The sequence below is a fragment of the Martinezella rhizogenes genome (assembly GCF_007002745.1).
Lineage (GTDB): Bacteria > Pseudomonadota > Alphaproteobacteria > Rhizobiales > Rhizobiaceae > Agrobacterium > Agrobacterium cucumeris.
Genome location: NZ_SGNY01000014.1, coordinates 57304 through 114974, shown reverse-complemented (window position 1 = coordinate 114974; position 57671 = coordinate 57304). Strand labels below are relative to the sequence as shown.

At 59.1% G+C, this 57671-nt stretch carries 52 protein-coding genes and 2 riboswitches (2 of these 54 only partly in view); of the genes, 32 read left to right on the top strand and 20 right to left on the bottom strand.

Annotation, left to right across the window (positions count from 1 at the left end):
- The 3 genes from EXN68_RS26795 to EXN68_RS26785 form a co-directional block, all read left to right on the top strand.
- Nucleotides 1-99, top strand: the final stretch of a protein-coding gene (locus tag EXN68_RS26795) for a hypothetical protein (RefSeq protein ID WP_142843631.1). 99 nt of this gene lie to the left of the window's left edge; only the last 99 of its 198 coding nucleotides appear in the window; its start codon lies beyond the left edge, outside the window; it ends in the stop codon at nt 97-99.
- A 266-nt stretch (nt 100-365) separates the two neighbouring features.
- Nucleotides 366-911 carry a flavin reductase family protein gene (locus tag EXN68_RS26790; RefSeq protein WP_142843630.1) on the top strand — a complete coding sequence of 182 codons (546 nt, stop codon included), beginning with the start codon at nt 366-368 and terminating at the stop codon, nt 909-911.
- A 40-nt stretch (nt 912-951) separates the two neighbouring features.
- Nucleotides 952-1896, top strand: coding sequence for an acyl-CoA dehydrogenase family protein (locus EXN68_RS26785; RefSeq protein ID WP_142843629.1), 945 nt, complete (start codon nt 952-954; stop codon nt 1894-1896).
- 7 nt (nt 1897-1903) lie between these two features.
- Here EXN68_RS26785 and EXN68_RS26780 read toward each other — a convergent pair whose 3' ends face one another.
- Nucleotides 1904-2353, bottom strand: a complete 450-nt coding sequence (locus EXN68_RS26780; protein WP_046801485.1) for an RrF2 family transcriptional regulator — start codon at nt 2351-2353, stop codon at nt 1904-1906.
- Between the two features lie 303 nt (nt 2354-2656).
- Here EXN68_RS26780 and EXN68_RS26775 point away from each other — a divergent pair, with 303 nt between their 5' ends.
- From EXN68_RS26775 to EXN68_RS26745, 7 genes are all read left to right on the top strand, one after another.
- Nucleotides 2657-3661: an LLM class flavin-dependent oxidoreductase gene (locus tag EXN68_RS26775; RefSeq protein ID WP_193559558.1), complete on the top strand. Its 1005-nt coding sequence runs from the start codon at nt 2657-2659 to the stop codon at nt 3659-3661.
- Nucleotides 3662-3683: 22 nt separating this feature from the next.
- The gene (locus EXN68_RS26770; RefSeq protein WP_142843627.1) at nt 3684-5024 is read left to right on the top strand and encodes an LLM class flavin-dependent oxidoreductase; all 1341 of its coding nucleotides are present in this window, start codon (nt 3684-3686) and stop codon (nt 5022-5024) included.
- Nucleotides 5025-5104: 80 nt separating this feature from the next.
- Nucleotides 5105-6292 (top strand): M20 aminoacylase family protein, encoded by a 1188-nt coding sequence (locus EXN68_RS26765; RefSeq protein ID WP_142843626.1) that lies wholly within the window; start codon nt 5105-5107, stop codon nt 6290-6292.
- A 21-nt stretch (nt 6293-6313) separates the two neighbouring features.
- On the top strand, nt 6314-6871 hold the full coding sequence (locus EXN68_RS26760) for a GNAT family N-acetyltransferase (RefSeq protein ID WP_142843625.1): 558 nt from the start codon (nt 6314-6316) through the stop codon (nt 6869-6871).
- 12 nt (nt 6872-6883) lie between these two features.
- Nucleotides 6884-8686, top strand: coding sequence for an amino acid ABC transporter permease/ATP-binding protein (locus EXN68_RS28100; protein ID WP_142843624.1), 1803 nt, complete (start codon nt 6884-6886; stop codon nt 8684-8686).
- A 21-nt stretch (nt 8687-8707) separates the two neighbouring features.
- Complete coding sequence (locus EXN68_RS26750) at nt 8708-9646, top strand: ABC transporter substrate-binding protein (protein WP_142843623.1); 939 nt, start codon at nt 8708-8710, stop codon at nt 9644-9646.
- 118 nt (nt 9647-9764) lie between these two features.
- Complete coding sequence (locus EXN68_RS26745; protein ID WP_142843622.1) at nt 9765-10700, top strand: ABC transporter substrate-binding protein; 936 nt, start codon at nt 9765-9767, stop codon at nt 10698-10700.
- Between the two features lie 68 nt (nt 10701-10768).
- Here the strand turns inward: EXN68_RS26745 and EXN68_RS26740 are convergent, their stop codons facing one another.
- Complete coding sequence (locus tag EXN68_RS26740) at nt 10769-12094, bottom strand: NAD(P)/FAD-dependent oxidoreductase (protein ID WP_142843621.1); 1326 nt, start codon at nt 12092-12094, stop codon at nt 10769-10771.
- A 233-nt stretch (nt 12095-12327) separates the two neighbouring features.
- On the opposite strand from EXN68_RS26740, the gene EXN68_RS26735 reads away from it, so the two are divergent.
- Nucleotides 12328-12804, top strand: a complete 477-nt coding sequence (locus EXN68_RS26735; protein WP_046801438.1) for an Lrp/AsnC family transcriptional regulator — start codon at nt 12328-12330, stop codon at nt 12802-12804.
- A 247-nt stretch (nt 12805-13051) separates the two neighbouring features.
- On the opposite strand, the gene EXN68_RS26730 is transcribed toward EXN68_RS26735, so the two are convergent.
- The 7 genes from EXN68_RS26730 to EXN68_RS26700 form a co-directional block, all read right to left on the bottom strand.
- The gene (locus tag EXN68_RS26730) at nt 13052-14707 is read right to left on the bottom strand and encodes an ABC transporter ATP-binding protein (RefSeq protein WP_142843620.1); all 1656 of its coding nucleotides are present in this window, start codon (nt 14705-14707) and stop codon (nt 13052-13054) included.
- Nucleotides 14707-15558: an ABC transporter permease gene (locus EXN68_RS26725; protein ID WP_142843619.1), complete on the bottom strand. Its 852-nt coding sequence runs from the start codon at nt 15556-15558 to the stop codon at nt 14707-14709. The genes EXN68_RS26730 and EXN68_RS26725 overlap by 1 nt, the downstream gene beginning before the upstream one ends.
- Nucleotides 15558-16508 carry an ABC transporter permease gene (locus EXN68_RS26720; RefSeq protein WP_065117497.1) on the bottom strand — a complete coding sequence of 317 codons (951 nt, stop codon included), beginning with the start codon at nt 16506-16508 and terminating at the stop codon, nt 15558-15560. The genes EXN68_RS26725 and EXN68_RS26720 overlap by 1 nt, the downstream gene beginning before the upstream one ends.
- Before the next feature lie 94 nt (nt 16509-16602).
- Nucleotides 16603-18213 carry an ABC transporter substrate-binding protein gene (locus tag EXN68_RS26715; protein ID WP_142843618.1) on the bottom strand — a complete coding sequence of 537 codons (1611 nt, stop codon included), beginning with the start codon at nt 18211-18213 and terminating at the stop codon, nt 16603-16605.
- Nucleotides 18214-18308: 95 nt separating this feature from the next.
- Nucleotides 18309-19022, bottom strand: coding sequence for an HAD-IA family hydrolase (locus EXN68_RS26710; RefSeq protein ID WP_161991489.1), 714 nt, complete (start codon nt 19020-19022; stop codon nt 18309-18311).
- Nucleotides 19023-19278: 256 nt separating this feature from the next.
- The gene (locus EXN68_RS26705; protein WP_142843616.1) at nt 19279-20652 is read right to left on the bottom strand and encodes an aspartate aminotransferase family protein; all 1374 of its coding nucleotides are present in this window, start codon (nt 20650-20652) and stop codon (nt 19279-19281) included.
- 28 nt (nt 20653-20680) lie between these two features.
- Nucleotides 20681-21517, bottom strand: coding sequence for a GNAT family N-acetyltransferase (locus tag EXN68_RS26700; protein WP_142843615.1), 837 nt, complete (start codon nt 21515-21517; stop codon nt 20681-20683).
- A 323-nt stretch (nt 21518-21840) separates the two neighbouring features.
- Between EXN68_RS26700 and EXN68_RS26695 the strand changes: the two genes are divergently transcribed.
- Nucleotides 21841-22509, top strand: coding sequence for a haloacid dehalogenase type II (locus tag EXN68_RS26695; RefSeq protein WP_142843614.1), 669 nt, complete (start codon nt 21841-21843; stop codon nt 22507-22509).
- Between the two features lie 15 nt (nt 22510-22524).
- Nucleotides 22525-23799: an NAD(P)/FAD-dependent oxidoreductase gene (locus EXN68_RS26690; protein WP_142843613.1), complete on the top strand. Its 1275-nt coding sequence runs from the start codon at nt 22525-22527 to the stop codon at nt 23797-23799.
- Between the two features lie 214 nt (nt 23800-24013).
- On the opposite strand, the gene EXN68_RS26685 is transcribed toward EXN68_RS26690, so the two are convergent.
- The 6 genes from EXN68_RS26685 to argE all read right to left on the bottom strand — a co-directional run bounded on the left by EXN68_RS26685 (nt 24014) and on the right by argE (nt 30652).
- Entirely contained in the window at nt 24014-25471 is a 1458-nt protein-coding gene (locus tag EXN68_RS26685; protein WP_142843612.1) for an NAD-dependent succinate-semialdehyde dehydrogenase, read from the bottom strand.
- A gap of 15 nt (nt 25472-25486) precedes the next feature.
- Complete coding sequence (locus EXN68_RS26680; protein WP_142843611.1) at nt 25487-26530, bottom strand: tartrate dehydrogenase; 1044 nt, start codon at nt 26528-26530, stop codon at nt 25487-25489.
- A 13-nt stretch (nt 26531-26543) separates the two neighbouring features.
- Nucleotides 26544-28007: an aldehyde dehydrogenase family protein gene (locus tag EXN68_RS26675; RefSeq protein ID WP_142843610.1), complete on the bottom strand. Its 1464-nt coding sequence runs from the start codon at nt 28005-28007 to the stop codon at nt 26544-26546.
- A gap of 190 nt (nt 28008-28197) precedes the next feature.
- Nucleotides 28198-28554: a cupin domain-containing protein gene (locus EXN68_RS26670; protein WP_142843609.1), complete on the bottom strand. Its 357-nt coding sequence runs from the start codon at nt 28552-28554 to the stop codon at nt 28198-28200.
- A gap of 28 nt (nt 28555-28582) precedes the next feature.
- Nucleotides 28583-29509, bottom strand: a complete 927-nt coding sequence (locus EXN68_RS26665) for a 2-hydroxyacid dehydrogenase (RefSeq protein ID WP_142843608.1) — start codon at nt 29507-29509, stop codon at nt 28583-28585.
- Between the two features lie 18 nt (nt 29510-29527).
- Nucleotides 29528-30652: an acetylornithine deacetylase gene (gene argE, locus EXN68_RS26660; protein WP_142843607.1), complete on the bottom strand. Its 1125-nt coding sequence runs from the start codon at nt 30650-30652 to the stop codon at nt 29528-29530.
- Nucleotides 30653-30893: 241 nt separating this feature from the next.
- Between argE and EXN68_RS26655 the strand changes: the two genes are divergently transcribed.
- The 5 genes from EXN68_RS26655 to EXN68_RS26635 all read left to right on the top strand — a co-directional run bounded on the left by EXN68_RS26655 (nt 30894) and on the right by EXN68_RS26635 (nt 35618).
- On the top strand, nt 30894-31772 hold the full coding sequence (locus tag EXN68_RS26655) for a GNAT family N-acetyltransferase (protein ID WP_142843606.1): 879 nt from the start codon (nt 30894-30896) through the stop codon (nt 31770-31772).
- A 127-nt stretch (nt 31773-31899) separates the two neighbouring features.
- Nucleotides 31900-32134: riboswitch (cobalamin riboswitch) on the top strand.
- Nucleotides 32135-32294: 160 nt separating this feature from the next.
- Nucleotides 32295-33326, top strand: coding sequence for an ABC transporter substrate-binding protein (locus EXN68_RS26650; protein ID WP_142843605.1), 1032 nt, complete (start codon nt 32295-32297; stop codon nt 33324-33326).
- Nucleotides 33323-34351, top strand: coding sequence for a FecCD family ABC transporter permease (locus EXN68_RS26645; RefSeq protein ID WP_110757893.1), 1029 nt, complete (start codon nt 33323-33325; stop codon nt 34349-34351). Before EXN68_RS26650 ends, EXN68_RS26645 begins: the two co-directional genes overlap by 4 nt.
- The gene (locus EXN68_RS26640; RefSeq protein WP_142843604.1) at nt 34348-35148 is read left to right on the top strand and encodes an ABC transporter ATP-binding protein; all 801 of its coding nucleotides are present in this window, start codon (nt 34348-34350) and stop codon (nt 35146-35148) included. The genes EXN68_RS26645 and EXN68_RS26640 overlap by 4 nt, the downstream gene beginning before the upstream one ends.
- A complete protein-coding gene (locus EXN68_RS26635; RefSeq protein ID WP_142843603.1) occupies nt 35145-35618 on the top strand; it encodes a pseudoazurin in 474 nt (157 codons plus the stop codon). Before EXN68_RS26640 ends, EXN68_RS26635 begins: the two co-directional genes overlap by 4 nt.
- Before the next feature lie 122 nt (nt 35619-35740).
- On the opposite strand, the gene EXN68_RS26630 is transcribed toward EXN68_RS26635, so the two are convergent.
- Nucleotides 35741-36589: a class I SAM-dependent methyltransferase gene (locus tag EXN68_RS26630; RefSeq protein ID WP_142843602.1), complete on the bottom strand. Its 849-nt coding sequence runs from the start codon at nt 36587-36589 to the stop codon at nt 35741-35743.
- A 113-nt stretch (nt 36590-36702) separates the two neighbouring features.
- On the opposite strand from EXN68_RS26630, the gene EXN68_RS26625 reads away from it, so the two are divergent.
- The 9 genes from EXN68_RS26625 to EXN68_RS26585 all read left to right on the top strand — a co-directional run bounded on the left by EXN68_RS26625 (nt 36703) and on the right by EXN68_RS26585 (nt 47148).
- Nucleotides 36703-37836, top strand: coding sequence for an ABC transporter substrate-binding protein (locus EXN68_RS26625; protein WP_142843601.1), 1134 nt, complete (start codon nt 36703-36705; stop codon nt 37834-37836).
- A gap of 96 nt (nt 37837-37932) precedes the next feature.
- A complete protein-coding gene (locus EXN68_RS26620) occupies nt 37933-39072 on the top strand; it encodes an ABC transporter substrate-binding protein (protein WP_142843600.1) in 1140 nt (379 codons plus the stop codon).
- Nucleotides 39069-40136: a FecCD family ABC transporter permease gene (locus tag EXN68_RS26615; RefSeq protein WP_142843599.1), complete on the top strand. Its 1068-nt coding sequence runs from the start codon at nt 39069-39071 to the stop codon at nt 40134-40136. The genes EXN68_RS26620 and EXN68_RS26615 overlap by 4 nt, the downstream gene beginning before the upstream one ends.
- Entirely contained in the window at nt 40130-40846 is a 717-nt protein-coding gene (locus tag EXN68_RS26610) for an ABC transporter ATP-binding protein (RefSeq protein ID WP_142843598.1), read from the top strand. Before EXN68_RS26615 ends, EXN68_RS26610 begins: the two co-directional genes overlap by 7 nt.
- Before the next feature lie 395 nt (nt 40847-41241).
- Nucleotides 41242-41526 carry a YMGG-like glycine zipper-containing protein gene (locus EXN68_RS26605; protein WP_110760633.1) on the top strand — a complete coding sequence of 95 codons (285 nt, stop codon included), beginning with the start codon at nt 41242-41244 and terminating at the stop codon, nt 41524-41526.
- Nucleotides 41527-41724: 198 nt separating this feature from the next.
- On the top strand, nt 41725-42399 hold the full coding sequence (locus EXN68_RS26600; protein WP_080820132.1) for a response regulator transcription factor: 675 nt from the start codon (nt 41725-41727) through the stop codon (nt 42397-42399).
- Nucleotide 42400: 1 nt separating this feature from the next.
- Complete coding sequence (locus EXN68_RS26595; RefSeq protein WP_142843597.1) at nt 42401-43750, top strand: sensor histidine kinase; 1350 nt, start codon at nt 42401-42403, stop codon at nt 43748-43750.
- Nucleotides 43751-43996: 246 nt separating this feature from the next.
- Nucleotides 43997-45190, top strand: coding sequence for an efflux RND transporter periplasmic adaptor subunit (locus tag EXN68_RS26590; RefSeq protein ID WP_142843596.1), 1194 nt, complete (start codon nt 43997-43999; stop codon nt 45188-45190).
- Between the two features lie 8 nt (nt 45191-45198).
- Entirely contained in the window at nt 45199-47148 is a 1950-nt protein-coding gene (locus EXN68_RS26585) for a MacB family efflux pump subunit (protein WP_142843595.1), read from the top strand.
- A gap of 205 nt (nt 47149-47353) precedes the next feature.
- On the opposite strand, the gene EXN68_RS26580 is transcribed toward EXN68_RS26585, so the two are convergent.
- Nucleotides 47354-48235: a LysR family transcriptional regulator gene (locus EXN68_RS26580; protein WP_142843594.1), complete on the bottom strand. Its 882-nt coding sequence runs from the start codon at nt 48233-48235 to the stop codon at nt 47354-47356.
- Between the two features lies 1 nt (nt 48236).
- Nucleotides 48237-49070 (bottom strand): acyl-CoA thioesterase, encoded by an 834-nt coding sequence (locus tag EXN68_RS26575; protein ID WP_142843593.1) that lies wholly within the window; start codon nt 49068-49070, stop codon nt 48237-48239.
- Between the two features lie 98 nt (nt 49071-49168).
- Nucleotides 49169-49374: riboswitch (cobalamin riboswitch) on the bottom strand.
- A gap of 349 nt (nt 49375-49723) precedes the next feature.
- Between EXN68_RS26575 and EXN68_RS26570 the strand changes: the two genes are divergently transcribed.
- Genes EXN68_RS26570 through EXN68_RS26560 form a run of 3 tightly spaced genes read left to right on the top strand, consistent with a single transcriptional unit; the run spans nt 49724 to nt 52291 of the window.
- A complete protein-coding gene (locus tag EXN68_RS26570; protein WP_142843592.1) occupies nt 49724-50707 on the top strand; it encodes a DUF1852 domain-containing protein in 984 nt (327 codons plus the stop codon).
- Between the two features lie 27 nt (nt 50708-50734).
- Complete coding sequence (locus EXN68_RS26565; protein WP_142843591.1) at nt 50735-51763, top strand: methionine synthase; 1029 nt, start codon at nt 50735-50737, stop codon at nt 51761-51763.
- Nucleotides 51764-51790: 27 nt separating this feature from the next.
- Nucleotides 51791-52291 carry a flavin reductase gene (locus tag EXN68_RS26560; protein ID WP_142843590.1) on the top strand — a complete coding sequence of 167 codons (501 nt, stop codon included), beginning with the start codon at nt 51791-51793 and terminating at the stop codon, nt 52289-52291.
- 81 nt (nt 52292-52372) lie between these two features.
- Here the strand turns inward: EXN68_RS26560 and EXN68_RS26555 are convergent, their stop codons facing one another.
- Nucleotides 52373-53179: a hypothetical protein gene (locus tag EXN68_RS26555; RefSeq protein ID WP_142843654.1), complete on the bottom strand. Its 807-nt coding sequence runs from the start codon at nt 53177-53179 to the stop codon at nt 52373-52375.
- Between the two features lie 38 nt (nt 53180-53217).
- Nucleotides 53218-54687: a metal-dependent hydrolase family protein gene (locus tag EXN68_RS26550; RefSeq protein WP_237681505.1), complete on the bottom strand. Its 1470-nt coding sequence runs from the start codon at nt 54685-54687 to the stop codon at nt 53218-53220.
- A 781-nt stretch (nt 54688-55468) separates the two neighbouring features.
- Between EXN68_RS26550 and EXN68_RS26545 the strand changes: the two genes are divergently transcribed.
- The gene (locus tag EXN68_RS26545) at nt 55469-57148 is read left to right on the top strand and encodes a hypothetical protein (RefSeq protein WP_142843589.1); all 1680 of its coding nucleotides are present in this window, start codon (nt 55469-55471) and stop codon (nt 57146-57148) included.
- Between the two features lie 182 nt (nt 57149-57330).
- Nucleotides 57331-57671, top strand: partial view of a tetratricopeptide repeat protein gene (locus EXN68_RS26540; protein ID WP_142843588.1) — the start only. The gene runs 1411 nt beyond the window's last position; 341 of the gene's 1752 nt are visible here — the first part of the coding sequence; the start codon lies at nt 57331-57333; the stop codon falls past the right edge of the window.

Below are 57671 nucleotides of genomic sequence, written 5' to 3'. Positions count from 1 at the left end.
ACCGGGCGTATCAGGCAGGGAAAAAGCGATCTCGAGCTTGAGCGGGAAGAAATCTGCGAAATGAACTTCGCCATGCTTAGCCTGTACCCGGTTTTCTAGGGTTACAGACCGCCGGTGTGGCAAGGCTCGCGGGAGAGACAAACACTCCCCTCTTCGGAAAAATTGGAACGAAATTTCTTATATAGCCGGGGGAATTGGCTACCCTCTTTTTGTCCGGTTTCTTGCCCGCCGGGTTGAGTAAGAAAGGGTCTGACAGATAGAACATTATTTCCATAGAATATAAATATTATGGAAAACGATGTCTATTTAATCCCCTGCCGCCGCTGCTAGCTATTGGACAATTCAGCTGTTTTCAGGAGCGATCGATGACACTGCAATATGCGGCCAAGGATCAACAATTCATCAATCTTCGCGATCCGGTCTCGGGTAAGGCTGCGGATGCCGACAGCCTCAAGGCGGCGCTGAGAACACTCGGCGGCGGCGTCAGCGTCATCACCGCCGGAGAAGGCGAGGCGCGCACCGGTGCAACCGTCACTTCGGCTACCGCTTTGTCTGTCGATCCGCCGAGAATTCTGGTGGCGCTCAACCGCTCGTCGTCCACATGGCCGGTGGTGCAGCGTTTTGGTCACCTCGCCGTCAACATCATCGGCGCGAACCATCAGTTCATCGCCAACCAGTTTGCCGGCATTGGCGGCCTGAAGGGTGCGGACCGTTATCGCGGCGCGGAGTGGACCAGGCTTGCAAGTGGCGCGCCCATTCTTGAGGACGCCGTTGCCGCTATCGACTGCACCATCGAAGAAGCAATCGAGCGGCACAGCCACGTGATCATCATCGGCAAGGTGGAGGCGATCCGCATCGGCTCCGGACATTCGCTGGTCTACCAGAACGGGCGTTATCATTCGCTGGACTGAGTGAGCGCTTTCAACGGGTTATTTTTTGAGGGAGTTGAGCATGGGATCTGTCACGCCTCTCGGCGAAAGAATTCGTTTCGTTCCTCCACGTCTCGGCGCGGATGGCGATGTGCTGACCGTCGCCCGGGCAATTGCCGGGAAATGTCCCTTCGAAAATAGCGGACAGATCCACGCGCGGATCGCCCGCTCCGGCCTTCTTGCCCTCTCCGTTCCGAACGAACTGGGTGGAGCGGATATAACCAACGATATTCTCGCCCAGGCGCTTTCGATTATTGCTGCCGCGGATGCGGAGGCAGCGCGTGATCTGGTCGAACATTTCACTGCGCTTGAATTCATCCGGAATGCCGGCGGCGAAGAGCAACGCAAGGCCCTCTTTGGCCGTCTCGATCTTGGCGAAACCTTCGCGCTTGCTTCCTCCGATCTCAGCGCGGAGCATGCGGTCTTAACGAATGACGACGATTTCGCCCTGCGGCTTCCCGACGACGTAGTGCGCCCTGTTGCGACCGATGCGGACTGGATTGTGGTTCCGGCTGTGAATGCGGCGGGAAAAAACCTGCTCGTGGTTTTGCGCAATCGGCCGGATACATCATGGGATGGCCTGCTGCGCGCCGATCAGGTTACATTTCTTGCGCAGGGCGCAGGAAATCTCGCCGCCTCCGTCGCCACCCTGCTGAAAGCCGCGGTGGCGCTGGGTGAAAAACAGCGTGAACTCTCGACGCTACTGATTGATCGATTGGCAGACGAGGGCGTGGCGCGTCCCGTCATCGGCGAGGTTTTTCTCGCCATTGAACTGCTGAAAGCGCAAATCTCCAGCCTGGCGGCAAATATCGATGCGGCGCAGGTGGGCGCGGAAAACGTGACCTTTCGCTCGGTCAGAAACAATGCCATCACGCTTGAAATCCTGATGGCGCGTCTCGGCCTTATCGATGGCCTGAGTGAATCCGGGCTGATTGCCTCTCTGGAGGATGATCTGCGCCGGCAATAAGCGAAGCCTATTTTCCGGCAGGAATGGAAAGCGCGTCCTGCCCATCCTTCGCGACGAATTGTGCGAGCGTCATATTGTCCAGAATGGTCGCGATGGCGTCACGCACGTCCGTCATCGAAACCCTGACCTGACAGGTCTCGGGATCGTCACAGTCGTCGCAGGCTTCAAAGGCGGTACGGCTGGCACAGCGGATGGGAGCCAAAGGCCCGTCCAGCGTGCGGATGACCTGGCCGATCATGATTTCGGATGGCATTTTCGATAGGGAATAACCGCCATTCGGTCCCTTCTTGGAGCGCAGAATACCGCTGTTGCGCAGCTCCAGAAGAATGGTGTCCAGAAATTTCTTCGGAATATTGTTGCGCGTGGCAATCTCGGTCACGAAGGCGGTTTCTCCCTGGGGCAACCGCGCCAGATCGACCAGAGCCTTTAATCCGTATTTGCCTTTTTTGGTCAACATCGCCTGATCCGCAAAGAGGGCCGGTACATTCCGCAACGCCGGCCATATTATTCCTAACTTACTAAGTAGTTTTTAGCGAATTCCCGCGCAAGCCGTTTCCTCCGGATATGGCCTTGAAAACCGCCTGCTTTCCGCCTTTTAAACGTCACATCTCCAGCACTGCGGATATTTTTTGCCTAGACCGGTTTCAGAATCGTGGCGGAAAACAATATTTTCTCTGATCGCGCTGCAACGTGGAACGAACGTTCTTTATTAGAATATAAAATCAGTAGACAAAGTATGCATCAAAAGACGTGCGAGGTGATGATGTATACTCTCAGTTTGCTGGATAAGAGCCCCGTTTCGGCGGGCGAGGATGCGGCGGGCGCATTCCGCGACACGATCAACCTTGCCAGACGCGCCGAAGATCTGGGGTACCGGCGGTTCTGGGTGGCCGAGCATCACAATTCGCCGGAACTCGCCGGTTCAGCACCCGAGGCGCTGGTGGCGTGGATTCTGGCGAAGACATCCCGCATCCGCGTCGGTTCAGGTGGCGTGATGCTGCAGCATTACAGCCCCTATAAGGTTGCCGAAGTCTTCAACGTGCTATCGGCGCTTGCACCCGGCCGGGTCGATCTTGGTGTTGGCAAGACACCGGGCGGGTTGCCGCTGGCAACCTCAGCCCTGCAACAGGCTTATGACCCGGCGAGAAAGCCGGATTTCGAAACGGCTTTCGGGGAACTCACCACATTCTTGTCTGGTGCAGCGCCACAGGACCACGCGCAGGCCGGATTGCAGGCAACGCCGGCGCCTCCCGTTGCAGCGGAGAGGTTTCTGCTCGGCGCCAGCCCGGAAAGCGCAAGGCTTGCGGCCTCAAAGGGATGGAACTTCGTTTTTGCCGGTCACCTCAATGGTGATCCGGAGGTTCTTCGCAGCAGTGTTTTGGCTTTCCGAGAACAAAGCGGCGGCAAAGCTCCGGTCCTTGCCCTGTCGGCTTTTGCCGCGAGTGACCCCGATCACGCCGCAAGGCAGGTGGAGGGACAGCGCATCTACCGGGTATTTCTGAGCGATGGCAGGGCATTCAACCTCGGCCGGCGCGAGCAGGCGGAAGAGTTCGCCCGCCAGTCCGGTGACAGCGATTATCGCATCGAGGAGCGCAAGCCCAACGTGCTCCATGGCGCGCCGGAAGATATTCACCGGGCGTTGCGTGCGCTTTCCGAAGAACACGGCATCGAGGAATTCATCATCGAACCGCCGCATGTGGGAGCCGATCAGCGACTTGCCTCGATTGAACTCTTGGCCACGCATCGCCTTTCCCGCGCGGCGTGATCTTGTCCTCAGGAGAAATGACATGACGAGAAAGAAAATCCGTTTCGGCATCATGCTTCAGGGTCCCGGTGGGCATATGAATGCCTGGCGGCACCCAAAAAGCCCGGTCGATGCCAGCGTCAATTTCGACTTCTTCAGGAAGACGGCGCTGAAGGCGGAAGCCGCCGGCATTGCCTTCGCCTTTGTGGCGGACGGGCTTTATATAAACGACAAGTCGATCCCGCATTTCCTCAACCGTTTCGAGCCGCTGACCATCCTTTCGGCGCTTGCCTCCGTCACCTCAAAAATCGGTCTCGCGGGTACTGTTTCGACGTCTTATAGCGACCCTTTCACGATCGCCCGCCAGTTCGCCTCGCTTGACCTGTTGAGCGGCGGCCGTGCCGGATGGAATGCCGTGACGACGCCGCTTGAAGGCACGGCCAAAAACTACAGCCGCAATCATCCCGAACATGCGCTGCGCTACGAGATCGCCGATGAATATCTCGAAGTCATCAAGGGGTTGTGGGATAGCTGGGACGACGATGCCTTCGTGCGCAACCGGGAGAGCGGACAGTTCTTCGAGCGCGACAAACTCCATACGCTCGGTCACAAGGGACGGTTCTTCCAGGTGGAAGGCCCGCTGAACATCCAGCGTTCGCCACAGGGGCAGCCGGTGGTGTTTCAGGCAGGCTCCTCCGATGCGGGTATCGGCCTTGCGGGCAAACATGCCGATGCCGTCTTCACCAATTCTGCTTCGCTGGAAGAAAACCAGACCTTCCTCAAACGTGTAAAGCAGAGCGCCGTTGCGCAGGGCAGATCCGCCAGCGACGTGAAGATTTTCCCCGGTATCGGACCGATCGTCGGCGAAACGCAGGAAGAGGCGGAGGCGAAGTATGACGTCATCCGCAACCTCATCACCATCGAAGATGCGCTTGCCTATCTCGGCCGCTTTTTCGACCACCATGATTTCAGCGCCTATCCGCTGGATGAAGCTTTCCCTGAACTCGGTGATATCGGCAAGAACAGCTTCCGTTCAACGACCGACCGTATCAAGCGCCGGGCAAAGGAAAAGAACCAGACGCTGCGGGAAGCGGCGCTGGAGGCTGCAACCCCGCGCGAAGGTTTCATCGGCACACCGGACAAGGTGGCGGACGAAATCATCCGCTGGGTGGAAAATGATGCGGCCGATGGCTTCATTCTGGGCTTCCCGGTGATCGCCGAAGGGCTGGATGATTTCATCCGCCTCGTCATTCCAGTGCTGCAGCGGCGCGGTTATTTCGATCCGCATCTGGAAGGGGCAACCTTGCGGGATCATCTCGGCCTGCCTTTCCGGGAAAGCGTCTATTCCAGCGGCGAAAGCGGCTCGGACAAGGCCATAGCATAAAGCTGCGGCAGGGCGGCAGGACCGCCGCCCGCGCAGATTACAAGACGCGGCGGGCAAAAAGCCGTGCAGGAGACAGAACCATGAATATCCGCATTGACGGCGCGCGTCCGCAGGACGACGCCGAACGGGGAATCCTTGCCTTCATCGAGGAGAGTATCGCCATCCGGCATGATCTCCACCGGCATCCGGAGCTGTCGCTCAAGGAAAACCGCACGGCGGCGCTCATCGCCCGTTATCTGCTGTCGTTCGGATATGAGGTGACGGAAGGTGTCGGCGGTCACGGTGTCGTTGCCACCCTGAAACGGGGTCATGGTGAAAAACGTCTCGGCATCCGCGCCGATATCGATGCGCTGCCAATTCATGAAGAGACCGGCCTTGCCTATGCCAGCGAAACGCCGGGCGTCATGCATGCCTGCGGTCATGATGGTCACACGACGATCCTGCTCACTGCCGCCCGTTACCTTGCTGAAACTTCGAATTTTTCCGGCACCTTGACGCTGATCTTCCAGCCCGCCGAGGAGATCGGTGCGGGTGCGAGGGCGATGATAAAGGACCGGCTGTTCGAGCGGTTTCCCGTTGATGCGGTCTTCGGCCTACACAATTGGCCGGGTGTGGAAACCGGACAGTTTGGTTTCGTGGAAGGCCCTGCCATGGCTTCCGTCGACAAGGCGCAGGTGCGGATCGTCGGCAAGGGCGGCCACGGTGCGGCGCCGCATGAGACTGTTGATCCGGTTCTGGCCTCGGCAAGCTTCATCACCGCCCTGCAGAGCATTGTTTCCCGCAACGTCGATCCGCGCGAAATGGCGGTGCTGACCGTCGGTTCCATCCATGGCGGAACCGCCTCCAACGTCATTCCCGAGAGCGTGGAATTGCAGATCACCGCCCGGGCTTTTTCACCCGCCGTGCGCGACAGGCTGGAGGAACGGCTTCCGGCACTCGCCAAGGCGCAGGCGGAAAGTTTTGGCGCGAGGGCTGACGTCGCCTATTCCCGTGGTTTTCCGCCTGTCATCAATCACGCGGCGCAGACGGTTTTCGCCCGCGATGTCGCCAGACGGCATTTTCCAGCCGGACAGATCGCCGAAGGGTTTCAGCCGCGCACGGCGAGCGAAGATTTCGCTTTCATGCTGCAGGAGCGACCCGGCTCCTACCTCTTCGTCGGCAATGGCGACAGTGCCCCCCTGCACAGCCCTCACTATGATTTCAACGATGCGATCATCGCGCCTGCGGCACGCTTCTGGGTGCGCCTGGCTGAAGCATACCTCTCCTGACACGAAATTTAGGACAAGGACATGAGCGACAGTTTTTTCTACACATCGGTCAAGGATCCGCTCGCAACTCCGCTTCTGGAAGAGTTGCTGTTCGAATATGACAGCCGTTACGGCACATTCTTCAATGCGGAAGGGGCAAGGGCGGAGCTGAACAAATATCCCCCGGAAGCCTTTAGTCCGCCATCCGGCAATTTCCTGCTGCTTCTGCGGGACGGAAAGCCGATCGCCGGCGGCGCTTTCATGCGTTACGACGAGGAGACTGCCGAATTCAAGCGGGTCTGGACCCATTCGGCCCATCGTCGCCAGGGGCTGGCGAAGCTCGTGCTTCGGGAGCTGGAGCAGCAGGCGATCCGGCAGGGTTATGCCCGTGTCTATCTGACCACGGGGTTCCGCCAGCCGGAAGCCGTCGGCCTCTATCTCACCAATGGTTATCGCGCCTTGTTCGACACGGCGGCCGACCCCGAGACGATCAGGTCGCTGCCCTTCGAAAAATTTCTTGCCGATGCGGCCTCCGGTCCCCTCCCGGACGGCGCGCCGATACCGGCCGTCCATCCGCAACCCTCTTCCGCCCATCCGTGAAAGGCTCTTTAGATGACGATAGCCTCAGATTTTCCGCATGTGGCGGTCAGCGAGCAGAAGGGCGAGCCGGTTAAGGGCGGTTACGGCCATTTCCGCATCGTTCCTGCCCGTTATCCCCTGCGCACCGTGGGCACGGTTTTTTCCGTCCTGATCATTGCGGCCGTGCTGCATTCCGTTTTCGGCAATCCGCGCTGGGGTTGGGACGTCTTTGCCGAATGGTTCTTCGCCGAACCGGTGCTCGTTGGTCTTGGCCGGACATTGCTGTTGACGGCGCTGGGTGCGCTGTTCGGGTTTGTTCTCGGAACGCTGCTGGCACTTGCCCGTGTGTCCCGCTCGCCGTTGCTGGTTGCCGTTTCCTGGACCTATATCTGGATTTTCCGGTCGATCCCGCTGATCGTGCTTCTGCTGATCCTCAACAATCTCGGTTATCTCTATGAAACGGTGACGATCGGCGTGCCTTATACCGGCATCAACTTCTTCAGCTGGAATACGACGCAGCTGATGACGCCGTTTGCGGCCGCCGTGCTGGGCCTCACTCTCAATCAGGCGGCCTTTGCATCGGAAATCGTACGTGGCGGCATTCTCTCGGTCGACCAGGGGCAGCTGGAAGCTGCAGCCGCACTTGGCCTTCCACGCCGGCGGCAGGCCTCCCGCATCGTTCTGCCGCAGGCCATGCGGTCCATCCTGCCGACGGCCTTCAACGACATCATCGGCCTCGCAAAGGGAACGTCGCAGGTCTATATCCTCGCGCTACCGGAATTGTTCTACACCATCCAGATCATCTATCGCCGCAATCTGGAAGTGATTCCGCTGCTGATGGTCGCAACCGTCTGGTATCTGGTGATCCTGACGGCGCTATCGATCGTTCAGCATCATATCGAACGGCATTTTTCCCGGGGTGCGCTTCGCAATCCGCCCCCTTCGCTTTTCGCCACCGTCTACCGCACCTTCCTGCCACGCCGGGCAGCGGCGGAGCCGGCGGCCCTGGCGACGGTGCCTGTAAAGCGGGAAGCTTCGGTATCTGCGCGTGCGGGAGGCTTCCGCATAGGCAATCGTGGCGGTTCGGTGAATATCCACGGTGTTTCCAAGTCTTTTGGCACACTCAAGGTGCTGGATGATGTCTCCCTTTCCATTCCGGCAGGCAGCGTCACCACCATTCTTGGCCAATCCGGCTCGGGTAAGTCCACCCTGCTGCGCTCCATCAACCATCTGGAGCGCGTCGATGACGGCTTTATCGCCATAGACGGCGAGCTGGTTGGTTATCGCCAGCAGGGCGATACGCTTTATGAGCTGAAGGAGCGGGAAATCCTCAAACGCCGCGTCGAAGTGGGCATGGTGTTCCAGAGCTTCAACCTGTTTCCGCATCTTACTGCGCTTGAAAACATCATCGAAGCGCCGGTCGCGGTTCGCGGCATCTCGAAAGAACAGGCTGAAGCGGAGGCGCGCGATCTTCTGGCTCGTGTCGGCCTTGCCGAGAAGGCCAATGCCTACCCGCGCCAGCTTTCCGGCGGCCAGCAGCAACGCGTGGCGATTGCCCGGGCACTCGCCCTGCGGCCCAAGGTGCTGCTGTTCGATGAGCCGACATCCGCGCTCGACCCTGAACTGGTCAATGAAGTGCTCGACGTCATCAAGGAGCTCTCCCGCTCCGGCGTCACCCTTATCATCGTCACCCATGAGATCGGTTTTGCCCGCGAAGTCTCCGACAGGGTCGTCTTCATGGAACAGGGCCGCATCGTTGAAACGGGCACACCGGAGAAGGTGTTCAACAACCCTGAACATCCGCGCACGGCCGAATTCCTCGCAAAAGTTCTCTAATCATAACAAGGAAACACTCACATGGCTTTTTCATCGAAATTATTGTCCCTGCTCGCCGGCGGTCTTTTCACCGCCACCACCGCGCTCATTCCGGCCGCGCATGCGCAGGAGGTTGACCTGTCGCCCGAACAGAAGGGCCGGGTGCGCGCCGAAAAGGTTGAGGAGGCAATCAAGCTTCTGCCCGCCGGCCATAAATTCGTTGCCGATGGCAAGCTGACGGTCGCGACCGTGCCCTTCCGCCTGCCGCTGGTCGACTATGCGAGCGACACGAAAACGCCGATCGGCGTGGAGCCGGATATCGCCCAGCTGATTGCCGACAGCCTTGGACTTGAACTTCAGCTCGTTCCGATTGCCTGGGCCGACTGGCCGCTCGGCCTTGCTTCGGGCAAATATGATGCCGTCGCCTCCAACATCACGGTGACGGAAGCGCGCAAGGAGAAGTTCGATTTCTCCAGCTATCGCAACGATCTGCTCGGCTTTTATGTGGGCAACAACAGCAAGGTCACATCAATCGGCAAGCCTGAGGATGTCGCCGGGCTGAAGGTGATCGTCGGCGCGGCCACCAATCAGGAGCAGATTCTGCTGAAGTGGATCAAGGACAACAAGGCGAAGGGACTGGCCGACACCGAAGTGCAATATTACGACGATCAGGCCGTGCTTGACGTTGCCCTGCAATCCGGTCGTGCGGACGCCTATCTCGGCCCCAATGCCACTTCGGCCTTCCAGGCGGCAAGCCAGAAAAAGACCAAGCTCGTCGGCACCTTCTCCGGCGGCTGGCCGGAAGCGGCGGAAATCGCCTTCGCTTCGAAAAAGGATGCCGGCATCGCCGAGGCCGTCACCGCTGCGCTGAATGCCCAGATCAAGAACGGCAATTACGGCAAGGTTCTCGCTCGCTGGAATCTCGGCTCGGAAGCCATCACCGAATCCCGCACCAATCCGCCCGGTCTGCCCAAGAGCTGAGCGTGAAAAACGGAGTTCCTAAAAGCTGAGTCGAAGGTGGGACATCACTCAGCCGGTGGCGCGGGCATCCTCCCGCCCGCGCTACCTCCGTCCCGCAATCATTCATCGGAAAATCATGATGACCTTCACCTCTCGTTTCGCCAAGGCCACGTTCGGCGTCTTTCTCTTCATCTCCGGTTTCGTCCCGGCCTTCGCAACCGATGTCTTCGATCTGTCACCGGATCAGCCCGGCCGTATCAGGGTTGAAAAAGACCCCGGCGCCATTGCCGCCGTACCGAAGGATTTCAAGTTCGTCACGCCGGGCAAACTCACCGTCGCCGTTTCTCCCGGCGGGCCGCCATTGGCCACCTATGCGACGGATGCGAAGACCGTTGTGGGCGCAGACCCGGACTACGCGCTTGCCGTTGCCGATAGTCTCGGCCTTGAACTGGAACTGGTGGCCGTGGCCTGGGCCGACTGGCCGCTCGGCCTCGCCTCGGGCAAATATGATGCCGTCATCTCCAATGTCGGCGTGACCGAACAGCGCAAGGAAAAGTTCGATTTCTCCACCTACCGCCAGGGCCTGCACGGCTTTTTCGTCAAGTCCGACAGCGGCATAACCTCCATCACCGAGCCGAAGGATGCCGCCGGTCTGAGGATCATCGTTGGTGCGGGAACCAATCAGGAGCGTATTCTGCTGAAATGGAGCGACGAGAATGTCGCCGCCGGTTTGAAGCCGATCGAGCTGCAATATTACGACGACGAAGCCACGCGGCTCGTCGCGCTTTCAGCCGGCCGGGCGGATGTGATCGTACAGCCGCATGCGCAGCTGGTTTTCATCGCCGCGCGCGACAAGACCATCAAGCGGGTGGGAACCCTCTCGGCTGGCTGGCCGGAGCGCTCGGATGTCGCCATCACCACCCGCAAGGGTTCTGGACTGGCCGACGCGCTGACGCTTGCCACCAATGACCTGATCAAGAGCGGTGCTTACGCAAAAGTTCTCGATCGCTGGCAGCTAGCGGAAGAGGCGCTGCCGGAATCGCGCACCAATCCCCCCGGCCTGCCAAAAAGCTGACCGGTCAAAAATGCGGCGGACGGCAATATCCGCAGGTTCGCCTGCGGATATTGTTTTGCTCTATGGCTTCAGAAATCTGCAACCTTGCCCCATGACGAACCAAGGAAACGGCTGGGATGATAAGGAACGGGATCGACGATCGGGTTCGAACCCGTGACGATATCGGCGATCAGATGACCGGCCCCCGGTCCGATGCCGAAACCATGGCCGCTGAAGCCGGCGGCGAGGATGAAACCGGGTAATTCGCTGGTTTCGCCAATGGCCGGAACGCCATCCGGCGTACTGTCGATGAAACCGGCCCAGGCCGCGGAAATCTGGGTGTTGCGAAGCGCGGGCAGAAGGTCCAGCGCCCGTTTATGGGTCTCGCGAATGGCGGCGGCATTGGGTTTCGGATCGAGAATGCGAACCCGTTCCATCGGCGTCGGCGCATCCAGCCGCCAGCGCTTCAACGTCTCGTGGCCGCCGCGAATGCCTTCCAGCCCGCCTGGCCGCAGGCTGCGCCAGCGCTTGAGGAACATCGGCACGAATTCACGCGCGAACCGCATCTGCTGCGCCGTTGGGTCGATACGGCCGAGGCCGCTGATGGCGAGGGTATAACCGCCGTTGTTCCGGCGTGTCAGCGAAACGGCCTTTGTATGCAATGCATCCGGCAGGCCTTCAGCACCCGGTGTGACCGAAAGGATGGAGGAGCGGACGGAAGCCTGCGGGAAACGAATGCCGAGTTGACGGCAGAAGGAAGACGCCCATGCTCCGCCGGACATGATGGCGGTTTTGGTGCGGATCGTGCCTTTTTCGGTAACGACGGCGCTGACCCGGCCACCCTCGGTCTCAAGCCCGCGCGCAGCGCAATTCTGATGCACCGTGCCGCCGAGTTTGATGATGGCGCGCGCCACGGCGGGTGCCGCCATGGACGGATCGGCCGTGCCGTCGGTGGGTGAAAAGACGCCGCCCTTCCAGCGTTTGCCGGTGGCGCGGCCGCGCTCACTTGCCTCATCGGCGCTCAGCATATGCGTCGTCACACCGGCGGTGATGGCAAAGTCGCGCCAGCGCGCCCAGCCGGCAAGTTCCGCTTCTTTGTCGCTGAGGTAAAACAATCCGCAACGGCGAAAGCCGGTGTCTTCGCCGCTTTCACTGGCAAATTGCTCCCACAATACAAGGCTCTGGGTCGAAATCGGCAATTCGCGCGCATCGCGGTTCTGCTGCCGGCACCAGCCCCAGTTGCGGCTGGATTGCTCCGCACCAACAAGGCCTTTTTCCACCAGAGCCACTTTCAGGCCTCGCCGGGCGAGGTAATAGGCCGCGAATACCCCAACGATGCCACCGCCGATAATGACGGCGTCTGCGGCTTTCGGCAGCTCCGGCGATGTCGTGATCTGTTGCAGCGGGGCGGGCATGGGTCGGACTCCTTATATTCGTCCTAATTTACCTTTGGCTGGCGTGTACACGCTGCCAGACTGAGTGGTTTGCCGGAATCTCCTGCTGTTCATGGCCATGTCTGCAACTCTTTATGCTGCATCAAAAAAACATGCTTACATCGACAGGGCACGTGCATGTGATAAGATTTCCACTGCAGCGTCAGAATTTTATGCCGCGCACTCGAAAAAACAAAAAAGGGGTTCCGCACGTGATGAAACTTGACCGGATCGATATCAAGATCCTCTACGAACTGCAGAAAAACGGTCGCATCACCAATGTGGAACTGGCGGAGCTTGTCAATCTTTCGCCCAGCCCCTGCCTGATGCGGGTCAAGAAACTTCAGTCCGAAGGTTACATCGAAGGTTATTCGGCGCAGATCAACATCAACAAGCTCGGCCAGACACTGACTGTCTTTACCGAAATCACGCTCAAGAACCACCGGCAGATCGATTTCGCCCGCTTCCTCGGTGTCGTCGAGAAGATCGACCAGGTGGTGGAATGCCACCTCGTTTCCGGCGGTTACGACTACCTGCTGAAATTCGTCACATCAGGCATCGTAGAATATCAGTCGATCATGGAGCGGCTGACGGATATGGATGTCGGCATCGACAAATATTTCAGCTTCGTGGTGCTGAAATCGCCGATCACCAAATCGCACATGCCGCTGACCAGCCTGTTTCCGCTTTGAGGTGAGAGGGAGTGCATCAGACGTCCGCAGAACCGATGGGTTTGACAGGTGTTGCACTTACACTCCGTCACCCCGGACTTGATCCGGGGTCCAGCGCGATCAAGTCCTTGATCGCAAGAGACTCTTCTCACGGCGCAGACGCGCCGTGACTGGATGCCGGATCAAGTCCGGCATGACGGAGGACAGCTTCTCAATCCTCTTTGGCACTCAACCAGGTTTTTGCAACGCCTTACTATTTTCCAGCGGCTTACCGCTTGGAAAACGCCCGCACCAGCTCCGCATCCTGTTGAAGATTATCAAGCCATGTCGGATCGAGTTTCGGCACTGAGGAGAAGAGCAGCTTCGAATAGGGATGTGTGGGCGATTTGATTGCTTCGGTTTCCAGATGCTCCACTTTCTGGCCGCCATACATCACGACGATTTCGTCGCAGATTGTCTCAACCACCGAAAGATCATGGCTGATGAAGATGTAGGAGAGGTTCAGTTCCCGCTGCAATTCTCCGAGCAGATCAATGATCGCGGCTGCGACGACGGTATCGAGTGCCGAGGTGATTTCATCGCAGATGATGAGCGATGGTTCGGCCGCAAGCGCGCGGGCGAAATTGACACGTTGCTTCTGCCCGCCGGAAAGGCCGGAGGGATGGCGGTGGCGGACCGAGCGCGGCAACTTCACCATATCGAGCAGCTCATCGATCCGCGCATCGCGGGCCTTGCCTTTCATGCCGTGATAAAAGGTCAGTGGCCGGCCGAGAATATCTTCGATGGGTTTTGCCGGATTGAGTGCGGTATCGGCATATTGGAACACGATCTGCATGCGGCGAAGCTGGTCGCTGGTTCGACGCCGGGCATCGGCGTTGAGTTCATGGCCCTCGAAGACGACGTGACCGCTTGCGGCCGGCAGGATGCCGGCAATGGCACGCGCCAGTGTCGATTTTCCGCAGCCGGATTCGCCGATGATGCCGAGATTGCGGCCGGGATAGACCGCAAGGCTGACGGAATCCACCGCACGCACCAGCGGCATGCGGTCATCGCCTTTCGTGCCATAACCGGCGATCAGCTGGTCGATATCGAGGAGCGGTGTCGCCTCACTTTGTTTGGGCGGTGTCACGACGCGCACCTTGTCGTTAAAGGCGGTCAACAATTCGCGGGTATAGGGGTGTTGAGCGTTCTCCAGAATATCCTTGGTCGTGCCGGTTTCCTGAACCTCGCCGCCTTTCAGCACCACAATCCGGTCGGCAATCTGGGCGACGACGGCAAGGTCGTGCGAAACATAGACGCCGCCAATGCCGCCCTTGCGCATCGCCGATTTGAAGGCACGCAGAACCTCGATCTGGGTCGTCACATCAAGTGCGGTCGTCGGTTCGTCGAAAATCACCAGTTGAGGATTGCCGATCAGCGCCATGGCGGCCGAGAGGCGCTGCAGCTGGCCACCGGACACCTGATGCGGGTAACGCTCGCCGATGGTTTCCGGATTGGGCAGTGACAATGCCTTGAAAAGCTCGACCGCTTTTTTACGCGCCTCCTGAGGCGGCATAAGGTGGTGTATGCGGGTGACTTCGATGACCTGATCGATGATTTTCTGCGCCGGGTTGAATGCGGCGGCCGCACTCTGCGGCACATAGGATATTTTCGTGCCGCGCACCCTGGCGCACTCGGCTTCGGAAAGCTGCACCATGTCCTGGCCTGCCACCGTGACACTGCCGCCGGAAATGCGGCATCCCGGCCGTGCATACCCCATCAGGGTCAGCGCGATGGTCGTCTTGCCGGAACCGCTTTCGCCGATCAGCGCCACGATCTCGCCCTCGGCGATATCGATGTCGATACCCTTGATGATATCGATGCGACGGCCGGAATCGGTGGTGGCCTCGACCTTCAGTCCACGGATTTCAACGAGATTGCTCATTATTCGCTCCTGTCGCGGATTTTCTGCGGCAGATTGTCGATCAGCAGATTGACACTGATCGTCAGGCTGGCAATCGCCAGCGACGGGAAGATGACCGCCGGTGCGGCAAAGGGCAGGCCGCCGATGTTTTCACGCACCAGCGCGCCCCAGTCGGCGTTTGGTGGCTGCAGGCCGAGACCGAGGAAGGACAGGCCGGACAGAAGCAGCACGATGAAGACGAAACGCACGCCGAGATCGGCAAGTACGGGCCGGATGATGTTGGGCAGGATTTCGGAACTGATGAGATAGAGCAGGCTTTCGCCGCGCACCCGCGCGACGGTGACGAAATCCATGGTGTTGACATTGACGGCGAGTGCCCGCGCGAAGCGATAGGCGCCCGGCGTGTAAATGACCGACAGCGTGACGATGAGCACCGGAATGGAGGAGCCGACGGCGGCGACGACCACGAGGCCGAACAGCTTGCTCGGAATGGAGTTCACCGCATCGAGGAAACGGCTGAGTGCCGCATCAAACCAGCCGCCGATGACGGCGGCGCACATGCCGAGCACGACGCCGCAGGTGCAGGCGATGGTGACGGCCGCCAGCGAAATGCCGACCGTGAAACGCGCGCCCATGAGGATACGGGAGAACACGTCACGGCCGAGATAATCGGAACCGAGCCAGAGATCTGACGTCATAGGCCCGAAATAATCGAGATCGACGATTTCACCCACCGGATGGGGAATGAGATAGGGCGCGAAGATCGCAACCATGGCCCAGAGGAAAATGACAAGAAAGCCGAAAACGCCGACTGCGTTGATCTTGTAACCCAAGCGCGCGGTCCCCTGATATGTCTTGATATGATCGGCCATCAGCGCAGCCTCGGATTGGACATGATGGCGATGATGTCAGCCGTCGTGATGAGCAGGAGATAACCGACGCAGAAGATCATCGCGCAGGTCTGGATCAGAGGCAGATCGCGGGTGGCCACGCCATCGACCATCAGCTTGGCGATACCGGGATAGTTGAAGATCGTCTCGACGATGATGACGCCACCGACAAGGTACGAAAGCGACAGCGCCACTGCATTGACGATGGGGCCGAGTGCATTGGGAAGCGCGTGACGCAGCACGATGCGCATGCGCGGCGCGCCCTTCAGCAGCGCCATTTCGACATAGGGCGTATCCAGCGTCTCTATCACCGCGGCGCGGCTCATGCGGATCATCTGGGCCGAGACGACGAAGGTCAACGTGATGACCGGCATGGCGTAAACGCGCAGTACATCAAACAGCGTGTGAACCTCGCTGACCAGCGACAGCGCCGGCAGCCATTTCAGATAAACCGCGAAAAGCAGGACGGCGAGCGTGGCGATCATGAATTCCGGCACGGAAATGACGCCGATGGTCAGCACCGTGACGATGCGGTCATAAAGCGTTCCACGCAGCATGGCGGAGCTGATGCCGAGTGTGAGCGCCAGTGGCACGGCGATGAGCGTGGTGATGCCGGCCAGCTTCATGGAGTTGACGAAGCGCGGGCCGATGAGATCGGCAATCGCCATGTTGTTGGCATAGGAGGTGCCGAGTTCGCCATGCAGCAGGCCGAAAAGCCAGCGAACGAAGCGCAGCAGGGCGGGATCATCGAGATGCATGGCGGTGCGCAGGCCGGCCACGGCCTCCGGCGTTGCCGCCTGACCGAGAAGGATCGTCGCCGTATCGCCGGGCAGCAGGCTGGTGGCGGAAAAGACGATAAATGACACGATCAGCAGCGTCGTCAGCATGACGACCAGCCGCCGGGCGACAAGGGACAATATCCGGCTGTTCATTCACATGCTCCTGCGACCTGCCTGATTGTGGAGGCTTTCCGCATCGGCGGAAAACTTGGCCGGGCGCTGCGTTTGCGCCCGGCTCCATGGTCTATCAGGCTTCGAGCCAGACGTATTCCGCAAAGGCGTAACCCATCATGCCGCCGAGCGGATTGGCTTCCAGGCCCTTCAGCTTGGAACTGATGGCGTCCACGTTGGTAAGATAGGCGGGAATGATGGTGCCGGCTTCGTCGGCGATCATCGTCTGCATCTCGAAGTAGATCTGCTTGCGCTTCTCCATATCGAGCAGGCCGCGCGCCTCGAGCATCAGCTTGTCGAACTTCTCCGACTTGTACTGGCTCTCGTTCCAGGGAGCGTCGGACGCATAAAGCAGCGAGAACAGGATGTCCGGTGTCGGGCGCGGGTTGATATTGCCGAAATGGATCGGCGCTTTCAGCCAGTAATTGCTCCAGTAGCCGTCGGCGGGAACACGCTGCACATCCAGCTTGAGGCCGATTTCGGCAGCGGAGGCCTGGATGATCATTGCCATGTCGATGGCCGAATTTGCCGCATCCGAGGTGATGACCGGGATGGACTGGCCGAGGAGGCCGGCTTTCTCGAAGTGGAACTTGGCCTTCTCGGGATCGAAGGCCTTCGGCTTCAGGTCCGGATTATGATAGGGGCTCATGGGCGGAACCGGCTGGTCGTTGCCGACTTCGCCAAGACCGCGCAAGGCCGCCTTGACGATCTGCTCACGGTTGACGATCGACTTCATGCCGGCAATGAAATCGGCCTTGTTGCCCGGAGCCTGATCGAGGCGCATGTTGAGATTGGTGTAGTTGCCGGAAGTTCCCTTCGACAGGACGACACCTTCCTGCTTGTCGAGCAGGCGAAGCGCGCGCGGATTGATGGCGGCCGCGAGCTGGATGTCGCCGGAGAGAAGCGCATTGACGCGTGCATTGTCGTCCGAGATCGCGAAGAACTCGAAGCTGTCGACGTGCGGGCCGCCGGATTTCCAGTAATTACTGTTCTTGGACATGATCGAGCGCACACCCGGCTCGAATGTTTCAAGCTTGAAGGCGCCGGTGCCGGTGCCCTTGGAGAAGTCGGTCGCGCCGTCGGCGACGATCATGAAGTGGTGCATCGCAAGGATTGTCGGCAGGTCGGCATTGGCGCTGGCAAGCGTGATCTCGACCGTGCTCTTGTCGAGCGCCTTGAAGCCGGTCATCTGGGCGGCGATCTTGGCGACCTTGGAGCCGACAGCCGGATCGAGATGGCGCTTCAGCGAATAGACCACGTCATCGGCCGTCAGCGCCTTGCCGTCGTGGAAGGTGACGCCGGAACGCAGTTTGACCGTCCAGGTCTTGGCGTCCTTGGATTCGATGGATTCGGCCAGCTCCATCTGCGGCGTGCCGGAAGCATCGAGGAAGCTCAGCCGGTTATAAAGCGCGCAGCAACGGACGTAGTCCGTGGAAAGCGAGGCTTTTGCGGGGTCGAGCGTATCGGCTGTGGAAGAGGACCAGCCGGCCGCCTTCAGCGTGCCGCCGGAAACCGGGGTGGCCGCGAGCGCCTGCGAGGCGCGGCCAAGAATGGCCGAGCCGGCGGAAAGGGCGACGCCGCCGGCCAGCATCATGTGAAGCAGCTCACGCCGCGTCGCGCCGCGACGGATCGCCTGTTCAACGGCGGCATCGTCGGAGCGGGTCCAGTTTGTAATCCTGTCACTCATGGTCTTCCCCTTTTGTATGATTTGTTGAAATGCGTCTGCAGAAAATTCCGGCGGTCCGCGTCCCAGTTCGCGCCACGCCCTTGGTGGAGGGCGGTTCAGCCGCCCGCCTGTCTCGCGGCTTCGGCAAGGCCGGCCATCGAGGTGAAGTGATAATCCGGCTCGGTAAAGTTTTCCGGCTCGATCGTACCGCCATATCCCTTCTGGTCGTGGCGGCGCTCAATCCAGCAATTGGTCATGCCCAACTTCCGGGAAATGCCGATATCGTGGTACTGGCTTTGCGCGACATGCAGGATGTCGTCCTTCGAGGCGCCCTCGCTCTCAACAAACGCAAAGACCTTCTCGAAAAAGGCCGGGTCCGGCTTTTCGGTGCCGGTATCATCCGCCGTGAAAGCGGCATAGAAGGGATTGCCGAGTTCTTTCGAGAAATGTTCGAAGGCCCAGCGCTGCGCATTGGTCATGGCGATGAGGCGGTGTGTCTTTGCAAGCTGCGCCATGGCGGTACGGCTGTCTTCGAAACCCTTCCAGTTCTTGGCGGCGTCGCGCAGGCGTTCGCCAAGAGCACGTTCTGCCGGCAAGCCAAGTTGCGGAGCGATGATGAGATACACGCGGACGAGATCGTCCGGAAACAGGTCTGTCGCGTCTGAATAACGTGCCGCGCGGTAAAGGCCGAGCGCCTTTTCACCATCGACTTCGACGCCATTCTCAGCACCGATCTGCGTCAGGGTCGATTTCAGACCCCCTTCGAAATCGATGAGAGTTCCCACCACATCGAAGCTCATATATTTGAAGTCGCTCAATTTTTTTGGCAATGTCGGTCTCCGCTCTGCCGCCTCGTCCTCTTGGGGGAGGTTGCGGCATTTTATTTTGTTCCCGGACGAGATCCTTGTCCCGTTCCTATTTTTGAAAACGCCGGTTTTCATGGCGCTTTGTGCTTTTTCCAAGGATAGTTTGGCACTTCCAGCACGCCGGATTCGCCGAAATGGATCGGCTCTTCGGCAGAATATTGCGAATATGCGGTGTGTTGCGACATTTAGAGAAGGTGTCGCGATACAGCCGGGTTACGCCTCAGGCCATTGCCGCCCGCACGGCCGGGTCCTCGAGCGTCTGGTCGAGGGTTTTCAGTGTCCGCTCGATGATGGCGTCGATTTCGCCATCGGTGCAGCAGAGCGGCGGTGCGTAACCGAGGATGCCATTTGCAAAGGCCCTGACGATGAGGCCGTTTTCCCATGCGCGGTCGAAAACCTTGCGGGCCGGCGTGGCGGCTGCCGGAAGCGGCGTCTTCTTTTCCTTGTCGGTCACAAGCTCGATCGCCGCAAGCATGCCGCGGCCGCGGACATCGCCCACCAGCGGGTGGCTTCTCAAGCCCTCCAGTCCCGCCATCAGTCGGTGACCGGCGCGGCGGCCATTCTCCAGCAGTCCGCCTTCGTAAAGCTTCAGCACTTCCAGACCAACGGCGGCGCTGACGGGGTGGGCGGAATAGGTGTATCCATGCCCCACGGCCGCTTCGCCTGCGAAGTCGGCAATGGTATCATAAACATGATCGGCCATGAAGACGGCGCCCATCGGTACATAGCCTGACGTCAGGCCCTTTGCGGCGGTGATGAAGTCCGGCACGATGTCCTCGTCGGCGCAGGCAAATAGCGGGCCGGTGCGGCCAAAGCCGGTAATCACTTCATCGGCGACGAAAAGAATGCCATAGGAGCGGCAGAGGTCGCGCATCGCCTTGATCCAGCCCGGCGGCGGCACCAGAACGCCGCCCGAGCCCTGGATCGGTTCGGCATAAAACGCCGCGACCCGGTCCGGGCCTATGGCTTCGATCTTGTCCTTCAGGATTTGCAGCGAGGAGGCGATGATGGCGGCCGGGTCGTTTCCAACCGGGTTACGGTAGGCATAATGCGACGGGATTTTATGCTGCCAGTCGTAAGGCACGCCAAAACCGGCATGAAAGGCGGGCAAGGCGGTGAGGCCTGAACCGGCCGTGGTGGAACCGTGATAACCCTGTTCGATGGAAATGAACTGATCGCGCTGCGGCTCACCCTTTGCATGCCAGTAGTAACGGATGAAGCGAATTGTGCTGTCCACCGCATCGGAACCGCCAAGCGTGAAATAAACGTGGTTGAGATCGCCGGGCGCCCGGTCGGCAAGCTCGGAGGCCAGCCGGATGGCCGGTTCGCTGCCAATGTCGAAATAGGCGGTGGCGTAGGGCAGTTCCCGCATCTGCTTTGCTGCCGCCTCAACGATGCTGTCATGACCGTAACCGGCATTGACACACCAGAGACCGGCAAAACCGTCGATCAGCTGGTGGCCGGTCATATCGGTGACGGTGGCGCCTTTCGCCGATGTCAGCACCCGCACGCCAAGCTTTTCATGGCCGCGGAAGGAAGAGACGGGGTGCACCAGATGGGCGCGGTCCAGTTCGATCAGGGAATTGCTTAACATGGGTCTCTCCAGATTAAAGCCCAGCAGGTCAGCCCAGCGCCTGGCTGGTCAGTGCGAAGGTTTTCAGTTTTTTGTCAGCGGGGATTTCGGCCTTTGACCGGCGCATGGCGATGCCGCCGCCCACGTGGGCAAGGCCCTGTTCGGCAAGCCAGGGGCCAAGGCCCGTATCGACCGTGGTGTCTACGCGCAGGAATGCGCCGGCGCGTTCCGACAGCATGAAAGCCAGCAGATCTCGTGCGATATCAGCATTTTCCGCCACAACCGGGCCAATGACTTCACCGCGGCCGAAGGCGCGCAGGCCGGCAAAACCCTTGATGACGCCCTGTTCTTTCACGATCGCGAAACGCGCCCTGTCGGCAAGTTCCGTGAAGAGCGCGGTACGATCAGCACCGAAGGCCTGCGCATCAAGGGCGGCAAGCGCAGCCGGGGCAATCGTTGCCGCCCACTCCACACTGGCGGGCTTGGCCGAGGCTGCCGGAATTCCCTGATGCTGGCGAACTTCACCACAGGCAACGAACCCCAGCTTTTCATAAAGCGGCAGGCCATCGGCGGTAGCGGTCAGGCGGCATTCGCGATTTCCGGCTGCTTCAAGGGCGGCGTTCATCAACTGGCGTCCGAGACCGCGGCCACGCATGGTCTCGTCCACGATCACCATATTGACGGAGGCGCAGGTTTCGCCAAGAAGCGTCGCCATCGCAGTGCCGACAACGCGGCCATTTTCCAGCGCGACGAAACCCTTACTGAGTGAAAGGACCAGCGCCCAGTCTTCCCGGCGGTGCGGCCAGCCGGCCTGGCGGGAAAGTTCGACGGCGGCATCGAGGTGTTCAGGCTCGAAATTCTGGATATCGATCAGGCTGGCTTGCATGGCCCAACTCCGTTTATTCTGCTCATTCATTGATAGACCGGGGGTAAAAGAACATTGTCCCGACGAATGGCAAGGTTCGATATGTTTCACTGTTGCTTTTACCCACCGCCGCATCTTATGCCGCGTGTTAGTCGCTTTCGATGCCGGGGCAGGGGCGCACGGGAGGTCGGGAGATATGCCAACGCAACTCTCTGCCAAACTGGCGGCTGCATACGCAACAATCTGCTTCCGCTGATGGCAATTGCGGTGCGCCGACCGGGCAAAGGCTTTCTATGATCAATTCATTCCGGCACGGCCGATCTCCAAGCAAGGATGACGACGACATGACCATCTTCCGCCCGAAATACATTTCCTTCGATTGCTACGGCACGCTGATCAATTTCCAGATGGCCGAAGCCGCCCGCGATCTCTATGGTGATCGTCTGGATGAAGCGCAGATGCAGCAGTTCATCAAGAATTTTTCGGCTTATCGTCTGGATGAGATCATGGGCGACTGGAAGCCCTATGCCCAGGTGGTTCATAATTCGCTCTCGCGCAGCTGCAAGCGCAATGGTGTTGCTTTCAAGGATGAGGACGCGACCTTCGTTTACGAGCGTGTTCCGACCTGGGGTCCGCATGCCGACGTGCCGGCCGGTCTTGCAAAGGTGGCGAAAGAGATTCCGCTCGTCATTCTGTCCAACGCCATGAATTCGCAGATCATGTCGAATGTCGAAAAGCTTGGCGCGCCTTTCCATGCGGTCTATACGGCCGAGCAGGCGCAGGCCTACAAGCCGCGTTTCAGGCCCTTTGAATATATGTTCGACATGCTCGGTTGCGGCCCCGAAGACATGCTGCATGTCTCCTCATCGTTCCGTTACGACCTGATGTCGGCCCATGATCTCGGTATCAAGAACAAGGTCTGGGTCAACCGCGGCCACGAGCCGGCCAACCCCTATTACGGTTATGTCGAGATATCGGATATTTCCGGCCTGGCAGGCGTGGTTGGATTGTAAGGAAAGGTCGGGACCATGAAGTTCGTTTCCTATTGGCACGACACGGCGCCCCTGTTTGCGGGGGCGGCGCAAGGTCCCGTCGAAGGTCATTATGATGTCGCCGTCATCGGCGGCGGTTTCACCGGTCTCGGCGCTGCCCGCCAGCTTGCCAGGGCGGGCGCGCGTGTGGTGGTTCTGGAGGGCGAACGGGTCGGCTGGGGTGCCTCCGGCCGCAATGGCGGGCATCTCAACAATGGCCTTGCCCATTCCTATCTCTCCGCCAAGGCGGAGCTCGGCAAGGAACGCGCCATCGCCCTTTACAAGGCGCTGGATGATTCAGTCGATACGCTGGAGGCCCTGATTGCCGAAGAGGGGATCGACTGTAATTTTCGCCGTTCGGGCAAGCTGAAACTTGCCTCCAAGCCGCAGCATTTCGAAGGTCTGGCGAAGAATTTCGAGGCATTGCATGCCGAGGTCGATCCCGACACGGCGCTTCTGTCCGTCGCCGATCTCAAGGCGGAAATTGGCTCGCCCTTTCATGGCGGCATGCTGTCGAAGAAAAGCGCCATGATGCATATGGGACGCTATGTGGCGGGTCTTGCCGAGGCCGCCAGCCGTCATGGCGCGGTGATCTTCGAAAATGCGGCGGTGACGAAGCACGCGCAGAACGGCAAAAGCCACACGCTGGAAACCGCACGCGGCAAGGTGACGGCCGATAATGTGCTGGTGGCGACCGGCGCTTACACGCCCGCCAACTTCGGTTATTTCCGCCGCCGCATCATCGCCGTCGGCAGTTTCATCATCGCCACGCGGCCGCTGACCGATGCGGAAGTTCGGGCCTCGGTTCCGGGCAACCGCACCTATGTCAACTCGATGAATATCGGCAATTATTTCCGGCTTGCCCCGGATAATCGGCTGATCTTCGGTGGTCGTGCGCGTTTTTCCGCCACATCCGACCAGCGTTCGGATGCCAAGAGCGGTGCGATCCTGACGGAAGCCCTGCACCGCATCTTCCCGCAGCTTTCGCATGTGCCGATCGATTATTGCTGGGGCGGCCTGGTGGATATGACCAAGGACCGTTATCCGCGCGCCGGTTTCCATGACGGCGTCTGGTACGCCATGGGCTATTCCGGCCACGGCGCTCAGCTTTCCACCCATCTTGGCATGATCATGGCCGACGCCATTCTGGGGCGGCCGGACAACAACCCGCTGAAGGGGCTGGACTGGCCGGCGGTGCCGGGCCATTTCGGCAAACCGTGGTTCCTGCCGCTGGTGGGCTATTATTACAAGATGCTGGACAAGTTTCAGTAAGAGGGCGTCATCGAGCGCTGAGAGGGTATTCCCCTACACTCGACGTCATCCTCGGACTTGATCCGAGGATCCACTGCCACACGAAGAATGGATCCTCGGGTCAAGCCCGAGGATGACGGAGAAGACGGCGGCCTATGGGCCGCTTTTTTGTTGATATCGGCACAAAAAGAAGGGCCGCTTAGCGACCCTTGAGGCGGGGAGAAAGACTGGAGGCTCAGGCGAGCCCGCCGATGTGGAACGTCTTGATTTCCAGATATTCCTCGATACCGACCTGCGCGCCTTCACGGCCGAGGCCGGATTGTTTGACGCCGCCGAAGGGTGCCACTTCGGTGGAGATCGCGCCGGTGTTGAGGCCGACCATGCCGAATTCCAGCGCTTCGCCCACGCGCCAGGCGCGTTTGAGGCTTTCGGTGTAGAAATAGGCGGCAAGGCCAAAGGGCGTGCCATTGGCGATGGCGAGCGCTTCCTCTTCCGTCTCGAAACGGAAGAGCGGGGCGACCGGACCGAAGGTCTCTTCGCTTGCCAGCCGCATGGCGGTGGTCGCGCCGGTCAGCACCACAGGAGCGGTATATTGCGGACCATCCGGCAGATCATGCGGTTTGGTGATGATCGTTGCGCCCTTGGAGATGGCGTCATCGACATGGGCGCGGATCTTGGCGATGGCCGGTTCGTTGATCATCGGGCCGATGGCAACGCCCGGCTCCGTTCCGGGTCCGACGCGCATGGCATCGACACGGTCAGCCAGTTTTTTCGCAAAAGCATCGTAGACGCCCGACTGAACCAGAATGCGATTGGCGCAGACACAGGTCTGGCCGCCATTGCGGAATTTCGAGATGAGTGCGCCTTCGATGGCCAAATCCAGATCTGCATCGTCGAACACGATGAAGGGTGCGTTGCCGCCAAGTTCCAGCGACAGCCGCTTGATGCTATCGGCCGCGCCGCGCATCAAAAGGGAACCGACGCGGGTGGAGCCGGTGAAGGAAATTTTCCGCACCGTATCATTGGCCATGATTTCGTTGCCGATATCAGTCGGCATGCCGGTGACGATGTTGATGACGCCTGCGGGAATGCCGGCCCGTTCGGCAAGAACGCCAAGCGCCAGCGCCGAATAGGGCGTGAATTCCGATGGCTTGATGACCACGGTGCAGCCGGCGGCAAGGGCCGGCGCAACCTTGCGGGTGATCATCGCATTCGGAAAATTCCACGGCGTGATGATGCCGCAGACACCGACCGGTTCCTTCAGCACCACGATGCGCCGATCCGGCGTCGGCGAGGGGATGGTGCCGCCGCTGATGCGCCGGGCTTCTTCCGCAAACCATTTGACGAAGGATGCGCCGTAACGGATTTCTCCCTTCGCCTCTTCAAGAGGCTTGCCCTGTTCGGTGGTGAGGATCAGGCCGAGATCGTCGATATGTTCGATCATCAGTGCGAACCATTTTTCGAGAAGCGCTGCGCGCTCCGCATGGGTTTTCTTCTTCCATGGTCCAAAGGCGGTATTGGCGGCTTCGATCGCCGCGCGGGTTTCCGCGCCGCCCATGTCCGGCACGGTGCCGATCACCGCCTGTGTGGCGGGATCAATCACGTCGACCACCTTGCCCGGCGCCGCAGCCTTCCATGCGTCGCCGATCAAGCCTGTCTGGCGGAAGAGGTCCTTGTCCTTCAATCCCTGCATAATCTGTCTCCGAAATCAGTCGAGTGCCGCGAGAACCGCAGCCGTTATGGCGTCCGTCTTGTCCTTGCCCGGCACGGTGCCGACGCCCAGGCCGGTCGCCGTTTCCAGCGCCGTCATGATCTTCGCCGCCGCATCGCTTTCGCCGAGATGCTCTAGCATCATCGCACCGGACCAGATGGCGGCGATGGGATTGGCAATGCCGAGATGGGCGATATCAGGAGCCGAACCGTGCACCGGCTCGAACATGGACGGCGCGTTACGATCAGGGTTGATATTGGCGGAGGCGGCAAAACCGAGGCCGCCCTGAATGGCAGCACCCAGATCGGTCAGAATATCGCCGAAGAGATTGGAGGCGACCACGACATCGAGACTTTCCGGGGCCATCACCATGCGCGCCGCCATGGCGTCGATGTGATAGCTCGAAACCTCGACGTCAGGATATTCTGCAGCAAGCTTTTGCGTTACCTCGTCCCAGAACACCATCGAATATTTCTGGGCGTTCGACTTGGTGACGGAGGCAAGCTTGCCGCGCCGCTTTTGCGCCTGTTCGAAGCCGAAGCGCAAAATGCGCTCCACGCCCTTGCGGGTAAAGATCGAGGTTTCGACGGCCACCTCGTCATCGGTGCCCTGATGCACGCGGCCGCCGGCACCGGAGTACTCACCCTCGGTATTTTCACGGATGCAGAGAATATCGAAGCCGTCCGCCCTCAAAGGTCCCTGCACGCCGGGCAGAAGCCGGTGCGGGCGGATATTGGCATATTGCACGAAAGCCTTGCGGATCGGCAGCAGCAGGCCGTGCAGCGACACCGCGTCCGGCACCTGCGCCGGCCAGCCGACCGCGCCGAGCAGAATGGCATCGAAACCGCGCAGGGTCTCGATGCCGTCCTTGGGCATCATCGCGCCGGTTTCCTTGTAGAAGGCGCAGGACCAGGGGAACTCCGTGCCTTCAAGCGCAAAACCGGAGGTTTTGGCGGCGGCGTTGAGCACCTGCCATGCGGCGTCCGTCACGCTTTTGCCGATGCCGTCTCCGGGAATAAGTGCGATGCGATGCGTTTTCAAAAGATTTCCCCTGTTACAGTCCAATCAGGACGCTTTTGCTCTTGCGGTTGGCGAGATAGGCCTCCCGCCCGAGGTCCTTGCCGATGCCGGAGCGTTTGTAACCGCCGGTCGGCAATATGTGGTCGCGTGAGCGGCCATAACGGTTGACCCAGATCGTTCCCGCCTGAATGGCGCGCGACAGGCGCATGACACGCGAAATATCCCGGCTGAAAAGGCCTGCCGCCAGACCGTAGGTCGGATGATCGGAAAGCGCCAGAGCCTCATCTTCCGTGCGGAAGGTTTGCAAAGTCAGCACCGGCCCGAAGATTTCCTCGGTTACGGCGGGTGAGGTCTGGTCGACATTGGCGATCAGCGTTGGCTGGTAGAAATAACCGGGGCCGTCCATGATCGCGCCGCCCGTCAGGCACTCGCCACCATGGGCGACAGCTGCCTGCACGATGCCATCGATACGCTTGCGCTGTACCTCGGAAATGATCGGCGAATATTGTGTCGTCTCGTCCCATGTCGGGCCGGGCTTTACCACCTTCATGCGGGCGATGATGGCGGCGGAAAGGGCATCTGCCGCAGTTTCCTCGACGATGATGCGTGAGCCGGCAACACAGGCCTGCCCGGCATTGGAGAGAATATTGCCGGCAATCGCTGCCGCGGCTTTTTCGATGTCGGCATCGGCAAAGACGATTTGTGGGCTCTTGCCGCCGAGTTCCAGCGTCATGGGTTTGATGCCGGTGCGGGCGATATTGGCCATGATGGCGGCGCCCGCAGCGGTGGAGCCGGTGAAACTGACCTTTGAGATATCAGGGTGCCCGGTGATGGCATTACCGGTCACCGGCCCGTCACCCAGCACGATATTGATGAGGCCGGCGGGCAGCCCTGCCTTGATCGCCAGCTGCGCCATGAAAATGCTGGAGAAGGGCGTCATTTCCGAGGGTTTCAGCACCACGGCATTACCGGCCGCCAGCGCCGGGCCGAGCTTCCAGCCGGCCATGGAGACGGGGAAATTCCAGGGCGTGATCGCGCCGACGACGCCATAGGGCTCGGTCATGATCATGCCGAGGCTGGTGTCGTCGGTCGGCACCAGATTGCCGCCTTCCTTGTCGGCGAATTCGGCGAAGAAACGGATCTGCTCGGCGGTAACGGCGATGTCGCCGGCAATCAGCTGGCCCACCGGTCGTGTCGAGGACAGTGCCTCGATTTTCGCCAAGGTCTCGGCTTCCGCTTCGATGAGGTCGGCCCAGCGCTGCAAGACCCTGGTGCGCTCGCGCGGCCGCACGCCGCCCCAGTTGCTGCTCTTCAGCGCCGCCTTGGCGGTTTGCACCGCTTCGTCCACCAGCGTCGCATCCGCCTTCGGGCAGCCGGCATATCCCATGCCGTCCGATGGGCGATGCATGTCGATGCCGTCTTTAGCCGGGATCAGCCGGTCGCCGATGAAATGGCCAATTGGCAAAGACAGGCTGTCTGGATCGAAGCTGAGCGTCATGGGAAATCCTCTGTGGATATGCCCTTAAAGCTAACCCCTGCCGCCAAGCGAAATCGACCGACTGTGGCGCGGGCGATGAATGAAAATCCCGTTTTGTTGTCGACAGACAGCGCAATCTTTTGCGGCGCGCTGCCTGTCGTGTATTTCTGGCCGCTACCGTGAGCGACCGTTAAAAAACGCGGGTTTTACATCATCCATTCACGGTGACGTAGATCTTGCGCACTGTTTCGATGGTCTTCCAGACGCCGACGAAACCCGGCTTCATGACGAAGCTGTCGCCAGCCGTATAACGCTGCGGTTCGCCGCCATCAGGGGTGATTTCGATGACGCCGGCCAGAATATGGCAAAACTCGAAGGTCTCGCCCTTGATGGAACGGCTTTCGCCCGGGGTCGCTTCCCAGATGCCGGTCTTTACGGTTCCATCGCGGGCTTCGTCCAGCGCCCAGGTCTTGAATGAAGGGTCGCCGGCAATCAGGCGCTCCGGCAGGGCCTTGGAGGTTTTCGGCTCGAAATCGGGATTGGTGTCGATGGGCTTGAGAAGCGGCATGGATTTTCCTTTCTGAGATGGGGGATGATCAATATCCGCGGCTGCGGTCAACGAGGCCGAGCGGCTCGAGGCCGGATTCGTATCGTTTGATATTGTCGATGACCGTACGGGCGGCGGAGTGGGGCTGGGTGACGCTGGCAATATGCGGCGTCAGCAGAATTTTCGGATGGGTCCAGAAACGATGGCCCTCAGGCAGTGGCTCGGGATCGGTGACGTCGATCACCGCGCCGGAAAGCCTGCCGCTGTCGAGTGCATCTAGGAGTGCGTCATGATCGAGCTGCCTGCCGCGCCCGGCGTGGACGAGAGCCGCGCCATCCGGCAGCAGGCCGAGGCGCCCGGCATTCAAAAGCCCGGTGGTCTCGTCCGTCAGCGGCAACAGGCAGACGAGGATATCGCTGGTGGAAAGAATGGCGTTCAGCCCTTCATCGCCATGGTGGCAGGTGACGCCATCGATCCGGCGCGGAGAACGGCTCCAGCCGGCAAGCGGAAAACCGAAAGGTTTCAGCCGTTCGAGTGCCGCAACACCCAGCATGCCAAGGCCGAGAATACCGACGCGGCATTCTTCCGCCTGCCGCTGGCCAGGCAGGGCTTTCCATAGGTTTTGGCGTTGCTGTTCCAGATAGGCCGGCAGGTTGCGGTGAAGGGCAAGCACGCCGAGGCAGACATATTCCTGCATCATGCGGATGATGCCTTCATCCACCATGCGCACGACCTTCACCGTTTCCGGGATTGCACTGATGTGAAACTGGTCAACACCTGCGCCGATCGAAAACAGGATTTCGAGATTGCGGTAACGCGCGATATCCTCTGGCACCGTCCATGTAATGAGGTAACGCACCGCATCGGGATCGACAGTGGCGGCATCCATCGAAAATGGCAGGTCCGGCAGTTCGGTGGCCAGAGCCTGCCGGAAGATTTCGCCGCGCTTTGCGTCGGAATTGAAGAGAAACGTCATCTAATACCCGTCATTCGATTAAGCGGCGCAGCGGCGGCCGAGTGTTTCCAGCATCGACTGGCAGGCGGCAAGTTCGCCCGCGGTTATGAATTCGTCCGGCTTGTGGGCGCGGCCGATATCGCCCGGGCCGCAAATGATGGCATCTATGCCCGCTGCCTGGAAAAGCCCGGCCTCCGTTCCGTAGCTTACGGCTGCGAGGTTGGCGGTGCCGGTCAGTTCCTCCAGAAGCAAAGCAAGCGGCGCATCGGCTGGAAGCGACAGGGCCGGATAAGCGCTCATCGGTGTCCATTCGATATCGACGCCCGTTGCGGCAAGCGCTTCGACAGCGCTTTTTACCGGCTCCAGCAGGGCGAGCGGTAAGACGCCCGAAATTGCCCGCGCTTCCAGTTCGATTGCGCAATGATCGGGGATGATATTGATTGCCTGCCCGCCTTTTACCGTGCCGATCTGCAAGGAGGAGTAGGGCGGCTCGAAGGTTGCTTCGAACGGTCCCCGCGTCAGCGTATCGGCGGTTTCGACTGCTTTTGCCATGATACCGGTCATCAGGTGAATGGCGTTTATCCCCTGATCCGGCCGTGAGGAATGGCCGGACCGGCCGTGCAGGGTGATGCGCGCTGCGGCCTTGCCCTTGTGGGCGCGGACGGCGCGCATATTGCTGGGTTCGCCGATGATGGCGCCCGCCGGCGGGGCACACAGTTCCGGCAGCCTGGCGATGAGATGGGGAACGCCACGGCAGCCCGCCTCCTCGTCATAGGAAAAGGCGATGTGTATCGGCCGTTCAAGCGTCATGCGCGAAAATGCCGGCGCCGCGGCGAGCACAGTGGCAAGAAACCCTTTCATGTCGGTGGTTCCGCGCCCGTAGAGCCGGTCGTTTTCGGTTCTCAGCGTGAAGGGATTGGAGGTCCATTCCGGTTCTCCGGCCGGCACCACATCCATGTGGCCGGACAGGATATAACCGGCCCGATCGGCCGGGCCGAACGTGGCGAAGAGATTGGCGCGGTCGCCCTCCGGCCCGGGCAACAGCGAGACTTTCGCGCCATGGCCTTCCAGATAATCGGCAATCCATCCGGCAATATCGCCATTGGCGGTTCCAACAACGGACGGGAAGGCGACGAGACGCTCAAGGATTTCGATTGCGTTCATGGTCGTCCCCGCTGGTCGTTCCCACTGGCCGGCCGCTTATGCTGGCCGGATTATTCACCGCAGAAGCTTAGAATGGCCAGCGGCGTTTATCTGCTGAAATGCCGATGATTTCGGTAGATTGTTGTGTCCTTCCAGTGCTTTCAGAAAATTCCTGCGGGCAGGGCCGGTTATCTTCGGATGTCGTGGGCTGGGCTGCCGGGGCCCTAGGGTTCCGCGCCGGAGGGAATGAGAGCCGTTTGCTATGGAGCTGCTCAAGGTCGATAGTTTCGAGTTGCGAACCGTGGAAATCGCCGATGTGGAGGCGGATCATCTGCATGCCCTCTCCATGGCTGTCGGATGGCGGTATCATGCCAATGAATGGTGTTTCCTGCGCCAGTGCGGTGTGGGTCTTGCGGCGCTGGACGAGATTGACCGGGTTGTCGCAACCGCCATGCTTTTTCCCTATGATCAGGCTTTTGCAACGTTAGGCATGGTCATTGTTTCCCCACGCCTGCAGGGGCAGGGCGTGGCACCCTGGCTGGTCCGGCAGCTTGTCGCGAGATATCCTGCCGCCGCCTTGCGGCTGAATGCAACGGAGGTGTCCCGGCGGCTATTTGCCGGGCTCGGTTTTACCGGGGATACGGAACGGGTGCATCTTCTGCGCGGCAAGGCCCGTTGCACCACAGAGGCGCCGCAGCTTGGCAAGAAACAGAGGATCGAGCCAGTTTCGGAACATCATCTCTCCGCCGTGGAAGATCTGGACCGGGCGGCTTTCGGCGTTTCACGCCGGGGCGTGCTGCAGCGTCTCCTGCGGGAAAACACCGGCTACGGCCTGTTCGAGGCGGATCGTCTGGCCGCCTTCGCGCTGCGGCGGGCGGCAGGGCGGGGCCACATCATCGGCCCGGTGATTGCGGAGGGGGAAGCGGAGGCAGTCGCGCTGGTCAGGCGGCATTTTGCCGATCTCGACGGGCAGCTTGTCCGGCTCGATGCCGTGCGTGATGACGGTGTTCTCACCGATTTTCTGGCGCAATCCGGGCTGGTGGTGATTGAAACACTGACGACCATGTCAAAAAATGCGCCGCAGCCGGAAGGTTCCGGCTCGGCTGGGATTTTTGCTCTGGCAGGCCCATCCCTGTGTTGAAGCCCCTCGTTTCCCATCGACTTCATGTTACGCACTTTGGGTTCCTGCTGTGTGCGTGTCTTTGTCGCAGAACCCTTCCACACGGTTGTGAGACATGCTTTGGCGATTGACGCTCCGGCTCTTGCCCCTTATGTGAGAAAGCGACGGTTCCTGCAGCCGAAAGGCGAAGGGATTAATAGGGAACATGGTGCGGGTGATGGTGATCGCCCAATGCCGTGGCTGCCCCCGCAACTGTAAGCGGATTGCCGTTCATCCCCGTGGCGCTTCAAGGCGTCATGCCACTGCATTCTGCGGAATGCGGGAAGGCAGATGAACGGCGCAAATCCGTGAGCCAGGAGACCTGCCGTCAAAATATGAACCATCGTTACGGGCGGGGAAGCCCGGAGGAGGAAATTGTAATGTTATTTCATAACATTTGGTTTGCGTCCCGTCGTTGTTCTCCGTACAAGACGTCCCGCTGTTGCTGCGCGTTCTAACGCCTGCGGCTCTGGAACAAGCGATTTAATTTCGACTGGAGAACACATGTTTAATCCTGGACGCCTGCCGGCCTATGCCGGCCTTCTGGCCGCTGCGCTTACGGCTTTGCCCGCCGCTTCCGCCCATGCCGCCGAAACGGTCTATCCCCTGACGATCAACAGCTGCGGTCAGGACATCACCTTCAAACAGGCGCCGGCCCGCACGGTATCCGTCGGCCAGAGCACGACCGAGGTTCTTTATCTTCTCGGCGTTGCCGACAGGGTGGTGGGCACGGCGCTGTGGATCGGCCCGGTTCTGAAGGGTTACGAGGAAGCCAACGCCAAGGTGGAGCGTCTGGCCGACAATGATCCGAGTTTCGAGGCCGTTGTCGGCAAGAGGCCGGACCTGGTAACGACGCAGTTTCAGTGGCAGATCGGCCCTGAAGGTGTTGTCGGCACGCCAGCGCAATTCGCCGAACTCGGTATTCCCGTTTACACCTCGCCGGCCGATTGCGTCGGTAAGGATAATTCCGGCGGCGGCGACGGCGTGCGCAAGACCGGTTTCACCATGGAACTGATCTATCAGGAAATCCGCGATCTCGCCAAAATCTTCAACGTGCAGGACCGCGGCGAAGAGGTTGTCGCCGACCTGAAAAAGCGTGAAGAAGCCGCCCGCGCCAAGATCGCTTCGGCGAATGGCAAGATTTCCGCCGTCTTCTGGTTCTCCAGCGCCGAACTGGATATCGACCCTTACGTGGCGGGCCGCCATGGCGCGCCCGGTTACATCATGTCCGCACTCGGGCTGACGAATATCATCGAAAGCGATGAGGAATGGCCGACCGTTGGCTGGGAAACCATCGCCAAGGCCAATCCGACCGTCATCGTCGCCGGCAAGATGGACCGTCGCCGTTTCCCGGCCGATGACGTTGCCGTCAAGCACAAGTTCCTCGCAACCGACCCCGTCGCCAGCATCATGCCCGCCGTCAAGGAAGGTCATGTGTTCGATATGGATGCGCAGGCGATGAACCCGACCATCCGCACGATCGAAGGCATTGAAACGCTGGCCGAGGCGATTTCGGCTGCCGGCCTCGCCAAGTGAACGGTTTTTCCGTCCATCTCGGCAGGGCGGGTCTGGCTTTTGCCGCGCTCGCCCTGCTGCTCGTCGCGCTGATGGCCGGAGCGGCCATCGGCGAGACTGCCATTCCCTTCGATGTGGTGGCGAAAACCATCGCCAACCGTGTCTTCCACGCGGGTTACCCGCTGGAGCCGCTGGATGAGGGTATCGTCTGGAGCTACCGCCTCAGCCGCGCCGTTGTCGCCGCCTGCTGCGGTGCTTCTCTGGCGCTTGCCGGCGCGGTGCTGCAATCGCTTTTGCGCAACCCGCTGGCCGATCCCTATATTCTCGGCATTTCCGCAGGCGCCTCCACCGGGGCGGTCGCGGTCGCTCTTCTGGGTTTCGGGGCAGGGTTCCTGACCATGCCGGCGGGGGCGCTGATCGGCGCTTTCGTTGCATTCTCGCTGGTTAGCCTTCTGGCGGTGCGGGCTGGTCACGGCAATAGCGCCATCATTCTGGCCGGGGTGGCCGGCTCGCAGCTGTTCAATGCCATGACCTCGTTCATCGTCACCAAATCCGCCAATGCCGAACAGGCGCGCGGCATTATGTTCTGGCTTCTCGGCAATCTTTCCGGGGTGCGCTGGCCGGATGTCTGGCTGGCTTTGCCGGTCAGCATCGCCGGTCTTGCGGTGTGCCTCTGGTATTCCCGGGCGCTGGATGCCTTCGCTTTCGGCGGTCAGGCCGCCGCCTCGCTCGGTATTCCGGTGCGCCGGACCTATGCGGTACTGATCTCGGTTTCGGCGATCATGACGGCGGTGATGGTGTCGCTGGTTGGCTCCATCGGCTTTGTCGGTCTCGTCATTCCGCACGCGGCGCGCATCTTCGTCGGCGTTCGCCACGGGTTATTGCTGCCGGTAACGGCGCTGACCGGTGCTGTTTTCATGATCGTTGCCGATATTCTCTCGCGCATCGTCATTCCCGGTCAGGTACTGCCGATCGGCGTGATTACCGCGCTCGTCGGCGCGCCGGCCTTCGCCTTCATTCTCGGGCAGAAGAGGGGGCGCTCATGAAATTATCCGCCCACGACCTGCATTTTCATGCCGGCAATGTCGATATTGTCCGTGGCGTTTCGCTCGATGTCGGGTCCGGAGAGTTTCTGGGCATTATCGGCCCGAATGGTTCCGGCAAAAGCACACTGCTTTCGATGCTGGCCGGCATCCGCAAGCCGCGCCGGGGTCACGTCACGCTTGGTGACGATGCGCTCGCCTCCTTGGGGCGGCGCGATCTTGCCCGCCGGTTGGCATTTGTGGAACAGCAGGCAGAGACCACAGAGCGAATTACGGCGCGACAGGCGGTGGAGCTTGGTCGCACGCCCTATCTCGGTCCGCTCTCCGCCTGGTCGGCCAATGACGACGCCATCGTCGACGCCGCACTCGACAATGTCGATATGGCGGACAAGGCAGAACGAAGCTGGCACCATCTTTCCGGCGGCGAACGCCAGCGCCTGCATATTGCCCGCGCGCTGGCGCAGCAGCCGCATATCCTGCTGCTGGACGAGCCGACCAATCACCTCGATATCGGCCATCAGATCGGCCTGCTCGATCTGGTCCGCCGACAGGGGCTGACCGTCGTTGCGGCGCTGCATGATCTCAATCACGCCGCCGTGTTCTGCGACCGCGTCGCCATCATGCATCAGGGGCGGATGATTGCGGCCGGTCCGCCGCACGAGGTCCTCACATCGGCGACGATCGCCGATGTTTTCGGGGTGCAGTCCGTCGTCACCACGGATGAGGGCGGCTTTTCTCATATTCGTTTTCTGCCGGCCCATGGAATGGCCGCTCAGACAAAGAAAGCACTGGTACGATGATGAAATTGAAGATGCTTCGCCTTGGCGTGCAGCCGCGTAATGCTCTGGCTGGAATTGCATTGGCGCTGGCTACGGGCTTTCCCCTGCATGCCATGGCCGAAACCTTCGAGGTAAAAATGCTGAACCGGGGCGAAAAAGGTCCGATGGTGTTCGAGCCCGATTTTCTGGAAATCGCCCCCGGCGACCGTGTGCGCTTTGTGCCGACCCACAAGAGCCACAATGCCGCGACCATCGACGGCATGATTCCCGAAGGCGCCGAGGGTTTCAAAAGCCGGATCAATGATGAATTCGAGACTGCTTTCGACAGACCGGGCTTTTACGGAATCAAATGCTCGCCGCATTACGGCATGGGCATGGTCATGCTGATCAAGGTGGGCGAGGCGACCCTGCCGCAGAGCTACAGGGAAGTCGACGTGCCCGGCCGAGCGAAGCCCCGGCTGGACGATCTCTTCGAGCAAGCGGAAAAATGAGGATTCTGCGCCGAGTTTCCCTCATCCGTCATGCCGGACTAGATCCGGCATCCAGCCCCGGCGCGTCTAAGCCGGGAAAGAGTCTTTCGCGGTCAAGGACTTGATCGCACTAGATCCCCGGATCAGGTCCGGGGTGACGGCGTGCGGATGATATTCGCGGACATGTCCGGCTTCACGGCGCAGACCGCATAACGGTGCTGCAGGCCACGCAGGATGCCCTTTAGCAGGCTGAAGTTCTTCGACTGGGCGCGATGGATGGCCTGAAGTTCCTGATCAACCGCGACGGGTTCGAATCCCGTCGCACGCAACATCGCCGCGACATCGTCAGCCCGCGCACCGCCGGAAAAATAGACGCGTGAAAGAATGCTGTTGAAGGTATTGGCCGGATCAGCCGGCTTGTGCAGCTGGTCCGGTTTCACGAGGCCGATGCTTTCCAGACCCGCGGCCAGTTTCTTGACGAGTTTTTCGCGCCAGCCGACATTGACGAAATCGCCGTCGACGATCAGCAGCCGCCCGCCCGGTTTCAGCACGCGGAACCATTCGGCAAAGCTTGCCTGCGGGTCCACCAGTGTCCAGACGAGATGACGGGTGATGATGACATCGGCGCTTTCATCCGGCTCCATGGTGTTTTCGGCATCGCCGACAAAAAAGCGGATATTGCGCCCGCGGCTTTTCGCTTTTTCCCTCGCGAGCGCCAGCATGGTTTCCGACCAGTCCATGCCCGTGACCTGAAAACCAAGATCGTCCATCAGATGCGAAATGACGCCGGTTCCGCTGGCGAGATCGAGCGCCTTGCGGCCTTCTCCCTGTCCCAGATGCTTCAAAAGCAGGGCATGCCACGCTTCTCGCTCATCTTCGGAAAAAATCTCATGTCCGGGGGAAAGGTCGAAGGTCGCGGCGCGGCCGGACCAATAGGCTTTGATTTCGTCTCGCAGGCTGTCGTTCTTGCCATATTGGATAGTGTCGATCATTGGTCTTCAACCCATGCGCCGGTCAGTTGAGAATGGCTCTAAAACATAAATGTTGACTAGTACAGTCAGAAAATAATACAGCCCCGCCAGTCAACACTGGAGAGCAATATCCGATGCGCATCTCAGCCAAATCCACGGCACTTGCCCTTGGCCTTCTCGTATCCGCCGCCTGGCCGGCACTGGCCGAAAAGGTCACTGTCAAGGATGTGACCGGCCGGGATGTCGAAGTCAATGTTCCCGTTTCGCACGTCATTCTCGGTGAAGGCCGGCAGATCTATTTCCTCGCGGCGCTCGACAAGGAAAACCCTTTCCAGCACGTCGTCGGCTGGCGCGATGACCTCGCCAAGGCCGATCCGGAAACCTATGACGCCTATCTTGCCAAATATCCTGAGATCGCCAAGCTGCCGACCTTTGGCGGCATGAAGGACGGCACTTTCGACGTCGAGCAGGCCGTTGCGCTTAAGCCGGACGTGATCCTGATGAATATCGACGCCAAGACGGCGACCGAAGAGGCAGGCTACATCGAGAAGCTCGCCAAGGTTGGCATTCCGCTTGTTTATGTCGACTTCCGTGAAAAGCCGATGGAAAATACCGAGCCGAGCATGCGCCTGATGGGCAAGCTGACGGGCAAGGAAAAGATCGCCGAGGACTTCATCAAGTTCCGTGCTGACTCCATCGCCAAGGTCACCGATACACTCGCCAAGGCCAATCCGAAGAAGCCGGTGGTGTTTGTCGAGCGCGCCGGCGGTTACTCCGACGATTGCTGCATGTCCTTCGGCAACGAGAATTTCGGCAAGATGGTCGAGCTTGCCGGCGGCATCAACATGGCCAAGGATATCATTCCCGGCACCTTCGGCACCGTCAATCCGGAACAGATCATCGCCTCCAACCCGGAGCAGATCATCATCACCGGCGGTAACTGGAATGGCTACGTTCCCGGCGGCAACTGGGTCGGTGTCGGTTATGGTGCGGATGTGAAGGAAGCGCATCGGAAGCTCGAAAACCTTACCAAGCGCCCGGCCTTTACCGGTGTGCAGGCGGTGAAGGACGGCAATGTCCACGCCATCTGGCACCAGTTCTACAACAACCCGTACCAGTTCGTGGCCATTCAGGAAATCGCCAAGTGGCTGCATCCTGATCTCTTCAAGGATCTCGATCCCGAGGCGACCTTCAAGGAATTGCATGCCCGCTTCCTGCCGCTTGATTACAAGCCCGGCTACTTCGTGTCGCTGAAGGACGCGAAATAAGACAGGGACGGTGAAGAGGAGCGCCGTCCGTTCGATGGATGAGACCGCAGTGATGCGGTTTCATCATTTTCTTTTGGAACTCAATGAGGACTTCTCATGCGGCTCAATGCTCTGAGGCATCTTGCGGTGCTGGCCTTCTCTCTTCTCGCCGTAACAGCCCATGCAGGCGAGATCACCGATGTCACCGGCCGCAAGGTCGAACTGGACCTGCCGGCCAAGCGTGTCATCGTTGGCGAAGCCCGCCAGATCCACGTCATCGCGGCGCTGAAGGGCGACAAGACCTTCGAAAACATCGTCGGCTGGCGTGACGATCTGCTCAAGAAGGACCCCGACAGCTACACGGCCTATGTCGAGCGTTTTCCGCAGATCGAGAAACTGCCGCGCTTCGGTTATCTGCCGCAGGGTGACTTCAGCCTGGAAACGGCGATCACCCTTTCTCCTGACGTGATCACCCTCAATCTGGAAACGGAAAAAACCGCCAAGGAAAGTGGTTTCGAAGAGAAGGCTGCCGCTGCCGGCATCAAGATCGTTTATCTCGATTTCCGTATCGATCCCGATAAGAACAGCGAAGCCTCGATCGAAATTCTCGGAAAACTGTTCGGTGCGGAAGAGCGCGCCAAGGAATTCATCGCCTATCGCCGTGCTGAAATCGCCCGCGTGACCGACCGGGTCGCCAGCGTCAAGGACCTCAAGCGCCCGAATGTCTTTATCGAGCGTTCGCCCGGCATTTCCGGCGAGAATAATTGCTGCCGCACCTTTGGATCCGCCAATTTCGGCGCGATGGTCGATCTGGCCGGTGGTCACAATATTGCCGACGGCATCATCAAGACGACCTTCGGCGATCTCAATCCCGAGCAGCTGGTCGTCGCTGATCCTGACCATGTCATCGTCACCGGCTCGAACTGGGCGGCGGAATCCGACATCAACCAGTTCGTTCCCCTTGGACTTGGCGCAGACACGGCGCTTTCGCGCGAGCGGCTGGCCAATCTGATGACGCGTACGCCGTTTCCGGAACTGAAGGCGGTCAAGCAGGGCAATGTCCATGCCGTCTGGCACCAGTTTTATGGCGCTCCTTACGAGTTTTTGCCGATCCAGCAATTTGCCAAGTGGTTTCATCCGGACCTCTTCGCTGATCTCGATCCGGAAAAAAACGCTGAGGAATTTTACCGGAAGTTCCTCCCCGTTACCTACAAGCCGGGCTATTTCGCCTCGCTCGAAAAAGGTTTGAACCAATGAGTTCGCTGAATGAAAACGCCGTTGGCGTCAGTGGGCGCGATCAATATCGCGCCCTTGCCGCGCGCAGGATCGTTATTCTTGTCGGGCTTTTCATCGCCCTGTGTTTCAGCATGGCCGCGGATATGGCGCTCGGCCCGGCGCGCTATACAATTTCCGAAGTTCTGGCGACCATTGCCGATCCGGCCGCTGCTGCTAACCAGCTGCGAGTGGTGATCTGGGATATCCGTATGCCGATTGCGCTGATGGCGGTCACCGTTGGTGCATCGCTGTCTGTTGCGGGCGCGCAGATGCAGACCATCCTGTCCAACCCGCTCGCCAGCCCCTTCACGCTCGGCATTTCCGCAGCTGCAAGTTTTGGCGCGGCGCTGGCGCTCGTTGGCGGCGTGGCGATCTTTCCGGGTGCCGTGCATTATATGGTGCCGATCAATGCCTTCATCATGGCCATGGTTGCGGCGCTGTTCATCCATTTTGCCTCGACGCTGCGTGGTGTGACGGTCGAAACCATCGTGCTCCTCGGCATCGCGCTGGTCTTCACCTTCAACGCGGCGCTGTCACTGCTGGAATATCTGGCCTCCGAACAGGCGCTTGCCGCCGTCGTTTTCTGGACCATGGGCAGCCTGACGAAGGCAACCTGGGAAAAGGTCTATGTGACTGCGGCCATTCTCATCATCACCGTGCCGATGTTCATGCGCAACGCCTGGGCGCTGACGGCACTCAGGCTGGGCGATGACAAGGCGGCCAGCATGGGCATCAATGTGCGCCGGCTGCGGTTGCAAACCATGCTGACGGTCAGCCTTCTGGCGGCCATCCCGGTTTCTTTCGTCGGCACCATCGGTTTTGTCGGGCTTGTCGGTCCGCATATCGCCCGTATGCTGGTTGGTGAAGATCAGCGCTTTTTCCTGCCCGGCTCGGTGATCTGCGGCGCGCTGCTTCTGTCAACCACCTCGGTCATCAGCAAGATCCTCATCCCCGGCGCCATTCTGCCGATCGGGGTCATTACGGCGCTGGTCGGCGTACCGTTCTTTTTCGTGCTCATTTTCGGCAACAGGAGACGCGCATGGTAGCGCTCGCACTGAAGGATGTCGGTGCCGCCTATGGCCGCACCACGGTTCTGTCCAAAGTCGGCATCGATACGCTGGAAAGCGGCAGCGTGACGGCGGTGATCGGCCCCAACGCCGCCGGCAAATCCACGCTTTTCAAGCGCATTGCCAGCCTGATCTCCGGTCCGGGTCTGGTGGAACTCTCCGATACGGCGCGCGGCAACCGAGCCATTTGTTACATGCCGCAGGATACCGGCGCCAATGCCGTGCTGACGGTCTATGAATCCGTGCTTCTTTCCGCCAAACAGGGCGGTGGCTGGCGGGTTCAGGATGATGAGCTGTTTGAGATCGATGCCATTCTCAAGGCGCTGAAAATCCACGATCTTGCTTTCCGCGGCCTCGGCGAGCTATCCGGCGGCCAGCGGCAGCTGGTGTCGCTGGCGCAGGCGCTGGCGCGCAAGCCGGAAGTGCTGCTGATGGACGAGCCGACATCGGCGCTCGATCTCCACCGGCAGATCGAGGTTCTGGGCTTCGTCACCGAGCTTGCCCAGAAAACCGGCATGATCGTGTTGATCGCCCTGCACGACCTCAACCATGCGCTGCGCTATTGCGAGAATACGATGGTGATCGCCCGCGGTGAAATGGTGGTGAGCGGCAGTACCGAAGCGGTGATAACCTCGGACATGCTGCGCGATATCTATCGCATCGATGCCCGCATCGAGCCCTGTTCCTAGGGCCGGCCGATGGTTATCGTCGACGGAGCTATCTGACGGCTGCAGAAACAGGCCATCTGCCGGCGGCCGGACTATCCTTCCGGTCAGGGCCGCCGAACCGCCGTCAATCTCCATAGGCAAGCTCGGCAACGGTCTGCCCCAGTATTTCGACCCACCGTTCTCAAACGCAGTGATTGACACGGCGGCGTCGGAGCCTATCGATGAGGCGGGCGGAATTAGCTGAGAATGACTTATCGTGAAGACGCACATCCTACACGAATTTGCACTTTCGACCGGTGTCCACGCCGACGGTTCTGCGTAACTTCCACGTAATTTTCGGTGGCCATATGTCTGCACCTTGGTGCGTCTCCACGGTCGACGGGCGACCGTAGCGGCGATGGATCGAAAGGACAGACATGAAAAAGATCATTTCAGGCATATTCGTTTGTTTGACGCTGACGGCTTGCAGCCAGACGGAAAAGGGCGCCGGTATTGGTGCGGCCAGTGGCGCAATCATTGGCGGGCTGGCAAGCGGCACGTGGCAAGGTGCTGCAGTGGGAGCCGCCGCGGGAGGTGCTGGAGGGGCTGTCATCGGGAACATCAGTGAACGAAACGACAGGAACCGTCGCGATCACTGGGAAAATAGGGACCGGCGCGATTACGGTTGCAGATATCGGGATAACTACGGCCGCTGCCGATAAGGGGCTGGCCTTGGCGACGGGGACTAAAAGCCGGCTGGATACTCAGCAGGTTTCGGTTCCCCGGTGCCGGACATCTGGACCGCCGATTGACTTGGCGGCCAGTCGGTCATGGCAGTCGAGTTTATCTGAAACACACATATAAATTTGCTGTTAGAATTCTCGAGAACAGCTGTCCGGGACTTGCACGATCAGGCCACTATGAAACTTCTGCTTATCGAAGACGATCCGGAAATGACGGATGCCTTGAGGACGGCCCTCTCGCAGCATGGCATCGTGCTGGACGCTGTTGGAGATCTGGCGATGGCGCGGGAAGCAATCGCCATGGCGGATTACGATATTGTCCTTATCGACCGGCAACTGCCGGATGGCGATGGCAGTACCTTCCTCGCCGATTTGCACCGCACCGGTTCAAATACGCGATCGATTATCATCTCCGCTCTGAGGTCAACCGACGAGCGAATTTCCGGCCTCAATGACGGCGCCGATGACTATTTGCCGAAGCCGTTCGAAATTCCCGAGCTTATTGCCAGAATGAGCGCTGTGCTGAGGCGGGTGCCGACAGCCGGCCCATTCGTCCTGTCGGCAGGAAACGTTACCTATGATCGGGTTTCATGCGATGTGCATGTCAACGGCATCAGGCTTGCGCTCACCCGAAGGGAACTGCTCATCATCGAAACTCTTCTGAGAAACCGCGGTCGTACCGTGTTGCGCTCGTCCCTTGAGGGGCAGGTCTATTCCTTTGACGATGAAATCCAGTCGAACTCGCTGGAATCCAATATGTCTCGCCTGCGCCGAAAGCTTGGCGAAGCGGAGGCCGATATTGTTATCAAGAACATTCGTGGCATAGGCTACTACCTTCATGAGCAGAAATAGGATGACCAGCACATCCCTTCGCTGGCGATTCACTTTTGGTTTTATCGTTCTGCAGCTCTGCGCGGTCATCGCCTCGCTCAGCCTGGTTTTCTATCTCCTTTCTGGCCTCAAGCCCGATGTGGCGATCACGTCCATCTGGCTGTCTCAGGAAATCGCAGACTCGGTTCGTCTCGAGCCGAATGGCCGGCCCCATCTGGTTCCAACGGCCGAGCTTAAAGAGATTATGGAGGAAGCGCCTGACCTGTGGTTCGTGGCAGACCTTGGAAAAGATATTGTCCTTGCACACGGCGCGCCTCCCGGGAAAATTGCCGACAACATGCCATTCCTGCGGGCGTTCAGAAGTGTCGAGCTCCATGGCGACCTGAACGATCCGCTGAGTGTCGCCCGCATGGAGCGTTTCGACACAGAGGCCGGTGAGGCAACGATTTTTGCCGGCGGTGTTTCGATGTCCCAATATGGTGTGACCGTGCTGTTGGGGAACCTTGCCATCGGCGTGCCGGCGCTGATCCTCGTCGCCATTTCCCTGATTGGCGTCCCGTTTGTCACACGCTGGGCTTTGCGGTCCTTCAGCGACCTGACCAGGCGTCTGGACAGGATCGATCTCGACACACGTGGCGCCCTGGTGGAAGAGCGGGGCTTGCCCACTGAGGTGCTTCGTCTGGTGCGCGACATCAACAGGGCGCTGCGTCGTCTCGATAGCGGCTTCGAGGCGACGGAGCGCTTCTTCGTCAACGCGGCCCATGAACTTCGAACGCCGATTGCTGTCCTGCAGGTGAGAATCGATACGCTTTCACCAGGTGCGGATAAGACACACCTGCAGACGGCCATCAAGCGACTTACAGCAATCGCGAACCAGCTTCTCGACACCGAGAAGTACCGGCAGAAGCCCCAGCAGAATGCACCTGTCGATCTCAACAGCGTTGTGTCGAAGGTGGTCGCCGACCTCGCTCCCCTGGCGATCGCCGAAGGTTACGAGATTTCGTTCGATAGCGATGCGGAAAGCCTGTTCGTTCCCGGGGATGCCGAAGCTCTGGAGCGTGCATTCGTCAATCTGGTTCGTAATGCAGTCCAGTACGGAGGCGGACGAGGACAGATATCGGTCAGTATTGAGGCTGACGGCAGCGTGACTGTCGCCGATCAGGGCTGCGGAATTGCCGGCGACAAGCAGTCGCGCATATTCGAACCGTTCTACCGGGTCAGCCCTCACGGCTCAGGTGCGGGCCTGGGGCTCAGCATGGTCAACGAGATCGTCACCCGTCACGGCGGCTACGTTGAGCTTTCGTCCGCTCCAGGCAAGGGCAGCACATTTGCCGTACGCTGGCGCGAGAAGCGCGTTTTCCAGCAGCGGTAGGTCCGTCTCCTGCGCCAACAGGTCAAGGCGTTTTTATCCGTCGACGTTTGCTGAGCACGGCCGCGATCGCTTGACGTCTCGCGGGCAGTCTCTGGCACGCCATCCACATCGCAAACGCTCTTTGCCGATCGGTTGATTTTACAGCGCGTGCCAAACGGATAGGCACGACGACGGCTCCCCGTAATTTTCAGGTAACTCTCGTGACAGAGAAAGCCCGCAAATTTCAATAGCATGGGCCACGACTAAATGACACGACACATTACCCGCAAGCGTTTGATCCTGGGGGCGGCAACCCTTGTCGGTCTGCTGGGCGTCTGGCTGCTGTTTCTGCGTCCGCCGGCAAAGCTTGAACTGGTGACAGCGCAGGCGCGAACGGGTGACATTGAAGAGGTGGTGCTGGCGACCGGGGTTCTCGAACCGCTCGAGCTGGTGCGTGTCGGCGCTCAGGCCTCGGGTCGCATTGAGCATCTGGCTGTCAAGATCGGTGACATCGTCGAGGCTGGCCAATTGGTGGCCGAGATCGATTCCCAGACCCGGCGCAACACCTTGCGGGACCGCGAGGCCGCTTTGGCCAACATCCGCGCCGTTCACGCCGCGCGCAGCGCCGGTCTGGTGAAAGCCGAGAAGGACTTCGAGCGCGAGCGTGACCTGCTGGCAGGTGGCTCCACGCCGCGCGCCCAGTATGATGCCGCGGTTGCGATGCGAGACACCGCGCGGGCTGAGGTTCAGTCGCTGGACGCTCAGGTCGCCCAAGCGCAGGTCGCGCTGGAGTCTGCTGGTATAGAACTGGACTATACCCGCATCACTGCCCCAATCGCCGGCACAGTGGTCGCGATCGTCACTGACGAGGGCCAAACCGTGAATGCCCTGCAGACTGCGCCGACCATCGTCATGATCGCGCGATTGGACACAATGACGGTGCGCGCGGATATCTCCGAGGCTGACGTCGTGCGTGTGCGGCGGGGCCTGCCGGTCTGGTTCAGCATTCTTGGCGATCCGAAGCGCCGTTTCGATGGGGAGTTGCGACAGGTGGAACCGGCCCCAGCCTCCATCGCCAACGAGAGCAACGCCGCCGCAAGCCGGATTGGCTCAACCAACGGCGCGGTCTATTACACCGGGCTGATCGACGTGGCGAATGCGGACGGGGTCCTGCGGCCCTCCATGACGGCGCAGGTGTCCATTGTCTTGAGCCGCGTCAGCGGCGCCGTGCTGGTTCCGCTCAGTGCAGTGGAAGGAGCGCCCCGGGCCGGTGATACGGCGCATGTGCGCATACTGGACGCGAAGGGCGAGGTCCAGATCCGGCAGGTCCAGGTCGGTATCGATAACGGCGCGGACATCCAGATCCTTAGCGGTCTTCAGGCAGGCGACACCATCGTCCTTGGAGCATCCACGGACGAACGCACGGATGGCCAGGCTCAACTGGCCGCTGCGAAGCGGTAGGGCGCGTTATGACGGAACCATTGATCCGAGTACGTGGGGTATCCCGCGCTTTCCCCGCAGGCGACGAGATGGTGCGGGTGCTGAAAGACGTCGACCTCGACATCGAGGCCGGCGAGATGATGGCTATCATCGGTGCCTCGGGCTCCGGCAAGTCGACGCTGATGAACATCCTTGGCTGCCTTGATCGTCCGACGGACGGCAGCTACTGGATCGAAGGACGCGAGACCTCGAAGATGTCCGTGGACGAACTGGCGGCGCTACGCCGCGAGCGTTTTGGTTTCATATTTCAGCGTTATCATCTGCTTGGCGATCTCAGTGCGGCCAGCAACGTCGAGGTGCCGGCCATCTATGCCGGACGCAGCCGATCCGACCGGCACAAGCGAGCGATCTCCTTGTTGACCCGACTGGGCCTAGCCGAGCGGACGGGCAATATCCCGGGCAAGCTTTCGGGCGGCCAGCAGCAGCGGGTGTCGATCGCCCGCGCCCTGATGAATGGCGGCGAGATAATTCTGGCCGACGAACCAACCGGAGCGCTGGATACGCACAGTGGCGCCGAAGTCATGAAGATCCTGCGCGAGCTTCATGCCGAAGGGCACACCATCATCCTCGTCACTCACGACAAGAAGATCGCCGAACACGCGGATCGGGTTGTAGAGATCAGCGACGGCGTTATCATTTCCGACGAGCGCAATATATCCAAATCCGCCGCGACGGCGCGTCCCATCCGCGAGCACGCGCCGGGCGCTGGCTGGCGTGGCGCAATTGACCGGATGACCGAAGCCTTTCGCATGGCGGGCGCAGCAATCTGGGCGCACAAGATGCGCTCGCTTCTGACCATGCTCGGCATCATCATCGGTATCGCCTCGGTGGCGGCTATCTCGGCACTGGGAGCCGGCTCGCAGCAACAAATCCTGAGCAGTATCAGTTCGCTTGGCACCAACACGATCGAGGTGCGGGCCGGTAAAGGCTTCGGCGATCTGGAAGCGGGCAAGATACGGACGCTGGTTCCCGCCGATGCAGAAGCGCTGGTGAACCAGCCCTATGTCGACAGCGTGACACCAACCGTCACGACAAGTGTAACTGTCAAGCGCGCCGCCGTGGCCGTCAATGCGTCAGTCACCGGAGTTGGCGCGGACTTCTTTCGTGTACGGGGCCTTGAGGTGGCGCATGGACAACTGTTCGACGCCCAGGACGTTACCGCCTACAGCCAGAATGTGGTGATCGATGCAAACGCCGCGCGAGACCTGTTTCCAGACCGGGTAAACCCGGTGGGGCAGGTCATCCTTCTGGGCACAATGCCGGCGAGGGTCGTGGGTGTGACGAAACGGGAAAATTCCTTCGGCCCGGCGGTTGATACGTTGACCGTTTATGCGCCTTTCACAACCGTCATGGGCCGCATGCTGGGTCGTCCAAACGTCGACGGCATAACGGTCCGTATCAGAGACGATGTCGACCCGGGCAATGTCGAAGCCGCAGTTTCCCGCCTTATCGAGCGTCGGCATGGCGCGAAAGACTTCTTCCTCACCAACTCGGCGACCATTCGCGAGACTATCGAGACCACCACGCAAACCCTGACGCTGCTGATTTCGTCAGTCGCCGTGATCTCGCTGATTGTCGGCGGCATCGGCGTGATGAATATAATGCTGGTGTCCGTGACCGAACGCACCAAGGAGATCGGCGTTCGTGTGGCCGTCGGGGCGCGCCGCAGCGACATCCTTTCCCAGTTCCTGATCGAGGCCGTCATGGTCTGCCTTGTCGGCGGCTTCATGGGAGTGATGCTCGCCCTCGGGATCAGCGCTCTTTTCAATTTGCTGAGCCCCGACTTCAAAATGATCTTTTCTTCAGGCTCCATCATGGTGGCTTTCGCCTGCTCAACCCTGATCGGAATCGTCTTCGGCTTCCTTCCCGCCCGCAATGCGGCAAAGCTGGACCCGATCGAAGCCTTGGCGCGTGACTGATGAACTACAAGCGTCTGCTCGGTGGCCAGATGCAATCTGCGCGGTTGACACCTGCGCTCATCGTTTCATTGCTGCTCTTGTAATTGGCGCTTCTTTTCTACGGAGCACTGGTCGGCTGTTTTCTGGGATATGCTCGGCAGAAAGCCATGTCGGCCACACAGGTTTTGTCACATGGAGGGTCTAATCGCCGCTGCGATCGCGACGCTCATCTGTGCCGTGACGTCTCAACAAACCCGGCAATGAAATCCACAGCGTCGTCGCCCTCTCTTAGTCCGAGGTGGATGCTTTTCCGTATGCCGTCCGGACCAATGTGGATGGGGCGGACGCCGAGCGCTGCCGCTTCCCGACGTACCAGCCAGTCGGGAACAGCGCTGACCCCGCGCCCTGCCGCGACGAGTTGAAGCATCATCTCCGTCGTCTCGACATTGCGATGGTGGCGAGGGCGGCAGTTCGCGGGCACCAGGAACTGTGTGAAGACGTCCAGCCGCTCCGGCGGCACCGGATAGGTGAACAGTGTCTCATCCAGCAGGTCCATGGGTTCTGCGTGGTCTTTCAATGCCAGCGGATGATCGATTGGCACGGCAAGCACCAACTCGTAGTCAAACACCGGCAAATAATGGATGCCAGGTGTCTCGATCGGATCCGGGGTGATCAGGATGTCGATTTCGTATCCCGTGAGAGCTGTCACGCCGCCGAAGGCAAATGAGGTCGTCAGTTCCAAGCCCACATCTGGCCATTCCATAAGATAGGGCTTTGTGACACCCATCAACCATTGATGGCAAGGATGGCATTCCATGCCGATCTTGAGCGAGCCGCGCTGGCCGTGGCGATAATCTGACAGGACATCTTCGGCCCTTTCGATCTGTGGGAGAACGCGCTGGGCCAATGTCACGATGTAGCGGCCGGCCTCGGTGAGACGGAGGTTACGGCCGTCCTTCTCCCACATCGGCACGCCATAGCGTTCTTCCAGCTTGCGGATCGTGTGGCTAAGAGCAGACTGGGAGACGTTCAGCCGCTCCGCTGCTGCTGTCAGGCTGCCCAAGCGGTCGACTTCACGCAGGATCGATAGATGTTGTCTGTCCAGCATGTTATGCTCGCCCTTGGTAAGGAGCCGGGTGTGCAGGAGCGCTATCGCGGACAGGAACCGGCCGGTGGTCCGTGTCGACCGCGACCATCGTGAAATGTCCGGTGGCGGTAATATGTCTCTCGCCGGTCAGCAGGTTTTCGGACCAGAGTTTTGTTTCGATGGACATGGAGCTGCGGCCAACACGCGTGACGTGCGCCACCGCCTCGACAATCTCACCGATCTCGATTGATCTTGCAAAGTCGATGCGCTCGGATGAGGCCAGTACCACAAGCTTGCCGGAGTAGCGCGACGCCGCAACGAATGCCGCCTTGGTCATGTAGGCGATCGCTTCGCCCCCGAACATCCGGCCAACACTGTTGGCCTGATCTGGAAATACGATCTCCACCATGGCCACTGTTTCCGTGGCTTGCCTGGTTTCTTCGGGAGCGAGTACGGGCAAGGCGTAGCTCGATGCATTTTCGCCCTCTGGAACGGCAACCATATGAAAGATGCCCTTCGTACAGGTGTGCCGCTGACGACCGACAATGGTTTCCGCCACCATTTCGACCTCGACCGTCAGAGAGCGACGGCCGGCCCTGACTGGTCTGGCCGTGAATTCGACGATGTGCCCGATGCGCGCCGGCTGCCGGAAATCAATGCGCTCGCAAGAGGCGGTCACGAAAGGTGCCCGCCCGAACCGGGTCGCCGCAATGAAGGCAACACGATCCATGAGTGCGAGACCGGTTCCTCCGAAGAGCGTACCGTGGTGATTTGTATCTCCTGGAAAGACGATGTCGATAAGACTGGTTATTGCGCCGCGCTGAGCAGGCTTTTCTATCGTCGGGATTTCTGTCATCGGCACTACCATCAGCTTTTGGCAGGGCAGGAACATGACGCAAGACGACGGCACGGGAATGCCTGTCGCGAAAGCGGCACTCCGGGACACCCCGCCCGTGGACGTTATCTATCGCGGCAGGTCTCCTGGCTTACGGGTCGTCGCTTTGGTCCGTCTTCCCGAGGCTTGCCTCAGTGACATGGATGGACTTTCGCTCGCCGTTTACAGTTGCGGGGGCAGCTTCGGCTTCAGGCAGCAAAGCCCTGACCGAATTCCCTCTTAGCTCCGGACTTTCGCCCGCAGAACCACGATGACAAACCAATGTCGTATGTCGCTGGAGTGGTCAAGGCGTCCACCATCGGTTTCGTGGAAGTGAAGGTCATCACCTCGGCCGAGATATGCATTCGTCCCGCCCTAAGGGTCTCGGAAGACTGGGACATTCCCAAACTCCGGGCCGACCGTCTCTCGTGCCAAATCATGAGCAGGGCTCATACTTCCGTGAGATAATACCATTTTTATTCGATCGATCTCTCAGGCACAAAACGCACATCGCTCTCGGGTCGGGACAGATTAAAAGCTGTCGACTGAGGCTATTGAAAATAACATCCGGTGCGTCCTGAAACTTACGTCAATGAAATCAGGGTTCATCTGGGGATTTAGGGCGTTCGATCGTGATGACCAAAGATTTTAGCTTCAATATAAAGAAGATATCTTTTGATGAGGGTTATCGCCCGTCAGAAAATACGCGCGTCACGACGAATTTTGCCAATCTTGCCAGAGGCGAGAACCGCGCGGAGAACCTCCGCAACGCCTTGAGGATGATTGACAATCGTTTCAACGCTCTGGCGCACTGGGATAACCCCGAAGGTAATCGTTATTCTGTCGAACTCGAAATCATTTCGGTTGAGATGAATGTCGGTGCGCAGGGCAATAATGATGCCTTTCCCCTGATTGAAATCCTGAAAACGAATATCGTTGATCAAAAGACCGGCGAGCGCATCGAAGGCATCGTTGGAAACAACTTTTCTTCTTACGTCCGGGATTACGACTTCAGCGTCGTGCTGCCTGCTTACAACAAGGATCGCCCCGCCTTCGGTACGCCAGAGGATTTCGGCGATCTGCATGGAAACCTGTTCAAATGTTTCCTGAACTCAGAGGCTTACAAAGAGCATTTTCACAAACCGCCAGTCATTTGCCTGAGTGCCTCCAGCAGCAGGACATATCGTCGAACCGGTAATCAGCACCCTGTATTAGGTATTGAATACCAGCAGGATGAATTGTCTTCGACCGATCGCTACTTCCAGAAAATGGGGTTGCAGGTTCGATTTTTCATGCCGCCGAACAGCGTAGCACCTTTTGCCTTCTATTTTCTCGGTGACCTGCTCGATGACTACACCAATCTTGAGCTTATCAGCACCATCAGCACGATGGAGACTTTCCAGAAAATCTACCGGCCGGAGATTTACAACGCCAATTCTGCGGCAGGGGCCTGCTTTCAGCCCAATCTCCGGCACCAGGATTATTCCCTGACGCGCATCGTCTACGATCGCGAGGAACGCAGCCGGCTGGCTGTCGAGCAGGGAAGGTTTGCTGAAGAGCATTTCATCAAACCGTACAAGACCGTTCTTGAGCAATGGTCTGCCAATCACGTTCACTGACGAGCCAAACACACAAGGTTGCCTATCATGAAAACACTGTTGCCCACGTCAACCGCCGGCAGCTTGCCCAAGCCCTCGTGGCTTGCAGAACCTGAGAAATTGTGGTCGCCCTGGAAACTGCAGGACGAGGAATTGATCAGCGGCAAGCAGGACGCTCTGCGTTTGTCTCTCGATGATCAACGGCAGGCAGGTATCGATATTGTCAGCGATGGCGAGCAAACACGCCAGCATTTCGTCACGACGTTCATCGAGAACCTCGAAGGCGTTGACTTCGAGAAGCGCGAGACGGTCAGAATTCGGGATCGCTATGATGCCAGTGTCCCGACAGTCGTTGGTGCTGTCTCTCGCAAAAAGGCAGTTTTTGTCGAAGACGCCAAGTTCCTGCGTCAGCAGACCAGCCAGCCGATCAAATGGGCTCTGCCCGGTCCGATGACGATGATCGATACACTCTTTGACAGCCACTATAAAAGCCGTGAAAAGCTGGCCTGGGAATTCGCCAAAATCCTCAACGAGGAAGCGAGGGAACTGGAGGCTGCCGGTGTCGATATCATTCAGTTCGACGAGCCCGCCTTTAACGTCTTCTTTGATGACGTGAATGATTGGGGGGTCGCTACCCTGGAAAAAGCAATCGAAGGGCTCAAATGCGAAACTGCTGTCCATATTTGCTATGGCTACGGCATCAAGGCCAATACAGATTGGAAAAAGACCCTGGGGTCGGAGTGGCGTCAATACGAGGAATCCTTCCCCAAACTGCAAAAATCCAGCATCGATCTGATCTCGCTGGAATGCCACAACTCTCATGTGCCGATAGATCTCATTGAGCTCCTTCGAGGTAAAAAGGTGATGGTGGGCGCCATTGACGTGGCAACCAATACCGTTGAGACCCCGGAGGAAGTCGCCGATACTCTGCGAAAAGCACTTCAGTTCGTAGATGCTGACAAGCTCTACCCTTGCACCAACTGCGGCATGGCACCCCTGTCTCGTCGCGTAGCCAGAGGCAAGCTGAATGCCCTCGCCGCCGGTGCGGAAATCGTCCGCAAAGAACTGTTGGTCTAAACGTTGGCGCAGCAGCAGGAGGCCGGCATGAACATGGTGAACCACCGCTTCGAAATTGTGGACAAAGCCGCGTTTCGAAATGGCATGTCGCGCCTCGGCTCTGCGGTCAACGTCGTCACCACCAGATCAGGCGGTAAGCGTTACGGCTTCACGGCCTCGGCGGTTTGCAGTGTCAGCGATACGCCGCCAACACTTCTCGTCTGCGTCAATCGTGCGAGCTCGTGTTTTCATGCCTTCGAGAACACGCGCCATTTCTGCGTTAACACGTTGATGCCAGGTCAGGAGCACCTATCCGAACGCTTTGGTGGAAAGACGCCGACAGAAGATCGATTTGCGCTCGGCGATTGGAGGGAAGGGCTTACGGGCGCGCCGATCCTTGCCAACTCCTCGGTCAGCTTCGAATGCGAGTTATCCAATACTGTCGACGAGGCGACGCACCGCATCTTCTTCGGACGTGTGATCGACATTCGTGAGAATGAAGCACGGGCAACGCTGCTCTATTGCATGCGTCGCTATCTCGCCGGCTAGGCGCAGGTCGCGAGTTCGTATCCGTTCAAGACACGACTGTGTAGCCACAACTGTCTGAGGGCTACTTTCAGTGAAAGCCAATCAGAACCGCCAGGTCATCCCAAGGACAGGTCCACTCAACATCGTGTCGTAGACATGACCGTCGCGATCATAATCGACTTTCAACGCCTTGTAGCCGGCAGACACCGAGAGGTTATCCGTAACCAGATAGTTGGCGGTAGCAAGCACTGACCAGGTGATGTCGGATCCTGCTCCAAAGCCGCCGACATCGGCTTGGGCCTGAACGGAGAGCTTCTCAGTCAGTGGAAGGAATGCTCGCAGGCCCACCACCGGGTCGACCCATCCAAAGCTCTCATCGTGCGTGGCCGTTTGGCTTCCGATGGCGAAATGACTTGCGGTGACCGTGACGTCATTCGAAATATGCCAGAAACGTGCTCCAGCAAGAGCATCCAGTGTGAACTGCGATGTGTCGATAACCCGGTATCCGCCCTGCAGCGTCGCCATGAACTGTCTTGTGTCAACCTTCCCGTCAATTGTAGCCCCAGGCGGTATCGCAACACCCAATCCTGGAATCTGGAAGGCGGAGAGCGCCCCTGTGGCATGACTATCAGTGGTGTCGACATACATGATGTCGCCTGAGAAGATAAACCGGTCGTAACGCCCCCACAGGTTTACAAACCCACCGAAGTTGAGATCGTCCATCACATCGGAAAAGGATTTGTCCACGTCTATCGTTGGACCGCGCCTAAAAGGTGACAGGCTGCCATCAAGGCCTGCCGCCCACAGATAAGGCGTTACCTGAAACGCCCAGCCTGGACGAGAGGTCCCTTCTGGAACGGGTTCGGACGGCAGGTCACGGGTTGTGTCAGCCGCATGTGCAACCGGCATCCCGCAAAGAGACAGCGCAATGAAAAGAGAAAACCGCTTCAATTTTTTCCTCGCTCAGGCTGAATCGTGTTTTTATGGATCCGGCCATCCTTGATGATGAGTTTCATCGTGCGATCGGGATCAGCGATCAGCGAGATGTCCTCAAGCGGATTGCCATCGATCAGCAGAAGGTCCGCATAAGCACCGGCTTCAATGCGCCCGAGCTTTGCCGGATAGGGGTTGCGTGGTCCCGAGAGCCCTGCGAGTTCCGCGTTCCCACTTGTCAGCAGGCGTAGCACATCGACATTGTCATACCATCGAGCGAATTTGGCGAGTTGTCGACCTTGTGTCGCAGTTCCCTTGGGATTGAACAGGATGTCTGTGCCGAGCGCCATTTTTACTCCGTACTTGCGTCCGAGTTCCACAGCGCGGGCCGTGCCCTCGGCAATACTTTGCTGCTGCGCTCGCTGCTCGGGCAAAGGATAGGTATTCGCGTCTTCATCAGCGAGAAAAGGTTGGATGCTCCACCAAACGCCTGCGTCAGCCATGAGCCTGACCGTTTTATCGTCGGCAAGCTGACCGTGCTCAATCGATTTGACGCCGCAGGAAATCGCTCTTTGTATCGCCGCCGACGTGTAAGCGTGGATACATACGTATGTTCCCCAATCTGCCGCAGCAGATACGGCAGCTTTCATTTCTGCCTCTGAATATTGAAGAGCATCGACCGGATCGTAACTCGAGGCAACGCCGCCACCGCCCATGATCTTTATCTGGCTCGCACCAAGCATGAGTTGCTCGCGCACGCGGCGGAGAACTTCCGCTTCTCCATCGGCGATCGCCGAAATCCCGGCCTGCTCCGCAATGCTAAGGGTGCTTTGTGATGTACGCGGCAGATCATTACGCATACGAAAGTCGCCATGCCCTGATGTCTGCGAAATCATCGCACCGGAAGGGTATATTCTCGGCCCTGCGACGCGCCCCTCATCTATGGCCCGTTTGAGCGAAAATGAGGGCCCACCGACATCTCTGACGGTTGTAAAGCCGCGCAATACCGTCCGTTCGGCTTCCTGTGCGGCAACCAGATGAACGTAGGGAATATCAGCAGTCATCGCTGTTATTTGCGAAATGCCCGCAAGGAGCGAATGCCAATGCGCATCGATCATGCCTGGCATCAGGGTCCGCCCACCGCACTCAATAACGTCTGCATCGGCAACGTCGTCGGCCGATGCGACCAGGGCTTTAATGAACTTGCCGTCCACGAGAACGCTTCGGCCTGTGATCAGCCTGGAGTTTATCCCGTCGAAAATACTGACGTTCCGAAGCAGAATCGGCTTTTCCGCTTTTTGTGCGAATGCGGGGCTCGCGATTCCAAGCGCAGGGACGGCGAGCGTTGCCGCGATGCCTTTTAGAACCGAGCGGCGCGACATTTCTTTGCCGATCCGTGCGAAAAGCTGCTGTGCGTTTGAACTATGACACGCGCAGCCCCCGGCATGATTAAGATGCTGGTATTGACGACCGAGGCCAAACAATCTGCACACTCCTCGTTTCACGCAAAGATTGTACTAGGCGGCAGCTGGAATTTGCGCAACCCCTAATATTGTGTCGAGATAAAAACACGATTGGAAGGTTGGCTATCCTTCCAACGCCTTTCGAACCGTAGCTATCTTCCGTTTTCGCTGGTGGGTCCCTATGTCCAGGGAGCTAGGAAAAAAACGCAGCGACAAAAGCGAATTCTTCCATTGGCCTATGGGTGGCCTGCGAACCGCAATTCACCAAATTGACCGCTTCTCTACCGACCAGCTACCTGCTGGTTCGTGCCGCTTTCCTTTAGACTGGATAAGGCCAGCTGATTTTCAGGCGGTAAAGACCGCGGCAAAGGCGCTACGCGAAATTTCCTGCCGGGTATGGCTCCGTCATTGACCCTGCAAAAAAAAGGCTCCGCGGCATCGGCGATCAGGCGGCCTTGGGGGTTACAGACCGATGCCCAACAACTGTCGTACCTACAAAGGCATGGACATCGTGGTCGATCCAGACCGATACACGGATGCGTTCCGCGAATTTCATTTTCCTGTCAACATGACAGGGAGAGTAAGCGATGGATATTTGCCGGTCGCCGTCGATCAATGCTCCGCGTAACACCGTTCCATGCGGTTTCACGCCTTTATATTCGCTGCAACTCCTTATCTAACGTCTCGAAGTTGGCGCCTGAAGAATGCGTCAACGTGCCAGACGGCTCCGCCATAAGCTGTCTAAATCTGCCCGCAGCGACGGCTGCGGGCTTTTTTAATGAGATGTACCAGGACAGCAGAAATGATCGTCGCCTTGGCGGAACCGCAGAGAAGCAAACCAGACACCAGCAGAGTGCTTTCGGCGGAACGTGAAAAAGAGGCGATACTTCACACGCTCTCCAACATCTGCACTTCGGACACTTTCCGAAATTCCCCGCGGATGCAGAGTTTTCTCCGTTACATCGTGGTGGAGACGATCGAAGGTCGCGCAAATGGTATCAAGTCCTATGTCGTTGCCACGGACGTGTTTGACAGATCGCCTTCGGCAGCAATTATCAATGATTCTGTTGTGCGGACGGCGGGAACGCGGCTGCGACTGCTACTTGAGCGCTACAACAGCTCCCCCAAACCCGCAAATGCGATCGTGATAACTCTTCCCCGGGGAGCTTACATTCCTGATTTCAAAAGGAATGCCGCCTATGAGCGGAGCGATCCGGCTGGAGTTGAATTTCGGAAGACGCTGCAAATAGGCTGGCCCCTCTGCTGCGCCCTGGTACTGCTCGTTATATTGGTGATGGCATATGGCCTGATTTCTACCGAGCAGCCTTCAGCTGCCCCGACACTGTTCGTTCAGGAAATGGAGTATCGCGAGAATGACAAACGGCTTAACGCGTTCTCCACAGAGTTCCCCGCTCTCATTTCAGGGCAAATGGCCAATTATGGTGGTGCAAATATCATTGATGCGTCATCTTCAAGGGTCCAGCCAAACCAGTTAACGCATACGCACAATCCGAGCTTCTCGCTTGGGAGTTCGTTACTCGAGGTAGATGAAAGCGTTTTTCTACTCTGGAAAATAGTCGACGTTGATACTCATGAAATCTTATGGGCTGATCGCGACGATCTAGGGCCGTTGGAGCGGTTGGACACGAGTCTCATTGCCAAACGTTTGGCTGTTCAAGTTCTGGGACTGAACGGAGCACTGTCGAAGATCAGTGCCGCAGTTGGTAACCCGGTGCAATGCGTTACACGTGCCGAACGAATCTCACTTGTCTATCACTCTGACTTTGGACCTTCGACGCGCTCCTGTCTGGAAAGACTCGTCAGAGACCAACCTACAAACGCCGACGCCTGGGGATTGCTCGTGCAGGTATATTTCAGGTTGGCCAGGCGGGCCGCATCCTTCGGCGATGATCCGAAACCTTATCAAAACCTGCTGCAACAAGCCGCCACGCAGTCGATGTTACTCGCGCCAAATAGTTTTTCATCGCGATTGGCTGAAATGTACGCATCCATTGATGCGAAGAATTTTGGGGTATTCGCCGATGTTGCGTGCGAATTGATCGACGACTTCCATGATCCCCATCTGAAAATCCGGTTCGGTGCAGCACTCGTCGCCATCGGTCGGCTGGAGGAGGGCGTCAATTTACTGCGACAAGGGCTCAACGAGACCGAATTTAAGGAAACGGGACCATTCTTATGGCTCGCATATGCCTCATATTTTGCAGGTGATTATCAAGGCGGGCTTCAGAAATTGTCCTACGTGACGAGCGAGGATCATTATCAGCTTCCTCTACTCAAAACGGTTCTTCTCGCAGAACTGGGGCATGCGGCCGACGCTCGCATCGCGTTGGCGGAACTGCACCGGTTGCGGCCCGGATATGAAGATCACCTGGACTTTGATCTTCGGAACGCAAATTTCTCGGAAGCCTATATCGAGAAGATGAGCAACAGTTTGCAAAAGTTGAAGGCGATGAATCAATGACACGCTCTCCATCTGCACTTACCTTCGGGCCAAGATCACCCGCCCGCCTCCCAAACAACATTTTTGAAATTTGTAATTTAGATAATGCTTTAATTTAGTGTAGATATTGCCACGGTAGGTTTTCATGTACGGCTGCCAATTTTTTGGCTCGGAGTGCGCAGTAGTATTTGCTGGAGTTCCGCTTGACAGGTGATCTCAAAATCAATCCGATCGATCGCGAGGAGGTGATGGCCGCGCTATCGCAGATGTTTGCGTCCGAGATGTTTCGCAATTCCGAACGGATGCAGCAATTCCTGCGATATATCGTGATCGAAACCCTGGAAGGCCGTGCTGACCGCATTAAGTCCTACTCGATCGCTATCGAAGTTTTCGGTCGCAATTCCGGTTTTGACTCTGCGGAAGACCCTATCGTCAGAACGACAGCAACGCGTTTGCGATCACTTCTCGATCGCTATAATCAAACAGCCAACAACGAGAATGGCATCATAATCCAATTGCCCAAGGGCCGTTATGTCCCTGAATT

Bases quoted from the DNA above. Each gene is read 5' to 3' on its own strand.
- EXN68_RS26790 (WP_142843630.1), top strand. From the start codon at position 366: ATGACACTGCAATATGCGGCCAAGGATCAACAATTCATCAATCTTCGC.
- EXN68_RS26785 (WP_142843629.1), top strand. From the start codon at position 952: ATGGGATCTGTCACGCCTCTCGGCGAAAGAATTCGTTTCGTTCCTCCA.
- EXN68_RS26780 (WP_046801485.1), bottom strand. From the start codon at position 2,353: ATGTTGACCAAAAAAGGCAAATACGGATTAAAGGCTCTGGTCGATCTG.
- EXN68_RS26775 (WP_193559558.1), top strand. From the start codon at position 2,657: ATGATGTATACTCTCAGTTTGCTGGATAAGAGCCCCGTTTCGGCGGGC.
- EXN68_RS26770 (WP_142843627.1), top strand. From the start codon at position 3,684: ATGACGAGAAAGAAAATCCGTTTCGGCATCATGCTTCAGGGTCCCGGT.
- EXN68_RS26765 (WP_142843626.1), top strand. From the start codon at position 5,105: ATGAATATCCGCATTGACGGCGCGCGTCCGCAGGACGACGCCGAACGG.
- EXN68_RS26760 (WP_142843625.1), top strand. From the start codon at position 6,314: ATGAGCGACAGTTTTTTCTACACATCGGTCAAGGATCCGCTCGCAACT.
- EXN68_RS28100 (WP_142843624.1), top strand. From the start codon at position 6,884: ATGACGATAGCCTCAGATTTTCCGCATGTGGCGGTCAGCGAGCAGAAG.
- EXN68_RS26750 (WP_142843623.1), top strand. From the start codon at position 8,708: ATGGCTTTTTCATCGAAATTATTGTCCCTGCTCGCCGGCGGTCTTTTC.
- EXN68_RS26745 (WP_142843622.1), top strand. From the start codon at position 9,765: ATGACCTTCACCTCTCGTTTCGCCAAGGCCACGTTCGGCGTCTTTCTC.
- EXN68_RS26740 (WP_142843621.1), bottom strand. From the start codon at position 12,094: ATGCCCGCCCCGCTGCAACAGATCACGACATCGCCGGAGCTGCCGAAA.
- EXN68_RS26735 (WP_046801438.1), top strand. From the start codon at position 12,328: ATGAAACTTGACCGGATCGATATCAAGATCCTCTACGAACTGCAGAAA.
- EXN68_RS26730 (WP_142843620.1), bottom strand. From the start codon at position 14,707: ATGAGCAATCTCGTTGAAATCCGTGGACTGAAGGTCGAGGCCACCACC.
- EXN68_RS26725 (WP_142843619.1), bottom strand. From the start codon at position 15,558: ATGGCCGATCATATCAAGACATATCAGGGGACCGCGCGCTTGGGTTAC.
- EXN68_RS26720 (WP_065117497.1), bottom strand. From the start codon at position 16,508: ATGAACAGCCGGATATTGTCCCTTGTCGCCCGGCGGCTGGTCGTCATG.
- EXN68_RS26715 (WP_142843618.1), bottom strand. From the start codon at position 18,213: ATGAGTGACAGGATTACAAACTGGACCCGCTCCGACGATGCCGCCGTT.
- EXN68_RS26705 (WP_142843616.1), bottom strand. From the start codon at position 20,652: ATGTTAAGCAATTCCCTGATCGAACTGGACCGCGCCCATCTGGTGCAC.
- EXN68_RS26700 (WP_142843615.1), bottom strand. From the start codon at position 21,517: ATGCAAGCCAGCCTGATCGATATCCAGAATTTCGAGCCTGAACACCTC.
- EXN68_RS26695 (WP_142843614.1), top strand. From the start codon at position 21,841: ATGACCATCTTCCGCCCGAAATACATTTCCTTCGATTGCTACGGCACG.
- EXN68_RS26690 (WP_142843613.1), top strand. From the start codon at position 22,525: ATGAAGTTCGTTTCCTATTGGCACGACACGGCGCCCCTGTTTGCGGGG.
- EXN68_RS26685 (WP_142843612.1), bottom strand. From the start codon at position 25,471: ATGCAGGGATTGAAGGACAAGGACCTCTTCCGCCAGACAGGCTTGATC.
- EXN68_RS26675 (WP_142843610.1), bottom strand. From the start codon at position 28,007: ATGACGCTCAGCTTCGATCCAGACAGCCTGTCTTTGCCAATTGGCCAT.
- EXN68_RS26670 (WP_142843609.1), bottom strand. From the start codon at position 28,554: ATGCCGCTTCTCAAGCCCATCGACACCAATCCCGATTTCGAGCCGAAA.
- EXN68_RS26665 (WP_142843608.1), bottom strand. From the start codon at position 29,509: ATGACGTTTCTCTTCAATTCCGACGCAAAGCGCGGCGAAATCTTCCGG.
- argE (WP_142843607.1), bottom strand. From the start codon at position 30,652: ATGAACGCAATCGAAATCCTTGAGCGTCTCGTCGCCTTCCCGTCCGTT.
- EXN68_RS26655 (WP_142843606.1), top strand. From the start codon at position 30,894: ATGGAGCTGCTCAAGGTCGATAGTTTCGAGTTGCGAACCGTGGAAATC.
- EXN68_RS26650 (WP_142843605.1), top strand. From the start codon at position 32,295: ATGTTTAATCCTGGACGCCTGCCGGCCTATGCCGGCCTTCTGGCCGCT.
- EXN68_RS26640 (WP_142843604.1), top strand. From the start codon at position 34,348: ATGAAATTATCCGCCCACGACCTGCATTTTCATGCCGGCAATGTCGAT.
- EXN68_RS26635 (WP_142843603.1), top strand. From the start codon at position 35,145: ATGATGAAATTGAAGATGCTTCGCCTTGGCGTGCAGCCGCGTAATGCT.
- EXN68_RS26630 (WP_142843602.1), bottom strand. From the start codon at position 36,589: ATGATCGACACTATCCAATATGGCAAGAACGACAGCCTGCGAGACGAA.
- EXN68_RS26625 (WP_142843601.1), top strand. From the start codon at position 36,703: ATGCGCATCTCAGCCAAATCCACGGCACTTGCCCTTGGCCTTCTCGTA.
- EXN68_RS26620 (WP_142843600.1), top strand. From the start codon at position 37,933: ATGCGGCTCAATGCTCTGAGGCATCTTGCGGTGCTGGCCTTCTCTCTT.
- EXN68_RS26615 (WP_142843599.1), top strand. From the start codon at position 39,069: ATGAGTTCGCTGAATGAAAACGCCGTTGGCGTCAGTGGGCGCGATCAA.
- EXN68_RS26610 (WP_142843598.1), top strand. From the start codon at position 40,130: ATGGTAGCGCTCGCACTGAAGGATGTCGGTGCCGCCTATGGCCGCACC.
- EXN68_RS26605 (WP_110760633.1), top strand. From the start codon at position 41,242: ATGAAAAAGATCATTTCAGGCATATTCGTTTGTTTGACGCTGACGGCT.
- EXN68_RS26600 (WP_080820132.1), top strand. From the start codon at position 41,725: ATGAAACTTCTGCTTATCGAAGACGATCCGGAAATGACGGATGCCTTG.
- EXN68_RS26595 (WP_142843597.1), top strand. From the start codon at position 42,401: ATGACCAGCACATCCCTTCGCTGGCGATTCACTTTTGGTTTTATCGTT.
- EXN68_RS26590 (WP_142843596.1), top strand. From the start codon at position 43,997: ATGACACGACACATTACCCGCAAGCGTTTGATCCTGGGGGCGGCAACC.
- EXN68_RS26585 (WP_142843595.1), top strand. From the start codon at position 45,199: ATGACGGAACCATTGATCCGAGTACGTGGGGTATCCCGCGCTTTCCCC.
- EXN68_RS26580 (WP_142843594.1), bottom strand. From the start codon at position 48,235: ATGCTGGACAGACAACATCTATCGATCCTGCGTGAAGTCGACCGCTTG.
- EXN68_RS26575 (WP_142843593.1), bottom strand. From the start codon at position 49,070: ATGACAGAAATCCCGACGATAGAAAAGCCTGCTCAGCGCGGCGCAATA.
- EXN68_RS26570 (WP_142843592.1), top strand. From the start codon at position 49,724: ATGACCAAAGATTTTAGCTTCAATATAAAGAAGATATCTTTTGATGAG.
- EXN68_RS26565 (WP_142843591.1), top strand. From the start codon at position 50,735: ATGAAAACACTGTTGCCCACGTCAACCGCCGGCAGCTTGCCCAAGCCC.
- EXN68_RS26560 (WP_142843590.1), top strand. From the start codon at position 51,791: ATGAACATGGTGAACCACCGCTTCGAAATTGTGGACAAAGCCGCGTTT.
- EXN68_RS26555 (WP_142843654.1), bottom strand. From the start codon at position 53,179: ATGCCGGTTGCACATGCGGCTGACACAACCCGTGACCTGCCGTCCGAA.
- EXN68_RS26545 (WP_142843589.1), top strand. From the start codon at position 55,469: ATGATCGTCGCCTTGGCGGAACCGCAGAGAAGCAAACCAGACACCAGC.